We start from the raw sequence: 57,482 nt of genomic DNA, 5'->3' as shown, positions 1-57,482 counted from the left end.
ACGCGAAAGCGGCCGGCATCATCGTGGTGACGACGGACAAGGGCCTGTGCGGCGGCTTGAACACCAACGTGCTGCGTGCCGTGGTGGCCAAGATGAAGCAAATCGAAGCACAGGGCCTGAAGATCGAGGCCACCGCTATCGGCGGTAAGGGCTTCGGCTTCATGAACCGTATCGGCGCGAAGGTGGTATCGCACGTTGTGCAACTGGGCGACACGCCGCATCTGGACAAGCTGATCGGTGCTGTGAAGCTGCAGCTCGACGCGTATGCCGAAGGCAAGCTCGACGCCGTCTATCTGGCTTACAACCGCTTCGTCAACACGATGAAGCAGGAAGCCGTGGTGGAGCAACTGCTGCCGCTGCCCGAGAAGCTTGAAGGCGAATCGGAAGACGCGAGCGCCGTGCCGGCACAGCATTCGTGGGACTACATCTACGAACCGGATGCGAAGACGGTCGTCGATGCCCTGCTGGTGCGCTACGTCGAAGCTGTCGTGTATCAGGCAGTCGCAGAGAACATGGCGTCGGAACAGTCCGCCCGCATGGTGGCCATGAAGGCCGCTTCGGACAATGCAAAGACCGTGATCGGTGAATTGCAGACGGTCTACAACAAGGGCCGTCAAGCTTCGATTACGAAGGAACTGTCCGAAATCGTGGGTGGCGCCGCCGCTGTTTAAGCGGTGGCACGGGCCGATGCGCCGCAAGGCGAAATGAATTTGAGTATCTAAAGGAAAAGCGATGAGTACTGCTTTGATTGAAGGCAAAATCGTACAGTGCATCGGCGCCGTTATCGACGTGGAATTCCCGCGCGAAAGCATGCCGAAGATCTACGACGCGCTCACCATGGAAGGTTCGGAACTGACGCTCGAAGTCCAGCAACAGCTGGGCGACGGTGTGGTTCGCACCATCTGTCTGGGTTCCTCCGAAGGCCTGCGCCGCGGTATGACGGTGCAAAACTCGGGTCTGCCGATCACGGTGCCGGTCGGTAAGCCGACGCTGGGCCGCATTATGGACGTGCTGGGCCGTCCGATCGACGAAGCCGGTCCGATCGCCAAGGAACACACCCGTTCGATTCACCAGAAGGCTCCGGCATTCGACGAGCTGTCGCCGTCGACGGAACTGCTCGAAACCGGTATCAAGGTTATCGATTTGATCTGCCCGTTCGCCAAGGGCGGTAAGGTGGGTCTGTTCGGTGGCGCCGGTGTGGGCAAGACCGTGAACATGATGGAACTCATCAATAACATCGCCAAGGAACACGGCGGTTATTCGGTGTTTGCCGGTGTGGGCGAGCGTACCCGTGAAGGGAACGACTTCTACCACGAAATGAAGGACTCGAACGTTCTGGACAAGGTCGCACTGGTCTACGGCCAGATGAACGAGCCGCCGGGCAACCGTCTGCGCGTCGCACTGACCGGCCTGACGATGGCCGAGCACTTCCGTGACGAAGGTCGCGACGTGCTGTTCTTCGTGGATAACATCTACCGTTTCACGCTGGCCGGTACCGAAGTGTCGGCACTGCTCGGCCGTATGCCGTCGGCCGTGGGCTATCAGCCGACGCTGGCTGAAGAAATGGGTAAGCTGCAAGAGCGTATTACGTCGACCAAGACCGGCTCGATCACGTCGGTGCAAGCCGTGTACGTGCCTGCCGATGACTTGACCGACCCGTCGCCGGCAACCACCTTCGGTCACTTGGACGCCACCGTCGTTCTGTCGCGTGACATCGCCTCGCTGGGTATCTACCCGGCCGTCGATCCGCTCGACTCGACCTCGCGTCAGATCGACCCGAACGTGATTGGCGAAGAGCACTACACGGTGACCCGTCGCGTGCAATCGACGCTGCAGCGTTACAAGGAATTGCGCGACATTATCGCGATTCTGGGTATGGACGAACTGTCGCCGGACGACAAGCTGGCCGTGGCCCGCGCTCGTAAGATCCAGCGTTACCTGTCGCAGCCGTTCCACGTGGCAGAAGTGTTCACGGGCTCGCCGGGCAAGTACGTTCCGCTCAAGGAAACGATCCGCGGCTTCAAGATGATCGTCGACGGCGAATGTGACCACCTGCCGGAACAAGCGTTCTACATGGTTGGCACGATCGACGAAGCGTTCGAAAAAGCCAAGAAGATGCAGTAAACGGTTGAGTGCCGGGCGACGGCGGTGTCTCGCAAGAGGCGCCACCGCAGCTCGGCAGGTGACTGTTGCGGGGCGGGGTAGCGAAGCAAGGACGGCAACGTCCGGACTGGCGCGCCTGCCGCTTCATCACACTCAACGGGAGCGATTATGGCAACCATTCACGTAGACGTCGTCAGCGCGGAAGAGCAGATCTTCTCGGGTAAGGCGAAGTTTGTCGCGCTGCCCGGCGAAGCCGGCGAGCTCGGCATTCTGCCGGGCCACACGCCGCTGATCACGCGTATCAAGCCGGGTGCGGTTCGCATCGAGGACGAAGCAGGTAACGAGGACTTTGTCTTCGTCGCAGGCGGTATTCTCGAAGTGCAGCCGGGCACGGTGACTGTGCTCGCCGACACCGCGATTCGCGGCAAGGATCTGGACGAAGCGAAGGCTAACGAAGCCAAGCGTCGTGCAGAAGAAGCCATGTCGAACAAGGATTCGAACATCGAGTACGCAACCGCTCAAGCCGAACTGGCCGAAGCCATTGCCCAACTCGCTGCGATCCAGAAGCTGCGTCGCACGAAGTAACATCGGCGTTGCGCTGGCCTCGCGCCGCGTAATGTCTGCGAAAGCCCCATACATGCGAATGTGTGGGGCTTTTGTTTTGCCGTCTCCCCGTCCCCTTCTCAGGGCCATCCCCACTCGATCCGTCACTCGAATTACGTTAACGTAAACGTCAATCCAGCGTGACGCGCTATTGTTATATGAAGCCGTTCATCGTCGCGCGACAGCATTCACCACTTCAGCATTGCTTCAGGAGACAAAAGCATGGAAAGCCGGGAAGGTGCGGGCGTTGTACCTCGTAATGGACTGTCGTATGTGAAGGGTGAGACCACCGTACCGCTTTCGACGTTGACGGTATTCGGACTGCTTGCCGAGACGGCGGCGAAGTTTCCCGAGCGGCAGGCAGTCGTGTTCCGCGAGCAGGGTGTGGACTGGACCTGGCGTGAGTTCATCGCGCACGTCGACACCTTTGCCGCAGGACTCATCGCGCTCGGGTTGAAGAAGGGCGACCGGGTAGGCATCTGGTCGCCGAATCGCGTCGAATGGCTGGTCACGCAGTTCGCCACCGCGCGTGCGGGCCTGATTCTCGTGAACATCAACCCCGCCTATCGGCTGGCCGAGTTGGAATACGCGCTCAACAAGGTCGGTTGCAAGGTGCTGGTCGCGGCCGAGTCGTTCAAGTCGTCGCGCTATCTCGACATGCTCAACGTGCTGGCCCCCGAGCTGGCCACGTGCACTCCCGGCCAGTTGCAGTCGGAAAAACTGCCGACGCTGCGCACCATCATCCGCATGGGCATGGAGCACACGCCCGGCATGATGAACTTCAGCGACGTGGTGACGCTCGGCGCAGACGCCGACCTTGCCACACTGCGCAAGATCTCCGACGCGCTCGACTGCTTCGACCCCATCAACATCCAGTTCACGAGCGGCACGACCGGCAACCCGAAGGGTGCCACGCTCACGCACCACAACATCGTCAACAACGGCCGCTACATCGCCATGGCGATGCGCTTCTCCGAGCACGACAGCCTGTGCATTCCAGTGCCGTTCTACCACTGCTTCGGCATGGTGCTGGCGGTGCTCGCGTGCGTGTCGACGGGCGCGACCATGGTCTTCCCCGGCGAAGCGTTCGATCCGAAGGCGACGATGGCGGCCGTCTCGGAAGAGAGCTGCACCGCGTTGCATGGCGTGCCGACGATGTTCATCGCGCAGCTCGATCATCCGGACTTCGGCAACTATCACTTCGACTCGCTGCGCACCGGCATCATGGCTGGCTCGCCATGTCCTATCGAGACGATGAAACGCGTGATCGACCAGATGCACATGAGCGAAGTGACGATCGCCTACGGCATGACCGAGACGAGCCCGGTGTCGTTCCAGACCACCACGACCGACCCGCTGGATAAGCGCGTGACGACGGTCGGCCGCGTGCAGCCGCACCTCGAAGTGAAGCTGGTCGACGCTGCCGGTGAGATCGTACCGGTCGGCGAGAAGGGCGAGCTGTGCACGAAGGGCTACTCGGTGATGCAGGGCTACTGGGACGATGAGCCACGCACGCGTGAAGCGATTCGCGACGGCTGGATGCACACGGGCGACCTCGCGATGCTCGACGAGGACGGCTACTGCAACATCGTCGGCCGCGTGAAGGACATGCTCATTCGTGGTGGTGAAAACATCTACCCGCGCGAAATCGAGGAGTTCCTGTTCCGTCACCCGAAGGTGCAAGCCGTGCAGGTGTTCGGTGTGCCCGACGCGAAGTACGGCGAGGAGGTCTGCGCCTGGATCGTCCTTAAACCGGGGCAGAGCGCGACGGAGGACGACATCCGCGCCTTTTGCAAAGATCAGATCGCGCACTACAAAATCCCGCGTTACATCCGTTTTGTCGACGAAATGCCGATGACGGTGACGGGCAAGGTGCAGAAGTTCATCATGCGCGAGAAGATGGTCGAATCGCTGGGGCTGCACGAAGCGAAGACGGCCTGACGGCATCGTCGCCGAATAACGACGCCAGGGCAGGGGATCGATTGATCGATACCTCTGCCCAATTTTTAAGCGAAGTCGGGGCGAATGCCGTATCATTCGGGATTACCCTAGGTCTCGCTCAATGTCCGCTGCCACGGCGTCCGCGCCCTCCCAAACATTCCGTACCGTTTTCGTCCTCGGCATTCTGTCGGCCATCGGCTCGCTGTCGATCGACATGTATCTGCCTGCGCTGCCGAGCATCGCGCGCGAGCTGAACACGACGGACGCAGCGGCGCAATTCTCCCTGGCATCGTTCTTCATCGGGCTTGGCCTCGGCCAGTTGCTGCACGGCCCGCTCGCCGACCGGTACGGACGCAAGCGTCCGCTCTATGCCGGACTGGCGCTCTACACGCTCGCGTCTGCCGGATGCGCGCTCGCCCCCAACATCGAAACGCTGATCGTCAGCCGCTTCATTCAGGCGGTCGGTGGATGTGCCTGCTTCGTGATCGCCCGCGCGATGGCGCGCGACCTGTTCGATACGGCGACCGTGGCGCGTGTGCTGTCGCGCATGACGCTCATCATGGGTGCCGCACCCATCCTCGCCCCGCTGATCGGCGGTCAGGTGCTGATGTTCGTGGGCTGGCGCTGGATCTTCTGGGGACTGACGGTCTTCGGCGCGATGTGCTTCGGCATGGCCGCTTACTGGCTGCCGGAGACGCGTCAGGCCGCAAAGCAGGCGCGCAACTGGCTCACGACGGCGTGGCACAACTACGGCGCATTGCTGCGCGATCGCGAGTTCATGGGCAATGCGCTGGCGGGTGGCGTGTCGCAGGCGGGTATGTTCGCGTACATCACCGGCTCGCCGTTCGTCTTCATCAATCTGTACGGTGTCGATCCGGCCCATTACGGCTGGCTGTTCGGGCTGAACGCTTGCGGGATCATCGGTGGCTCGCAGATCAACGCGTATTTGTTGCGCACGCGGCGTCCAGCCGACGTGTTGCGCCGTACCAACAACCTGGTCGCGATTCTCGGCTTGCTGATGCTCGCCGTGGCGGCGCTCAAGCTTGGCGGGCTGATCGGGTTGATGGTGCCGTTGTTCGCCTTCGTCACGAGCCTCGGTTTCTCGCAACCGAACGCCATTGCCGAGGCGCTCAACCGGCAGCATCAGCGTGCCGGGGCGGCGTCGGCCTTGCTGGGCGCGCTGCAATTCCTCGCAGCCGCCAGCGCCGGTGCTGCGGTTGGCCTGCTGCATGCCCGCTCGGCCGTGCCGATGGCGGCCGTCATGGCGATTTGCGGCGTGCTGTCGTGGGGCTTCCACACGGTGCTGATCCGTCGCGCGAGGCCCGCGCTGCCGCCCGCAGCAGGTGGGGCATAAGCTCCCCCGAGCCCGCCAAACGCAACCCGCAGTTTTGCTCAACGTAACGTCAAGCCGGGGCGTCGGGAACGCTGCCCGGATTCTGGCGTCTGTTTGAGATTGCCTGTCGAAACGACAATATCGGGACGGCACCGACAGGAAGGATTTGTAAGATGTCGCTTCGCGATTCCGGCCGAACGGCGGGAACCGGCATCAGAACAATGCTTCCAAACCTGGGATTCGGCGAGCGGCACTACATCTGTAACACTGTGTAATTGCTCTGTTCCAGCGCCCGCTCGATAGGCAAAGTACGATCCAGACATCCCTTGCTTAAGCCCCCTGAAATTTTTTGCAAGGATGCCTAAAGTTCGGCAAAAGTCCGCCGAAATACAGTCAAGTAGTAGAGCGCAGCTTCGTGACACTTTCATGAAGCCGTTGCGCTCTGTCATCGAACGTTCCCCCCGAGCGCGTCGTAGGATCCCTGAGCGCCGCTCATGTAGGAAAAATTCCTACAATAAACTTCCGCTTTTCTCGCCCCTTTCTGTAGTTTTTCTCCGATTTCTTTATCTTTCGCCCTTGTCCACAATGCGAGGGAATAGACAGTAGTACCGCCAGATTCATCCATTGCGCCGGGGGGCCGCATGCGAAACAGCGAAACACTGAACGAGATTCGTGAGTTGAATCTCTCCTACCTAGTCCTGGCTCAGCGCCTGATCCGTGAGGATCGCGCGGCGGCAATGTTCCGCCTGGGCATCAGCGACCAGCTCGCCGACGTGCTCGGCAGTCTCACACTGGCTCAACTCGTTAAGTTCGCGGGGTCGAACCAGCTTCTGTGCCGATTTCGATTCGACGACCACGTGATTCTTTCGAGCCTCACGCACGGTGCGAAAGACGTGGGTATGCAGCAGTCGCACGCTTCGATTCTGCTCGCGGGTCAGCCCGTCGAGCAGATCGGCTGAGCGTACGACATACGCGACGCACGCCACGCGCAGCCTGATGTCATTGGGGCGGCGCTTGGCGTGATTTGCCAGGAAGCCTGTATATGCGTACCAAAAGCGTCGTCCTCGAGGCCCGTGAAATCCAGCTGGCCATCGAACTGATCGAACTCGGTGCCCGCCTCCAGTTGCTGGAAGCGGAGACGAGCCTGAGCCGCGATCGACTCATCAAACTCTACAAAGAGCTCAAAGGCGCTTCGCCGCCCAAGGGCATGCTGCCGTTCTCGACCGACTGGTTCGTGACGTGGCTGCCCAACATCCACTCGTCGCTTTTCCACAACATCTACCGCCACCTCGTGCAGTACGGCGGATGCCAGGGCATCGAAGCCATCGTCAAGGCTTACCGCCTGTACCTGGAGCATGTGGAGTTGCACGGTTGGGAAGCGGTACTCAGATTTACGCGCGCGTGGACGCTCGTTCGCTTCTTCGACAGCAAGATGCTGCAGATGACGCCGTGCACCCGCTGCGGCGGCCACTTCGTCACGCACGCACACGAGCCGCATGGCCAGTACGTTTGCGGGCTGTGCGCACCGCCGTCGCGTGCCGGAAAGACTCGGAAAGCGAAGCACGCGCATGCTGCCGATCTCGCGCCCGCCGTGGCGTCGGGTGAGCCGGATGCTGCGATTTCGCCATTAGCCGCCTGATCGGAGCTCTCCTCACCGAGCGTATCGAGGTAATCCCGCCCCTACAGTTTCCCTGCGTGTCTGCCGTTAAGCCCTCTGAACAGGAAGGACAATTTTCCGTAGACGTATTTTTGCGAGAGGTATCCGGCAGTGCTTGTCGTCATTGGTTACATCATCGTTCTGGCATCGGTCTTTGGCGGCTTCGTCATCGGCGGGGGCCACTTGGGCGCGCTGTTTCAGCCGACCGAGCTGCTGATCATCGGTGGCGCGGGCGTCGGCTCGTTCGTGGTGGGCAACAACAGCAAGGCGATCAAGGCGACGATGAAAGCGCTGCCGATGCTGTTCAAGGGCTCGAAATACACCAAAGAGCTGTACATGGAGCTGATGGCTCTCCTGTACGTGCTGCTCGCCAAAGCGCGTAAGGACGGCATGCTTGCCATCGAGGGAGACGTCGAAGATCCGGCATCGAGTCCGGTGTTCTCGCAGTACCCGCGCATTCTCGGCGAGCCGCGCATCATGGAATTCCTCACCGACTATCTGCGACTGATGGTCAGCGGCAACATGAACGCGTTCGAGATCGAGAACCTGATGGATCACGAAATCGAAACGTACCGTCACGAGGGCGAAGTGCCCGCGCACTGTCTGCAAAAGACGGGTGACGCTATGCCCGCCTTCGGTATCGTGGCAGCGGTGATGGGCGTGGTGCACACCATGGCCTCGGCCGACCAGCCGCCCGCCGTGCTGGGTGCCCTCATCGCACAGGCCCTCGTGGGGACCTTCCTCGGCATTTTGCTCGCCTACGGCTTTATCTCGCCGCTGGCGCAGCTCATCGAACACCGCATCAACGAGTCGGTGAAGCTCTACGAGTGCATCAAGGTCACGCTGCTCGCCAGCCTGAACGGTTACGCACCGGCCCTGTCGGTCGAGTTCGGCCGCAAGGTGCTTTATTCCACCGTACGTCCGTCGTTCGCCGAGCTCGAAGAGCACGTGCGACAGGTCAAGGCACGTTGACGGACGCGAGAAATGAGCGAGAAAGACGAGCGGCCCATTATCGTCAAGCGCCGCAAAGCCGGCGGGCACGGCCACCACGGCGGTGCTTGGAAGATTGCTTACGCCGACTTCATGACGGCCATGATGGCGTTCTTCCTGCTGATGTGGTTGCTGAGTTCGGTAAGCAGCAAGGAACTGACGGGGATCGCGGAATACTTCCGCACGCCGCTCAAGGTGGCGCTGACAGGCGGACGTAACGCCGCCGACAACAGCGGCGTGATTCCTGGCGGCGGCACCGACACCACGCGCACCGACGGTCAGAAGTCGCGCGGCGACCAGACGCGCTCGCGTCAGGCGACTACCGCCGAGATGGCCGAGCGTGCAGATGCACAACGTTTGCGCGATCTCAAAGCGCGCATCGAGAAAGCGATCGAAAGTAACCCCACACTCAAGCAGTTCCGCAAGCAATTGCTGATCGACGTGACGACCGAGGGGTTGCGCATCCAGATCGTGGACGATCAGAACCGGCCGATGTTCGCCAATGCGAGCGCGCAGCTGCAGCCGTACATGCGCGACATCCTGCGTGAAATCGGCAAATCGCTCAACGGCGTACCGAACGCCATCAGCCTGTCCGGTCACACCGACGCCACGGCGTACGCGCAAGGTGACAAGAGCTACAGCAACTGGGAACTGTCGGCGGACCGCGCGAACGCTTCGCGCCGCGAACTGATCGCGGGCGGTCTCGACAGTGAGAAGGTGCTGCGCGTGGTGGGTCTGGCGTCGACGGTGCCGCTCGATCGCGACGACGCCTACAACCCGATCAACCGTCGCATCAGCATCATCGTGCTCAACCGTCGCGCTGAGCAGTCGGTCAAGCACGAGGTGGATCAGCCGACGATCGACGCCGCGAACGCACGCGGCGCTGGCAGCAACGCGGTGAGTGCCGCCATGAGCGGTGAGCTGTCGGTTGGGCCGGCCGTGCCGGGATTGCCCGCGCCGCCAGCACCTCCGGTGGCCCCGACGGCGCCCGGCGCGTCGCGATAACCGACAAGAGGAGACGCATGCAGGCCCTTCGCAACACGATTCTCGCCGTCGACGATTCCGCGTCGATGCGTCAGATCCTGGCCGCCACGCTCGATGAAGCGGGCTACGCCGTGACGACCGCCCGCGACGGGCAGGAAGCGCTGACGCTGGCCACGAACGCGGTCTTCGATCTGGTGCTGACCGATCAGCACATGCCCGGCATGGACGGTCTGTCGCTCATTCGCGCGCTGCGCGAGCTCGACGCGTTTGCCGAGACCCCGATTCTGGTGCTGACGACGGAAGTCGACGGCGCATACAAGACGGCTGCCCGCGAAGCGGGCGCCAGCGGCTGGCTGATCAAGCCGGTCGACACCGAAGCACTGGTCGACGTGGTCGCATCGCTCGTCGGCGAAGGCGCATGACGATGAAGTCGATGGCGTCGATGGCACAACCAAGTTAGGACGAGGAAACCGGTGGATATCACCCAGTTCTACCAGACCTTTTTCGATGAAGCGGAAGAGTTGCTCGCAGAGATGGAGCACCTCCTGCTTGCGCTCGACGTAAGCGCGCCCGATAACGAGCAACTCAACGCGATCTTCCGGGCCGCCCATTCGATCAAGGGCGGCGCCGCGACGTTCGGCTTCACCGCGCTCACCGAGACCACGCACCTGCTGGAAAACCTGCTCGACCGCGCCCGTCGCGGCGAATTGCAGTTGCGCACCGAGATGGTCGACACCTTCCTGGAAACCAAAGACGTGTTGCATCAACAGTTGAATGCCTACCGCGCCTCCAGTGAACCCGATGCCGAGGCCATGAAGCGCATCTGCGCCGTGCTCCAGCAACTCGCCGCCGAAGGCGACGGTGCGCCGGTTTCCGCCGCGCCGACGTCGCCCTTCGCACCGCCCCCGGCGGCGGCTGCACCGGCACCCGCACCTGCGGCGCCGGCAGCCCAAGCCGCCCCGGCCGCCGACGCCAGCGGCGCACCGACCAGCGACATCCCGCCGGGTCAGAAGCGTCTGAAAGTCACGCTCTCCGGTGTGGGCGAAAAAGATCAGGCGTTGCTCGCCGAAGAACTGGGTAACCTCGGCGCAGTCGCCGGACGCAACACCGTGGGGGACGCGCTGCACTTGTGGCTCGACACGACGTGCGACGCCGACGACATTCTCGCCGTGTGCTGCTTCGTGATCGAACCGTCGCAGATCGACGTGCAGGATGCGTCCGCTGTCGCGGCTGCACCCGCCGCGCCTGCTGCCCCCGCTGCCCCTGCCGCAGCACCGGCAGCATCGGTGGCTCCGGCGCAAACCGTCGAAATCTTCGAGCCGACGCCCGCGCCGGCACCGGCCGCTTCGGCACCGATCGAAGTCCCGGCTGCCGCCGCACCGGCAGCGCCGCAAGCCGTCGTGCCGCCGGCCGCTGCCGAGCCGATCGTCGTGCCGTCCGCAGCACCCCAGGCCGCCTCGGGCGGCGGCGGTGCTCAGCATCCGCCGGAGAAGCGCGCAGCAGCACCGGCCGCTGGCGGCGCTGCTGGCCACGAAAACAGCTCGATTCGCGTGGGCGTGGAGAAGGTCGACCAGCTCATCAACCTCGTGGGCGAACTGGTGATTACGCAGGCCATGCTCGCGCAGACCGCCAGCAGCCTCGACCCGATGCTCCACGACCGCCTGTTCAACGGCATGGGGCAACTGGAGCGCAACGCGCGCGATCTGCAAGAAGCGGTGATGTCCATCCGCATGATGCCGATGGACTATGTGTTCTCGCGCTTCCCGCGTCTGGTGCGCGACCTCGCGACCAAGCTCGGCAAGCAGATCGAACTCGTGACGTTCGGTCAGGCCACCGAACTCGACAAGAGCCTGATCGAGCGCATCATCGATCCGCTCACCCACCTGGTGCGTAACAGTCTCGATCACGGCATCGAAACGACGGAACAGCGTCTGGCCTCGGGCAAGGACCCGGTCGGTCAACTGGTGCTGTCGGCCGCGCATCAGGGCGGCAACATCGTCATCGAAGTGAGCGACGACGGCGCAGGTCTGCGTCGCGAGAAGATTCTCGCCAAGGCGTTGCAGCAAGGCATGAACGTGTCCGATTCGATGGCGGACGAGGAAGTCTGGCAGCTGATCTTCGCGCCGGGCTTCTCCACCGCCGAAGCCGTGACCGACGTGTCGGGCCGTGGCGTGGGTATGGACGTCGTGAAGCGAAACATCCAGCAGATGGGGGGCCACGTAGAGATTCTGTCCACGCGCGGCAAGGGCACCACGATCCGCATCGTGCTGCCGCTCACACTGGCGATTCTCGACGGCATGTCCGTCAAGGTCGGCCCGGAGATCTTCATCCTGCCGCTGAACTTCGTGATGGAGTCGCTGCAACCGCGTCGCGACGATATCCGCGCGGTGACGGGCGAAGGTCAGGTCGTGCTGGTGCGCGGCGAGTATCTGCCGCTCGTCGAGCTGTACCGCACGTTCGAAGTGCCCGAAGCGCGCCTCGATCCGACGCAGGGCATCATCGTGATCCTTCAGGCCGAAGGCCGCCGCTTCGCGCTCCTCGTCGACGAGCTGGTCGGTCAGCAGCAAGTCGTGGTGAAGAACCTCGAAACCAATTACCGCCGTATTCACGGTATTTCCGCCGCCACCATCATGGGTGACGGCAGTGTGGCGTTGATCGTCGATGTGGCGGCGCTCCAGCGCGGCCAGCGCTCGGCCGCTGCCACCATCTTCAACTGAAGTCGGAGACGCGTTAGATGGACAACCTTTCGCAAGAGCAGGCCGTATCGCGCCACGCAGGCGCCATGCAGACCGATGGCGACGGCCAGGAATTTCTCGTCTTCACGCTGGGTGAAGAGGAATACGGCATCGACATTCTGAAGGTGCAGGAAATTCGCGGCTACGACGCCGTGACCCGTATCGCGAACGCGCCCGAGTTCATCAAGGGCGTGATCAATCTGCGCGGCATCATCGTGCCGATCGTGGACATGCGCATCAAGTTCCGTCTGGGCCGCGTCGAGTACGACACGCAGACGGTCGTGATCATTCTGAACGTGGCGGGCCGCGTGGTCGGCATGGTCGTCGACGGTGTGTCGGACGTGCTCACGCTCGCACGCGGCGAGATCAAGCCGGCACCGGAGTTCGGCGCGCAACTGGCGACCGAGTACATCACGGGTCTGGGCACGGTCGAAGGCCGCATGCTGATCCTGATGGACATCGAAAAGCTGATGACCAGCGACGACATGGCGCTCATCGAGCGTTTGGGGAGCTAAGTCCCCTTACCGCAGGCGGGGCGAGGCCCCCGCCGCGTCACCCTTCAGACATCACCCAGTCCACGGAGACCGAGCACGTGCGCGATAACCAGCCCGTTACCCAGAACGAACTCGTCATCGGCGAGCATCAGTATCTGATCTCTCGGACGGATCTCAAGGGGCGGATCACGTATGCCAATCCCGCCTTCGTGGAGGTGAGCGGCTTTTCGCGTGACGAACTGCTGGGGGCGCCGCACAACATCGTGCGCCATCCCGATATGCCCTCCGAGGCATTCGGCGATCTGTGGCAGACGATCAAACGCGGTGACACGTGGAGCGGGCTGGTCAAGAACCGCCGCAAGAACGGCGATTTCTACTGGGTGCTGGCCACCGTCACACCCACGCTCGAAAACAACGCCGTCGTCGGCTATACGTCGGTGCGGGTGCGTCCGGCCGCAGGCGCGACAGCGCAGGCCGAAGCGATCTACGCTCGCTTCCGTAACGGACAGGCGGGCAATCTGCGTATTCGCGGCGGTCAGGTCGAGCGCGGTGGTATTGCGGCGCTCGCGCGCCGTGTGCGTCTCGACACGTTACGCGCACGCCTGACCTGCATCATCGTGCTCGGCGCGAGCCTGCTCGCCATCGTCGGTGGTTTGGGTCTTTGGGGCGTTTCGAGCAGCAACGCCAAGCTGCTGAAGGTGTACCGGAACGGCATGGTGCCGGTGAGCACGCTCGGTGTCATCGGCCAGAAGCTCGACCGCGACGTGCTGCTGGTCGCCGAAGCCGTCGGCAGCCCGAATCTCGACGCGATGAAGCGCGCCGGTGACGAAATCGCGGGCAGCCTCGATGAGATCAACCGCCAGTGGGCGGAGTATATGAAGACGGTTGACGACAGCACGCGTGCGCAAGCCGAGCGCTTCGATGTGATCCGTCAGCGCTTTACGTCCGACGGTTTGTTGCAGACGGTCGAGATGCTGCGTGTCGGTTCGGCCGAAGGTGCACAACAGACGTACCTCGAAAAGGTGAAGCCGGCCTACGAGCCGATGCGCGACGAGCTGAATGTGCTGACGCGCCTCGAACTCATGCAGGCGACCGATCTGTATCAGCAGTCGCAGAAAGAACACACGATTGTGCGTGCGGCGACGGTCGTCGCAGTGCTGGGCGGCATTGTCGTGCTGTTCCTGCTGGGCACCATCCTGCGTCGCGCGATCAACCATCCGCTGCGCGTCGCACTCGGCATGTCGAAGCAGATCGCGGCGGGTGACCTTACCGGCAAAGCCGAAGGCATGGGCCGCGACGAAATCAGCCAGTTGCTGTTCGGCCTGTCGGTGATGAAGAACAGCCTGCTGTCCATCGTCTCCGATGTGCGCGAAGGCATCCAATCGATCAACATCGCCTCGCGTGAAATCGCCGCGGGTAATACGGATCTGTCGGCACGCACCGAACAACAGGCTGCGTCGCTGGAGCGGACGGCGTCGTCGATGGAACAGCTGACGGCCACCGTCAAGCAGAACGCTGACAACGCCCGTCAGGCGAGCGCGATGGCCGTGAACGCTTCGGAGATCGCTGCACGTGGCGGTCAGGTGGTGGGCAACGTCGTCGACACGATGCAGGGCATCTCGACGAGTTCGCACAAGATCGTCGACATCATCAGCGTGATCGAAGGCATTGCGTTCCAGACCAACATCCTTGCGCTGAACGCTGCAGTGGAAGCGGCGCGCGCGGGTGAGCAGGGACGCGGCTTCGCTGTGGTCGCAGGCGAAGTGCGCACGCTGGCGCAGCGCAGCGCGGCCGCCGCGAAGGAAATCAAGGTGCTCATCGAAGATTCGGTGGGACGCGTGGAAAACGGCTCGACCCTCGTGGCGCAAGCCGGTCACACGATGGACGAGATCGTGCAGGCCGTGCAGCGCGTCACCGACATCATGGGCGAGATCTCGGCCGCATCGGCCGAGCAGTCGAGCGGCATCGAACAGGTCAACCGCGCCGTGACGCAGATGGACGAAGTCACACAGCAGAACGCGGCACTCGTGGAAGAAGCGGCGGCAGCGGCGGGCTCGCTGGAAGATCAGGCGCATCGTCTGCACGACGCCGTGTCCGTCTTTCGTGTGGGCGATGCCCTCCAGGCCGCTGACTCACCGACCGTGCGCCAGGCGGCCTCAAAGCCGGTGGCAGCATCGGCAGCCGAAAAGAACACCGCCTCTGCCGGGTCTGCTCGCGCAAGCGCAGGCGGCGCTGCCACGCGAACGGTTACGCGCCGTCCGCAGGCCAGCGCACCGGCAGCCAACGCACAAGAAGATGCGCAGGTGCTGCAACTGGCGGCGCGCCAGGGCAAGACACAGCCCGACGGCGCGACGGGGTCGTCTTCGAATACAAAGGCGAGCGCCCCGGGCGACTGGGAAGAGTTTTGACGGTTTGTTGGTGCAAAGAGACGAGATTGTTGTGATGGATCAACCGGCTACGGGCCGGTCTTCACGGGGTAGAGGTCGTTATGTTTAAGAATGTCACCATCCGGGCGCGGCTCACGCTGGCGCTGGGACTCTTCATGGTGCTGCTGGTCGTGAGCGCTGCGGTGGGTCTCGTCTCGTTGCGACAGAGCAATGCGTCGCTGCAAGAGATCTACAGTAACGACATGGCATCTGCGCGATCGCTGGCACAGACCACGATTTCGACGTTGGGCGCACGCGTGACGCTCTCGCGCATCGAGTTCATCGCCGATCCGACCGAGATCAAATCGGCGATCGACAGCGTGCGCAACAATCTCAAGAAGGCCGACGACTCGTGGGCGAACTACGCCGCCCTGCCGATGAACGACGGTGAGAAGGCGCTCGCCGATGCCGTCATCGCGGCACGCGGCAAGGTCAACAACGACGGTATCCTCCCCGCACTCAAGGCCATCGAGTCGGGCGACATCCCCGACTTCCACGCCAAGACCGTGATGGACGTGCCGCGTCTGTTCGCCGACTACACGAAGGCGATGACCGCGCTGGCCGACATGCAGGTCAAGAACGCCGAAGACCGCTATGTGGCGGCACAGGCCCGTTACACGATGGTGATGTGGATGGTCGGCATCGGTCTGGGCCTTGGCCTGATCGTCGGCATCATCACGCAGATCACGCTCACGCGCGCCATCGTCGGCCCGATCGACGACGCGATCCGCCACTTCGAGAAGATCGCCGGTGGCGACCTCACGCAACGCATCGAAGTGTGGAACGAGACCGAGACGGGACGCCTGTTCAAGGGCGTGAAGCACATGCAGGACAGCCTCGTGCGCACCGTGGCGGAGGTCCGTTCGGGCACCGAGTCGATCACGTCGGCGGCACAGCAGATTGCCGCAGGCAACACCGATCTGTCGGCACGTACCGAGCAGCAGGCCGCATCGCTGGAAGAAACCGCGTCGTCGATGGAACAGCTCACGGCGACCGTGCGACAGAACGCCGATAACGCCCGTCAAGCCAGCCAACTGGCGGTGAACGCCTCGGAAATCGCCACGCGTGGCGGTCAGGTCTCCGGCCAGGTCGGAGAGACGATGGACGGCATTTCGACCAGCTCGAACAAGATCGTCGACATCATCAGCGTGATCGACGGCATCGCGTTCCAGACGAACATCCTCGCGCTGAACGCTGCTGTGGAAGCGGCGCGTGCAGGCGAACAAGGCCGCGGCTTCGCCGTGGTCGCAGGCGAAGTGCGCACGCTGGCGCAGCGCAGCGCGGCGGCCGCGAAGGAAATCAAGTCACTGATCGAAGACTCGTCGCGTCGCGTGCAGGACGGCACGGCGCTCGTTGCGCAGCAAGGCCACACGATGCACGAGATCGTGCAGGCGGTGAAGCGCGTGACGGACATCATGGGCGAGATCTCGGCAGCGTCTGCCGAACAGTCGAGCGGTATCGAGCAGGTCAACCGCGCGATCACGCAGATGGACGAAGTGACGCAGCAGAACGCTGCGCTGGTGGAAGAAGCGGCAGCGGCCGCCGGTTCACTGGAAGAGCAGGCCAATCGTCTGAAGACGACGGTCTCGGTGTTCCGTGTGGACGCGAGCCAGGTCGCGACGGGCTACGCAGCCCCGGCGCTGGCGGCGCTCCCGTCGGCAGCCCCCGCCGCGCGCCCGACGCCGGTGAAGAAGAAGGCAGCAGCCCCCGCCGCATCGGCAGCACCGGCATCGGCCGCTGCACCGAAGGCGGCGCCTGCACCGGCACCGCTGCGTAAGCCTGCACCGGCTGCCGCAGCACCGGCCACGCGCACGGGCACGGACGACGCAAACGGCGATTGGGAAACCTTCTGATCGTATGACGTGATGGTGGCCGTCGTGCAGCGATGCACGCGGCAATAAAGCAGTAACTATAGGAACGGTGCACGCACCTCGCCTGGCGACTCAGTACCGCCGGGCACCCCGAGGGGCGTGTCGGCAAGTGGCAACAATCGGTAAGACAAAAGCCGTCGTGCGTGCTGCATCTCATGCAGTGCCACGGCAGGCGGGTAGTGGAGGTCACATCATGATGCAGTTGAGTCTCAAAGCAAAACTCTGGTCGGCGCTTGCGCTTATGTGGCTGGGGCTTTTGATTCTCGGTGGCTGGGCTGCCTTGCACGAGCGCAGCACGATGATGTCGGAGCGGCGTGCGGCAGTGCAAAACGTCGTCACGAGCGCTGACGGCATTCTGCGCGACTACGCAGCGCAGGCAGCGGCGGGCAAAATCACCGTCGAAGAGGCCAAACAACAGGCCATGGCGCGACTGAAAGTCATGCGCTACGGCGAAGGCGGCAACGGCTATGTGGTGATCTTCGACACCAAGCCGACCGTCCTCATGCATCCGACGCTCGCCGATCTGGTGGGCAAGGACGTCTCCAACTACAAGGATTCGAACGGCAAGCTGCTCTACGTCGAAATGGCCCGCGTGGCCAAGGACAAGGGCGCAGGCTTTGTCGACTATTACGGACGGGTTGCGGGCAGCGACCAGCGCATGGCCAAGCTCTCGTTCGTAAAGTACTTTGCGCCGTGGGACTGGGGCATGATGAGCGGCGTGTATGTGCAGGACGTAGACGAGGCCTTCTACGGCACGCTCATTCGCTTCGGCATCGCACTTGTGCTGATCGGCGGCATCGTGACGGCCGCAATGCTCGTGATCATCCGCAACGTCCAGCGTAGCCTCGGCGGCGAACCGGAGTACGCGGCGGGCATCGCGCACCGCATCGCGAGCGGCGATCTGCACAGCCACGTCGACGTGGCCCCGGGCGACACGCACAGCCTGCTCTACGCCATGCAACGCATGCAGCACACGCTGGCCGAGACCATCTCGCAGATCCGTCAGGGCACCGAGTCGATCACCACGGCCGCGCATGAGATCGCTGCGGGTAACACCGACCTGTCGGCCCGTACCGAACAGCAGGCGGCGTCGCTGGAAGAAACCGCCTCGTCGATGGAGCAGCTCACGGCGACCGTGCGCCAGAACGCCGACAACGCGCGTCAGGCCAGCCAACTGGCAGTGAATGCATCGGAAATCGCCTTGCGTGGCGGCGAAGTCTCGGGGCAGGTCGGGGCGACGATGGACGGCATCTCCACCAGCTCGAACAAGATCGTCGACATCATCGGCGTGATCGATGGCATCGCGTTCCAGACGAACATCCTCGCGCTGAATGCCGCCGTGGAAGCGGCGCGCGCGGGCGAGCAGGGTCGTGGGTTCGCCGTGGTCGCAGGCGAAGTGCGCACGCTGGCGCAGCGAAGTGCGGCCGCCGCGAAGGAAATCAAGGCGCTGATCGAAGACTCGTCGCGCCGCGTGCAGGACGGCACGGCGCTCGTGACGCGTCAGCGTCAGACCATGGAAGAGATCGTGCAAGCCGTGAAGCGCGTGACCGACATCATGGGCGAGATCTCGGCGGCGTCTGCCGAACAGTCGAGCGGCATCGAACAGGTCAATCGCGCAGTGACGCAGATGGATGAGGTGACGCAGCAGAACGCGGCGCTCGTGGAAGAGGCGGCGGCTGCCGCCGGCGCGATGGAGTCGCAAGCGCAGGAGCTGCGCGCGGCCGTGTCCGTCTTCCAGACGGGCGTGGCGGCAAGTGCGGGGAGCGTGCATGCGATTGGCGCGTCCCGACGCGAACCGGCGGCACAGCCGCTGGCCCGTGCGGCATAAGCCTTAAGCGCTGTCCGACGTAATTCGACGCAACCGAGACATCATGACCGATTCGCGCAACACCTCGCATCTGACGCGTCGCGGCGGCTCCGGCCCCGATGGCGACGCGGGTTCGCGCAGCGCGGATTTCGCGCGCGCCAGTGGCGCCGCCCTGTCGGGCGAGCGCGACTTTGCGTTCTCGCTGGCGGACTTCAGCCGTATTCGCAATCTGATCTACCAACGCGCCGGGATCGCGCTGGCCGAGCACAAGCGCGAAATGGTTTACAGCCGCATCGCGCGACGTCTGCGTGCGCTGGGCATGACGAGCTTCACCGAATACCTCGACATGCTCGAAGCCGACACCGGCGACGGCGAGTGGGAGTCGTTCACCAACGCGCTGACGACGAACCTCACGTCGTTCTTCCGCGAGTCGCACCATTTCCCGTTGCTCGCCGACTTCGTGCGCAATCGCCCCAAGCCGATCTCGGTATGGTGCTGCGCGGCGTCGACCGGCGAAGAGCCGTATTCGATTGCGATGACGCTGGTCGACACGCTCGGCTCGCGCCCCAACGCTACGGTACTGGCCACCGACGTCGACACGCAGGTCCTGGCACGCGCTTCGGCCGCCGTTTACAACGGCGAGCAGACCGGCAAGATCTCGCAGGAACAGCTGCGCAAGCACTTCCTGCGCGGCACGGGCGCGAACTCAGGGAAGATCAAGGTGCGTCCCGAATTGCAGCAACTGGTGACGTTCGAGCCGCTTAACCTGCTCGCCCCGTCGTGGCAGATCGGCGGGCCGTTCGACGTGATCTTCTGCCGCAACGTGATGATCTATTTCGACAAGGCCACGCAGGCGCGCATTCTCGAGCGCTTCGTCCCCTTGCTCAAACCGGACGGCCTGCTGTTCGCCGGGCATTCGGAGAACTTCACTTACGTGAGCCGGGCGTTCCGTCTGCGTGGGCAGACGGTGTACGAACTGGCCGGCGCCGGAGCACGGGGAGCCTGACATGGCAGCACAGCCATTGGCCGAAGCACTCGCGACCAACCATTACTTCGACAATGCGTTCAATACGCAGGCGGTGAAGCTGCTGCCGTCGGAGTATTTCGTCACGACCGAAGACATCATGCTCGTGACGGTGCTCGGTTCGTGCGTGGCCGCTTGCGTGCGCGACAGCGTCACCGGTATCGGCGGCATGAACCACTTCATGCTGCCGGACGATGGCGAGAGCGAGCGCGATCGGCTACTCTCTGCGTCCATGCGCTACGGCGCATATGCGATGGAAATGCTCATCAACGAGCTGATCAAGCTCGGCGCACGACGCGAACGTCTGGAGGCGAAGGTCTTCGGCGGCGGCGCGGTGCTCGCGGGCATGACCACCCTGAATATCGGCGATCGCAACGCGAACTTCGTGTTGCGCTATCTCGAGATGGAGCAGATTCGCGTGACTGCGCAGGATCTGCTCGGACCGCATCCGCGCAAGGTGTGCTTTTTGCCGCGCACCGGGCGGGTGATGGTCAAGAAGCTGGGCGACCGGGGCGATCCGGCCATCGTTCAGCGGGAACAGGCGTACGCGCAGCGTCTGCGTGCACGCGAAGTACGGGGCTCCGTAGAACTCTTTGCGCCACCGGCCAGAAATGCCAAGCCTCGGCCGGGGCCTGACAACCGAAAAATGGAGGAGGCTTGAGCGAACCAATCAAAGTCCTGTGCGTGGACGATTCCGCACTCGTGCGCAGCCTGATGACCGAGATCATCAATGCGCATCCGGACATGACCGTAGTGGCGACCGCACCCGACCCGCTCGTGGCGCGCGATCTGATCAAGCAGCACAACCCGGACGTGCTCACGCTCGACGTCGAAATGCCGCGCATGGACGGGCTGGACTTCCTTGAGAAGCTCATGCGCCTGCGTCCGATGCCGGTGCTCATGGTGTCGTCGCTGACCGAGCGTGGCTCGGAAGTCACGATGCGTGCGCTCGAACTCGGCGCGGTCGATTTCGTGACGAAGCCGCGTCTGGGCATTCGTGACGGCATGCTCGAATACGGCGAGATGATCGCCGACAAGATTCGTGCGGCCGCCCGTGCCCGTGTGCGCAGCGCCCCGCCCAAGAGCGCGGCCCCGGTGGCGGTGGAAGCCGCGCCGATGCTGCGCAATCCGCTCGTGTCGACGGAAAAGCTGATTATCATCGGCGCGTCGACGGGCGGCACGGAAGCGATTCGCGAAGTGCTCGTGCCGATGCCGCCGGACGCCCCGGCGATTCTCATCACGCAGCACATGCCGGCGGGCTTCACCAAGTCGTTTGCGCAACGCCTGAACGGGCTGTGCCGCATTACGGTGAAGGAAGCCGAGCACGGCGAGCGTGTGCTGCCGGGCCATGCGTACATCGCACCGGGCGGCGACACCCACCTGCAACTCTCGCGCAGCGGCGCGAACTATGTGGCCGTGCTCGATCCGGCGCCGCCGGTGAATCGACATCGTCCGTCGGTCGATGTATTGTTTCGCTCCGCGGCCGTACATGCCGGACGTAACGCCATCGGCGTGATTCTCACGGGCATGGGCCGCGACGGTGCGGCCGGTCTGGTCGAGATGCGCCGTGCCGGTGCGCACACGTTCGCGCAGGACGAAGCGAGCTGCATCGTGTTCGGCATGCCGCGCGAAGCCATTGCCATGGGCGGCGCGGAGGAAGTGGTGCCGCTGCACGAGATGGCCCGAAAAGTGCTTCATCAGGTCGCGAAATTCGGCGAACGCACGCAACGGGTATAGTTCGGCTTTTGGCGTTGTTTTTGGCTTGTTTTCGCCGTATGGTCCGCAACAATTTGCGTTCACACTCAGGGCACTGAGTGATGGCGGAACTTGCCCCTGAATATTGTCGGCCCCCCAAAGGGGAGCCGGCAGAATTGGAGTGATGATGGTAGACAAGAATATGAAATTCCTGGTCGTCGACGATTTTCCGACGATGCGCCGCATTGTGCGAAACCTGCTCAAGGAGCTGGGTTTCTCCAATGTCGACGAAGCGGAAGACGGTGTGGCGGCGCTGGCCAAGCTGCGCGGCGGTAGTTTCGAATTCGTGGTGTCCGACTGGAACATGCCGAACATGGACGGCCTGACGATGCTCCAGACGATCCGTGCCGACCCGAACCTGGCCAAGCTGCCGGTGCTGATGGTCACGGCCGAAGCCAAGAAGGAAAACATCATCGCCGCCGCCCAGGCTGGTGCGAGCGGGTATGTGGTCAAGCCGTTCACGGCTGCGACCCTCGATGAGAAGCTGGGCAAGATCTTCGAAAAAATGGAAAAAACGGGGGCCTGAACGTGACCCACGAGTCGAGCACTGAATGGCCGGCTGAGCCGGGCGGCGCTTACGTGACCGGCGAGGCCGATCCGGCGGAGCGCATGCTGATGCGCATCGGGCAGTTGACGCGCATGCTGCGCGACAATCTGCGCGAACTCGGTCTGGACAAGCAACTGGAGCAGGCGGCCGAGGCGATTCCCGATGCCCGCGACCGCCTGAACTACGTCGCGACCATGACGGAACAGGCGGCCGTGCGGGCGCTGACGGCCATCGAACTGGCCAAGCCCATTCAGGACCGTCTCGAAGCGGACGCCAATGCGCTCGACGCGCGCTGGGCCAAGTGGTTCGATCAACCGCTGGAACTCGACGACGCGCGTCAGCTCGTCACCGAGACCCGCACCTACCTGCGTCGCGTGCCGGACGACACCCGCGCGACCAACAACCATCTGATGGAAATCATGATGGCGCAGGACTTCCAGGATCTGACCGGGCAGGTCATCAAGAAGATCATGGAAGTGGTGCAGGAGATCGAGAGCCATCTGCTCCAGACGCTGCTCGAGAACATGCCGCCCGAGAAGCGCAAGGAAGCCGAAGACTCGCTGCTCAACGGGCCGCAGGTCAAAAAGGAAGGCCGCACCGACATCGTGGCCGATCAGGGACAGGTCGACGACCTGCTCGCCAGCCTCGGTTTCTGAGCCCGCCGCCAGCCGTGCCCCGGCTGGCGGAATCGCGCTTGCGCGAAATACCGCCCAATCCCGCCTCTATTCCCCCCTTTGTGACTTGACGGTTACGGCCATAATCGGTCGCGATAGGGTGGGTTCGTCCGCCCGCTGTGGATAGGGCATGGCTGAGGAAAGCGATCTCGAAAAGTCGGAATCACCGACTCCCCGGCGCCTGGAGAAGGCGCGCGAGGAGGGTCAGGTCGCGCGTTCGCGCGAGCTTTCGACGTTCGCCCTATTGGCCGCCGGTGTCGCCGGGATGTGGATGACGGCCGACCGTATCTCGCAGGGATTCGCCCAGTTGATGCGCCACGGCATGCAGTTCGAACCGGGCACGGCGATGGACACGCGCCGCATGCTGTCGTACGCCGCGCACTCGGGCGCAGACGCCCTCATGGTCATCGCGCCGCTCTTCGTCGCCCTCGTGATCGCGGCCATCGTCGCACCAATGGCGCTGGGCGGCTGGCTGTTCACCACCAAATCGCTCGCCCCCAACTTCGGCCGCTTGAACCCGCTCAAGGGTCTTGGCCGCATGTTTTCGACGCAGGGACTGGTTGAGCTGATCAAGGCCGTGGCCAAGACCGTGCTCGTGGGCGGCGTGGCGTACTGGGCGATTGCCCGGGACAAAGAAGCCGTGATGGGCCTGATGACACAGTCGCCGCGCGTGGCGCTGCCGTATGTGGGCGAAATGATCGTGGTGTGCTGCGCGTTTATCGTGGCGTCGCTGCTGCTGGTGGCGGCCATCGATATCCCGTTCCAGCTGTGGCAGCACTATAAGAAACTGCGCATGACCAAAGAGGAAGTGCGTCAGGAAAACAAGGAAACCGAGGGCGATCCGCACGTCAAGGCGCAGATCCGTCAGTTGCAGCGTCAGGCCGCGCGCCGACGGATGATGCAGGACGTGCCCAAGGCCGACGTGATCGTGACGAACCCGACGCACTTTGCCGTCGCCCTCGAATACAAGGACAACATGCGCGCGCCGCGTGTGCTCGCCAAGGGCACCGATCTGGTCGCGCAGCGTATCCGTGAGATGGGGGCAGAGCACCGCATCCCGATCCTCGAAGCTCCGCCGCTGGCCCGTGCGCTGCACCGTCACGTGGAAATCGGTCACGAAATCCCGGCTACGCTGTACACGGCCGTGGCCGAAGTGCTGGCGTGGGTCTTCCAGCTTCGCCGCTGGCGTACCGAGGGGGGCATCGAGCCGTTGACCCCGTCGGATCTGCCTGTGCCGACTGAGCTCGACGCGCCCCGGCGCCTCGGGTCGAAACGAGTGTAACGAATGAACCTCAACCCTCGCGCGAACCAGCTATTGCGTGCGTCGCAACTGCTCCTCGGCGGCAACTTGAAGTCGCTCGCCGCGCCGGTGCTGATCATCATGATTCTGGGCATGATGATCCTCCCGCTGCCGCCGTTCATCCTGGATCTGTTGTTCACGTTCAACATCGCCCTCGCGGTGATGGTGCTGCTGGTGTCCATGTACACGCAGAAGCCGCTCGACTTCGCGGCATTCCCGAGCGTGCTGCTGTTCTCCACGCTGCTGCGTCTGTCGCTGAACGTGGCGTCCACCCGCGTGGTGCTGCTCGAAGGCCACACCGGCCCGGACGCTGCCGGTAAGGTGATCGAGGCGTTCGGCCACTTCCTGGTGGGTGGCAACTACGCCGTCGGTATCGTGGTGTTCATCATCCTCGTGGTCATCAACTTCATGGTGATCACGAAGGGCGCGGGGCGTATCGCGGAAGTGGGCGCACGTTTTACCCTCGACGCCATGCCAGGTAAGCAGATGGCCATCGACGCCGACCTGAACGCTGGCCTGATCGGGGAAGAGGAAGCGCGCACCCGTCGTAAGGTGATTGCGCAGGAAGCCGACTTCTACGGCTCGATGGACGGTGCGTCCAAGTTCGTGCGTGGCGACGCGGTCGCCGGTCTGTTGATCATGCTGATCAACATCATCGGCGGGCTGATCGTCGGCGTGGTCCAGCACAATCTGGATCTCGCGACCGCTGCCAAGAACTACACGCTGCTGACCATCGGTGACGGTCTCGTCGCGCAGATCCCGGCACTGGTGATCTCGACGGCCGCCGGTGTGGTGGTGTCGCGTGTGGCGACGGACGAAGACGTCGGCCAGCAGGTCGTCTCGCAACTCTTCAACAACCCGCAGGTGCTGGGCATCACGGCCGCGATTCTGGGCTTGATGGGCCTGATCCCGGGCATGCCGCACTTTGCTTTCCTGCTGCTCGCGATCGGTCTGGGTGCACTGGCCCGCTGGCAGTTCCGCAAGGCGGCTGCCGCCAAGGTGCAGGCAACGCGCCCGACGCCGGTCGCGGCGACCGCAGCGCCCGAAGTGGCCGAAGCATCGTGGGACGACGTGGCGCTGGTCGACCCGCTGGGGCTGGAAGTCGGCTATCGCCTGATCCCGCTCGTCGACCGCAATCAGGACGGCGAACTGCTCAAGCGCATCAAGGGCATCCGCAAGAAGTTCGCGCAGGAAATCGGTTTCCTCGCACCGGTGGTGCACATCCGCGACAATCTGGAGCTGCGCCCGAACCAGTACCGCATCACGCTCAAGGGCGTGATCATCGGTGAAGGCGAGGCGTACCCGGGCCAACTGCTGGCCATCGACCCGGGGCAGGTCAGCGCGCCGCTGCAAGGTACACCGACGCGCGATCCGGCCTTCGGTCTGCCTGCGACGTGGATCGACGTCGGCCAGCGCGATCAGGCGCAGGCGTACGGCTACACTGTGGTCGATGCCGGTACGGTCGTGGCGACCCACCTGAATCACCTGATCAACGCACACGCTCACGAATTGTTGGGACGTCAGGAAGTGCAGCAGCTCATCGAGCGCATCGGCAAGGACGCGCCGAAGCTCATCGAAGATCTGGTGCCGAAGACCATCGCGCTCACCACGCTGCAGAAGGTGCTGCAGAACCTGCTCGAAGAGCAGGTGCCGATTCGCGACATGCGCACCATCATCGATACCATCGCCGAGCATGGCGCACGCGTGCAGGATCCGTACGACCTCACGGCGCTGGTGCGCCTGTCGCTCGGCCGTGCGATCACGCAGAGCGTGTTCCCGGGCAGCGGCGATCTGGAAGTGGTGGGGCTCGACGCCAATCTCGAACGAATTCTCACGCAGGCGTTGTCGGCCGGCGGCGGCACCGGTCTGGAGCCGGGCCTCGCCGATACGCTGCTGCGTGAAACCCAGGCAGCCGTGACGCGTCAGGAGCGTCAGGGTCTGCCGTCGGTATTGCTGGTTCAACATCCGCTGCGTTCGCTGCTCTCGCGCTTCCTGCGCCGCAGCCTGCCGCAGCTCAAGGTTTTGTCGTATGCGGAAGTGCCAGACACCCGTAACGTGAAAATGACGGCACTCATCGGAGGTCAAGCGTGAAGATTCGGAAATTCTTTGCGGGCACGTGCCGCGACGCACTGCGCCAGATTCGCGAGGAAATCGGACCCGACGCGGTCGTATTGTCCAATCGCTCGGTCGCCAACGGCGTCGAGATCGTGGCGTTGGCGGAAGAGGATCTGGACGCGCTCGCCGGTGGCGATATGCCGACGCATCGTCCGCGTCCTCGTTCTGCCGCACCTGTCGCGCCGGTGGCGAGTCCTGCCGCTGCCGCGAACGACATCGCCGCGACCAGCGCTTTCGCGCAGTCGATGATGGGCGAGTTGCAAAGCATGCGCGGGTTGCTCGAAGAGCAGGTCGCGGGTCTTGTGTGGAACGACAAGCAACGTCGTTCGCCCGCACAAGGCGAGATTCTGCGCACGTTGCTCGCGGCGGGTTTCTCGGCCCAGCTCGGCCGGGCGCTGCTGGAGCATCTGCCGGAAGGCAGCGACCGCGAGAACGGTCTGGACTGGGTGAAGAACGCGCTCAAGCGCAATCTGCCCATCATGCCGAACGAAGACGAATTGATGGACCGGGGCGGCGTGTATGCGCTCATGGGGCCGACCGGCGTGGGCAAGACCACGACCACGGCCAAGCTCGCGGCGCGTTGCGTGATGCGTCACGGCGCCGAGAAGCTCGCGCTGCTCACGACCGACAGCTATCGTATCGGCGGCCATGAGCAGTTGCGCATCTACGGCAAGATTCTGGGCGTGACGGTGCATGCGGTAAAGGACGCGACGGATCTGCGTCTGGCCCTGACCGAACTGCGCAACAAGCACATGGTGCTGATCGACACGGTAGGCATGAGCCAGCGCGACCGCACGGTGCCGGAGCAGGTGGCGATGCTGTGTGGGGCGGAGACGCCGGTGCAGCGTCTGCTGTTGCTCAACGCCACGAGCCACGGCGACACGCTCAACGAAGTGGTGCACGCCTATCGCAGCGCGAGCGCTGAGGGCGGTGGTGACCTGGCCGGGTGTATTCTGACGAAACTCGACGAGACGACCAACCTGGGTTCGGTGCTCGACACGGTGATCCGTCACCGTCTGCCGGTGCATTACGTCTCGACGGGGCAGCGCGTACCGGAGAACCTGCACGTGGCGGACCGAGAGTTCCTGATCGACACGGCGTTGTCTGCGCCGGTGACGGGTTCGCCGTTCGTGCCGTCAGAGGAAGACTTGCCAGCAGTGGTGCGCGGGGTCGATCCCAACTACAGCGGGATGTTCGCGCCCGCACAACCTTCAGGCGAGGCCTGCTTTGGTTAAACTCGTACTCGATCAAGCTGAGGGGCTGCGCCGACTGGTGGCGCGCCATACCACGCGCATCGTCGCGGTGGTAGGAAGTGCGCCTGAAGCCGGTCAGACGAGTGTTGCGTTGAATCTGGCCAGTGCCCTGGCTCATCACGGTCAGGATGTCGTGCTGGCCGACGAGAGCGGCCATGCAGCGCCTGCACTCGGTCTGCCGTTGCGTGGCGACATCCACGACGTGCTGGCGGGACGTATTGCGCCCGAAGCCGTACGTGTGCACACGCGCGACAACGTGGTGCTGGTGCCGGTGGCGCACCGTCATCCGGAGCGCATCGATCCGCAGCGGGCGCTGCCGGTGCTGACGCTTGGTGAGCCGGACGTCGTCATCGTCGACTGCACGCACGCCGGTGGTGTGCTGAGTCCGTTGGCGGCGCATGCGCATGACGTGCTGGTGGTGCTCGGGTGTGAACCGGCGTCGATTACGGGCGCGTACTCGTGGATCAAACAGGCGCATTACGAATATGCGCTGGCACAGTTCCGGGTGTTGGTGAACCGGGCGGAGGATATGGAGGCACGCGTCGTGTGCCGCAATCTGGCCACGACGGCGAGTCGTTATCTGGCGGTGTCGCTGGAGTTGGCCGGGCATGTGCCCTCGGACCGTCAGGTCGTGCGGGCGCGGCAATTGACGCGCACCGTGGTCGATGCGTTTCCGATGGCCCCGGCGGCGGTGGCTTACCGTCAGTTGGCGGCGCAGGTGATGCATTGGCCGTTGGCCATTCGGGACACGGGACCGGCGGCGTTGGGTGCCGGGATCGGTCAGGTGGGCGATTGCGGCGGCGATCGCGGTGCCGAGATGACGCATGGCGTGGGCGCGGTGAGCGCGCACACGGCCTGAGCGTCACGGCACGCGTCGAGAGGAAGCGGAGGGAAACATGTATACCGCGCGCGGGAAGGTCGACACGAACGACACGCTGACCCAATACGCGCCGTTGGTGCGCCGCCTGGCGCTGCAATTGATGGCGAAGCTGCCGGCGAGCGTTGAATTGGAAGATCTGATTCAGGCTGGCATGCTGGGGCTGCTCGATGCGGCGAACCGGTATCAGGAGACGCAGGGCGCGCAGTTCGAAACGTACGCGAGCCAGCGCATTCGCGGGGCGATGCTTGACGAGTTGCGCGAGCTGGACTGGGCATCGCGCGGCATTCGCAAGACGGCGCGCGAGATCGAGAAGGCAGTGCAGCGACTGGAGCAGCGGCTGGGGCGGGGGCCGTCCGAGAGCGAGATTGCGGGCGAGATGTCGATCGGGCTGACCGAGTATCAGCAGATGCTGCAGGATGTGCACGGCTGCCAGCTGATCTATTACGAAGATTTCGAATCGGCGGACGAAGAGCCGTTCATCGACCGCATTTGCGCGGACCCGGGTGCGGATCCGTTGACGATGTTGCTCGACGAAGGTTTGCGCGGCGGCGTGGTGGATGCCATCGACCGTCTGCCCGACCGCGAGAAGTTGCTGATGAGTCTGTATTACGAGCAGGGTCTGAACCTGCGCGAAATCGGCGCGGTGCTCGAAGTCAGCGAGTCACGTGTGTGCCAGTTGCACAGCCAGGCGATTTCGCGCTTGCGCGCGACGCTGCGTGAGAAGGCTTGGACTTCGGCGAATTAAGGCGCATTGTGTATCGAAAGTGCGCTCTCGACAGATTCGACGATCTGCTCGGGAGTCGCCATAGCGGCGGGGCCAAAATCCCCGCCTGCTAATCACTTCTCTCTCGGCGGTATCACGCCAACATCCCAAGACTTAAGCAACTCAAGTTGCCTTCCCGTTAGCGGGTGCTCCCACATAAATTTGTTCATCGAGGGGGCCACCAGTAATGGTTTTGATTTCGCTTGCCATGCCCGGTAGGTGGTTGTCAGCAGGTTGTCGCAAATGCCGGACACCAGCTTTCCCAGGGTGTTGGCCGTTAACGGGGCGATAACGAAGAGATCCGCCCAGTTTCTCAGCGTGATGTGCAGGATCTGATCGCCGCGTTGGTGCCATGTATACCAATCGTCGTCATCGGTATGAACGTCAATCATTCGTCTTGCTGTGGCGAGATCGAAAAATGCTAGCGACGGCGTGGAGGCCACGACTTGGACGTCATGCGCCAACGCTAGCAACTCGACGAGTTGGATTGTATCTTTCGCACCGATGCTACCAGTCGTGCCCAGAAGGATTCGCCTTCGCATCACCTCGTCCTCCTGTTCCGATGCGCTTTGTACAAGCCGTACAGGCTGATCGACGCCCAGAAACCTTCAATCAGCATCGAGGCTGGATTCGGGTGGTAGACCAGCGAGTAAACAATCATTAGCGATCCGGCCAGATTGAGTGCCGAATATTTGTACGATGTCGTGCTGAGCGTTCCGTGCAGATTAAGAAAGTAGGCAACGACTACGGTCAGCGCACCCGCAATGCCAATGACGTCGGAGGCATTTATTGATGTCATGTCAGATGGGGGCCGCGATTTTCTTTTCGAGCGGAGAAACTGACCCGGCCGTCAGTTGGATCGCATCGATCCATCCACGCGAAGCGTGAATCGCGACGTTTGCGCTGTCCGATAATTCGTTTTGAATGATCAGGTCACATCGAATGGGTTCTAACGACTCGAAAAAGTCGTCGACAATCGACCAACAGGCCTGTTCGAGTGTCATCGAGAGTCCTGCGTATCTGGAGAGGTATTCCTGAAACGAAAAGAACTCGACGAGTTGCCTGCGCGGGTGATATCTGAATTTCAGCCGAGCGACATTCTGTTCAGATGGATGAAGATGTTCGTTGGTGCGAAATGCGGGTACATCGAAGGTGACTTCGTAGGCGCGCATACGGGCCTGTTGCTTAATGACGTTCGGAATGACGACGAATTCGTGATCAACGTTCATAGTGCCTCCGATCAAGTCCAATAGCGTTGAGGGAGTGGCGAGTTTGCCCTCAAGCGAGAGGTGTTGAATGGACGATACGGTGTGGGTCGGTGCGCGTTTGCCGTGGCACGCTTCACTGGAGCGGGTGCCGGTGATGTCGTCGGGTCCGACCGCAGAAGCACTCTTTCGGAGGGTGCCTAAGCTGGGCAACGAAGTCAGCGAGTCCCGCATGTGCCGGTGCACAGCCAGGCGATCCCGCGCTTACGCGCGACGCTGCGTGAGAAGGCGTGGACTTCGGCGAATTGAACTGAAAGGCCTCGCAATCAAGGACCTCTAGAAGACGAAAAGCAGAGGAACCTCACGCCCGGAAGCCGCGTATGGCGGTGTGGCGCGGTGCTGTGGAGGCAGCCGAAACATTCGGGGGGCCATGCCGTTGGCAGAGTTAGATGAACTGCTAGGAGACGATTAGGCGTCGAGGCATTCAACCTTCAACTTGTGGCATTCACAGACGAGTTCGACGGTCATTTCACCAAGCTCTTCGAAAATCGCGAGCAGGAAGCGGTGGGGTATTTCCTTGCCGCCATCGGTGGTCGTGCAGGTAGTAAGAGCCAGGATGCGCTCTGAGAGTGTGTTGAGTTTGTCGACGGAAGCGTGGACTAAGGAAACTGCGGGAGGATGAAGCGTCATGCGGGGCACCTCTAACTAGCCAATCTGAGATTCCCGCCAACCGCTGCATTGCGCAGGGGTGGGCGGGCACTGGACTAGGTTGACGAACCGCTGATGATTCGGATTAGGCGGCACACCCGAAGGTGTCCCAATCCAGGCCCGCCCGTTGAAGCAAAGGCGTGGCACGGCGCACACGAAAGCCGCAAACATCGCGGCTGTGTGCCCGAAAACATCGTTCGGGTCGTCAAACCCGGTCGCGTTTGGGGCGCGACGGGAACCAGATTACCGATCCGACTTCGAGGGCACCACGCATTCGGAGTCGCATTCTAGGTCACTCGTTGAGATTCAGAACATTCCGATGCGTCAATGGGGATTCTTCTCGTTCATCCCGCTCTGCTTAGATTCGCTCCACGACGAAATCACTCGCGCCCCCTTCAAACCATCCTCACATGCCATTACATATCGCCTCGGTGTACAGGTAGTCCTTCGTGTAATCCGCGATAGGAAAACAAGCATCGCCCGGAGCGATTATGAACGTCGGTGTGCTCGGACGTTGGAACATGGCTTCACGGTCCGCGTACGCGTGCATTTCCCTTTGCGCTATCCACCGCACCTGCGGCGGCCGAGAAAAGGCGTGTAGGCACAACCCGACAATGACCAGAATTGCAGCGGAAAACAGGATTTTCATGGCGTAGGGGAATCGAGCTCTCGCTATTCTCTATTCGCTCCAGCCGAATTTCCGGATTTCAGAGGTACTTCGTTTTCCAACAAATCGTGTATCAATGTCCAGCCCGCTCCCTTATCGACACAAAAAACCGGCACAAAAACCATATATGGATCCTTTGCATCATGGCGCTCCCAATCAGGCCCAGACAGGAAAAGACAGTCGTCGCCTTTTGTCAGCCGGAAAAGAACACGCCCTGGCAAGGACTCCCTGACCATGGCTCCAGAATGGATGTCGGTGGTGATGAGCGCTCGTCGTGTGGGAAACGCTCCGTCCCAGAGAGCCGGCTGATTCAATTTCCAGGCCATGATGATTATTGTTACGCAAGTGGTGACCAGCAGCAGCCGATACAACATGGTCATTGGATGGGAATGAATTTTGGATATTCGGTCCGCTTGTGCACTCGCTTGGAGCGCGATACTGCGAGCAAGACCTCTTTGGGACTTACAGTCGCGGTCGAGTCGAAAGTGAAGAATCGGGGATCATGCGCAAGTATGCCAATCATTTCCAGCACATCGGCCACATTGGTCGAACAACTATCGGTAAACAAGTTGTATGGTCGAGTCGCGTCGACTCGACGGTCCAACTCCGCTTTGACAATCGCCATCTCTCCCGGAGATAACCGTAACGTCAATCCAACGACATCGCGATAGGTGCGATTTGACGCAAGGTACCGCTCTCGCGGCTCAATTGCGTAGGTCTTTTGAGATCGCGAGTATGTATCGCCATTGACATCAATCGCCACATGCCCCCACTGCGACCCATAGCTCTTCAGACGTCCATCAAAAATCAGGACCTCAATATATTGAGTGTCGATGATTATCTCTTTGACACGGGAGTCAGACTTCGGTGTCGTAGTTCGTGTAGCAACCTTCCGATATCGAGTTCCATCCGGACCTACGTGAAATTGTTCGCCCGGCATACTCACCCCGCGAAGTAAAAGGTGACTGACTCCGCGTCGGCAACTGATGAGAGCAGGTGCGTTTGCCCGCGCTCGTCGGTCTCCCCGTACTCCACTTCACCGCTGGATCGCTGAACCGCATATTGAGCCGCTGCCATTGGTGCTCCAACGGCGTTACGAAGGACGAATTTTTCTTCGTAGCATTCCTGCGCGATTGGTGCGGTGAGTGGAGATAAAGGCATCGACTCCTCAGTCATCGGCTTTGTCGATGTTGAGTCACGCACGCGCTCTTCATCAAATATTTTGAATCTACGGCCGTGAACAGCAATAAGCCGTGGCTGCCGCTCGCAGCCGCACTGAACTAAATCACCGCTCACCGCTTGCCGACGCATCCCAGACGTCATGTCCTTCATGCGCCTGCTATCGCTAACGCTGGCGCCGCCGATCACAACGCCCTTACCCTTGCACGCAGCACACCATGCGGCATCGCCAATGAATACAATTCCTCGGCGCGCACCGCTGGCGTCCTCAATCGTGAATCGCCTGGCGCTAGCGAAAACACGACTGTTGGAATGACTTGTTAGTGGATCGCCATCGACTACTGCGTAATAGAGCGTCATGTCACCTCACGTAGAAAACGTACATCGAATTGCGTTGACGGGACTGAACGGTACTGGAGTGGGAGCAAGTCTTTCAATGGGAAACGACGCAAATCAATTCGGCGCTCGAAGAATTCGATCGGCAGCGCTGTCCACCCGCAGATGAGCCCGAAGGTGCAGCGGGAGAACGTGTTTCCAGCCGATCTCAGGCGGCTGCGGTATCGGGCACTCAAGCGAGCGCCGTCCAACGCCTTCGCTCGACGCTACACGGAGGACGACCTCGGCGCGCTCGCCGACGTAGAGCGGGAGTACACGCCATCGACCGTCTACCCGAGCGAGGAAGTTGCTGATGACCTTGCACTACGAGTGGGTTTGAACCTGCGCGAAATCGGCGCCGTGCTTGAAGTCGGCGAGTCACGTGTCTATCAGTTGCGCAGCCAGGAGATTTCGCGCTTGCGCATGACGCAGCGCGAGGAGGCTTGGACTTCGGCGAATTGAATTGAAAGACTCAAAAAAACCCTCGAAAGCGTTTCGCTTCGAGGGTTTTTTATTGCCCGAGGATTCGTCCACAGATTTTTCGGACAATGGCTGCTTGAAGGAATGGTGCTGATCTTGTCACCATTCCAGCATGGACACGAATCACTACACCTATTACCTGAGTTGGTCGTCGGAAGATGGCGAGCATGTCGGTCGATGCGCGGAGTTTCCCGCCTTATCCTGGCTGAGTGCAACGCCGGAAGAAGCGCTGGAGGGTATTCGGAAGACGGTCTGCGAAGTCGTCGACGATATGCGGACGAACGGTGAAGCGGTCCCGGAAGTGCGCCAGCCTTAAGCCGTAACACTCCCTCCGCTCGAACGCGGGGTGGTGCGGCCGTCGGGGCCGTAGAGCGGGGTGTTGTTGCCCGGGCCGTAGAGGACGTTCAGGGCTTGCTGGGTGTACGTCAGGCGGGTGTTGATGAGCAGGCCGTTTGTGTCGTTCGCGCGCTTCGCCTCGGCGGCGGCGGCAAGCAGTGCCTTCCACGCGGTGTCGACCTTAGCATCGGCGGCTGCTGCTGCCGTAGCACCTGCTTCGTCAGGCGAGTAGCCCAACGCGCTCAACTGCGCATCGCGCTCGCGACCCAGGGCGGACAGCTCCGCCACGGCGCGCGTCTTGCGCTCGGTCAGATCCGGCAACGCGTCGAGCGTGCCGTTGACCAATGCCTGCTGTTCTTCCCCGAGCAATGTCGAAAACGTGCCAATAGCGGCAGTCTCAGCAGTCAGGGCGTTCAGCAGGGCATCGGTGGTCATGACTTCGATTGCGCAGAGAGCAAATCGCGTGCGGTCGAGATCAGACCGTCCGCAATCTTGGAGGTATCAATAGACAGTTGGCCGTTAGCGATCGCCGTCTTGATCGCCGCAACCTTCGCTACGTCGATGTCGGCCGTGCCGGTCGCTGCCAGCGCTTCCTGCAAGGCACGCATCTCCGACGACAAGGCGCTCGTGCTCACGTTTGCACCGCCGGTACTCGCAGCAGGTGCCGCAGCAGCGTCGGTATTTACAGCGCCAGCCGTCGTGCGATCGGTCGTCGCCTTGCTACCGCCGACCTCGTTCAACGAATTGGCGGGTAGTTGGATTTTCATGTGCTTTCCCCAGAAACCTGCCTGTGTAACGGCATTATCCGCCATAACTTTAGGCAAGTAACATCCTGTTACCAGTTCAAGTGCCCGGGTGATTTCAGCGAATACTTAACGTAAGTAAGCGGTTACTTTCATCGCTTTCTTCCTGATTCTTACAGCGCAACTTCGACTTCGACGTTGCCATTTTTTCCCGACTTCACGGTGCCGCTGACGACTTGTCCGGCACGCGTGCGCACCTGCACGGGATCGCCCGCACTGGCACGTGTGAGCACCTGACCTTCCGTGCTCACTTCAAAACCCGAACCCCGCGAGACCACGCGCACGGTTTGTCCCTGCTGGACGGCAATCGCACTGCGCAGCAGGTCGGAGCGGATCGGCAGCCCCGAGGTAATCCGGTTCACGGCCACCGTCCCGACGATCTGACCGGCATCGGTCGCGACCGTACGCGGCAACAGCGTGAGATCGCCCTGACGCGGCGACAGATCCGTCGGCCCGATGGCCTCGCCCGGATTAATCTGACGTGCCGCGACGAAATACGTGGCGTTGATGCTCACACGCGCTTGCAGATACAGCGTCCACGGACGCTCCCCTGCACACCGCACGCCAACGCTGGTCGTGCCCCAAAGGCGCGCACCCGGCGGCAGGAACGGCTCAAGCGCCGCGCAAGCAGGCATGCGGTCCGAGACCGATTCGCCCACGGTGATGTTGACCTGACCCGGCAAGCCGGTGGTCTGCTCACGCAGGAATCGCTCGGCAGTCTGCCGGATCACCTGCGTGTTCTGGAATTGGGATGCCTGGGGTTGCACAGGCGCTGCGACAGCGACCGGTGCCTGCTGCGTCTGGACGGGCGCGTTCGCGGTCGCGGGGCGCACCATGTTCGGCACGTTCGACGCGACACCGCCTGCGGCGGCATTGTTGCCGGGGATGACGATGGCGCTGGGTCCGAGCGTATTTCCGAGGTTCTGAGCGGCGGGATCGGTGGCGACGCCGGGGTTCGCACCCGTCGCAGCCTGCGCAGACGTCACGAGTCCAGCCATGCTTACGGTCGCAAACATCGCGGCCATCAAGCCACGGCGCGCACTCGTAAGTATTTGAAAGTTCGGGGACATTTTTGCGGACGAGCGCTGGCCGGACCGCTGCACGTCGTACGTGCGCGGGGCATTGGCGAATGGGTCGCCGAATTTGCCTGCCATGCTCACTCTCCTTGCCTGAACGGCTTGCGCGTTGCGAAGCCGACGACACCGGGCAGTGTCCCTGTGCCTGGGGGGCGAACCCCGCCCGATGCCGTCAGGAAGCCATTCTAGAGATGTCGCGTCACGGGGCATGGCTCGAAATGGCGGTCAATCTCCTTCCTATTCCTCCGATTGAATCCCGGGGGGTACGCATACGATGCGAAGCATGCCAAAAGGTCCCTATTTTTTCCGGACCGGGCAGGGCACCCCGTCTGCGCACCGCGCGATGGCCGCCAGTCGGCGCAGCAAATGACTGAGCAGGCCCAGCAGCCAGAACGTGCAGCACGGACAAGTTTCTTGAGCATTACCCAAGTACCCAGCATCAAGGCAAGCATCGGGCGAGACGAGATCATGGACAAACTGGACGCGGCATTGCGATTCTCCCAGCAGGCGCTGTCTATGCGCGCCTACCGCCAGGAGGTGATCTCGTCGAATATCGCCAATGCGGATACGCCGGGGTACAAGTCGCGCGACGTCGATTTCAATAACGCGTTGAATCAGGCGGTCGAGCGTGGCGCGCAGCAGCAGCTCGCCACTGAGTCGAGCGTGTCGCTCTCGCGCACGTCCTCGCGCCACATCGCCGGGCGCGGTGTGACGACGGCACCGCCGATGGGCGGCCCGGAGCTGCTCTACCGTGTGCCGTATCAGCAAAGCGTTGACGGCAACACCGTCGAACTCGACGCCGAGCGTGTGAACTTCGCCGATAACGCCGTGCATTATCAGACGGGCCTCACGGTCCTGAGCAGCCAGATCAAGACGATGCTGGCCGCCATCACCAGTCAAGGGTAAGCGCCATGCCACTCATGAGCATCTTCGACGTCGCCGGCTCGGCCATGACTGCGCAGTCGCAGCGCATGAACGTGACGGCCAGCAACCTGGCCAACGCCGAATCGGTGACCGGCCCGGACGGCCAGCCGTACCGCGCCAAGCAGGTTGTGTTTCAGGTCAATCCGGTCACGGGCACCGATGTCGGTGGCGTGAAGGTCGCCGGCGTGGTGGAAGACCCGTCGCCGCTCAAGACCGTGTACGACCCGAAGAACCCGGCCGCGAACGCACAGGGCTACGTCACCATGCCCAACGTGAATCCGGTGGAAGAGATGGTCAACATGATCTCCGCTTCCCGCTCGTACCAAGCCAACGTCGAAGCGCTCAACACCGCCAAGACACTCATGCTCAAAACCCTCACGGTCGGCCAGTAAGGGGCCGCGCGGAGACCAGAAGAAATGGCCAGCATCAATACGTCGAACGCCGCGAACTTTTCGCAGAACTTCCTCGACTCGATCAACGGCACTGCGAACAGCAGCAGCTCGAAGTCGTCGGCGGGTAGCGCGGACGATCTGCAAAACAGCTTCCTGAAGTTGCTCGTCGCCCAGATGAACAACCAGGATCCGCTCAACCCGATGGACAACTCGCAGGTCACGTCGCAGCTCGCGCAGATCAGCACGGTCTCGGGCATCACGCAGCTGAACACCACGCTCTCGTCGGTGACGTCGCAGCTCAACTCGACCCAGAGCCTGCAAGCCGCGGCACTGGTCGGCAAGGGCGTGCTGATCCCGGGCACCAACATCGGCGTGGGCAGCACCACGGCCACCGACGGTACCGTCACGAAGACGGCCACGCCGTTCGGCTTCGAACTGCCGAGCGACGCCGACACCGTCAAGATCGAGATCAAGGACAGCACCGGCAAGACGATCCGCACCGTCAACGCGGGCGCGCTCGATGCCGGTGTGCAGGCCCTGACGTGGGACGCCAAGGACGACGCCGGTAACGCGGTGGCCGACGGCAAGTACACGCTGAGCGTGACGGCCACAGCCAACGGCAAGGCCGTGACGCCGACGCTGCTCTCGTATGCGCAGGTGCAAAGCGTGGTCGCCAGCACGACCGGCTCGCCGCTGCTCAACGTGGGCACGGGCTCGAACATCAAGCTCTCCGACGTTCGCGAAATTCTCTGATCCGTAGCTCTGATTCGTAAGCGCTTAACTCTTTTCGAACCGTATTCGTCGCGATACCCGTCGTCGACAACCGAATTTCAGGAGTAACACCATGGCCTTTTCGACCGGATTGAGCGGCCTGAACGCCGCCTCCAAGGACCTGGACGTCATCGGCAACAACGTTGCCAACGCGGCCACCGTCGGCTTCAAGCAGGGTCAGGCACAGTTCGCCGACATCTACGCCAACTCGCTGTTCGGCGCAGGCAACAACACCGTCGGTATCGGTACGCGTGTGGCCGCCATCGCGCAGCAGTTCACGCAGGGCGACATCACCGTCACGAACCGCCAGCTCGACTTGGCGATCTCCGGCAACGGCTTCTTCCGCGTGTCGAACAACGGCACCATCGCCTACACGCGTAACGGCCAGTTCTCGCTCGACAAGAACGGTTACATCGTCGACTCGAACGGCGATCACTTGACCGGTTATCTGGCTGGCCCGAACGGCATCATCAACAGTGTCTCGCCGGTCGATCTGCAGATCCCGACGGGCGATCTGGCCCCGACGGCCACCAAGAAGATCACGGGTCAGTTCAACCTCGACTCGCGCAGCGCCGCGAACACCACGCCGTTCTCGATTACCGACCCGAACTCGTACACCAACGCCACGTCGCTCAAGGTCTACGACTCGCTGGGCAATTCGCACGACGTCAACCTGTACTTCAAGAAGACGAGCGTCAACGCGACGACCAACAACGCCACGTGGACCGTGTACGCCTCGGTCGACGGCACGACGCAAGTCGGCGCGGGCCCGATCGGCACGCTGACGTTCAACTCGTCGGGTAGCCTGGTTTCGCAGACGGACTCGACCGGCGCGGCCGTGACCGGCCCGATCACGCTGCCGACGATCACCTACGGCAACGGCGCGGCGCAGGGCAACCTCACGCTGAATCTGACCGGCACCACGCAGTTCGGTAACAGCTACACGCCGAACACGCTGACGCAGGACGGTTACTCGTCGGGTCGCCTGACCGGCTTCACGTTCAACGCCGACGGCACCATCGTCGGTACGTACTCGAACACGCAATCGATGGTGCTCGGCCAGGTCGCACTCGCGAACTTCAACAACGTGAACGGCCTGATCCCGCTGGGTAACAACCTCTGGTCGGAATCGGCCGCATCGGGCATCCCCATCGTGGGCGTGCCGGGCGGCACCAACCTCGGCAAGCTGCAAGCCGGTGCCGTCGAAGCGTCGAACGTCGACCTGACGGCCGAACTGGTCCACATGATCACCGCGCAACGCAACTATCAGGCGAACGCGCAGACGATCAAGACGGAAGACCAGTTGATGCAGACGATGGTCAACCTGTAAGACACGGAGCGGCGCGTATGCGTAACTTGCAGGAGGGGCGTCGATGGATCGTCTGATCTATATCGCCATGACCGGCGCGAAGCAGGCGATGGAGCAGCAGTCGACCACCGCCAACAATCTGGCGAACGTCTCGACGCCGGGCTTCCGCGCCCAGCTCTCGGCGTTCCGTCAGGCGCCGGTGCGCGGTGCCGACGGCTCGACCGGCACGCGTACGTTTGTGACGACGTCCACGCCGGGCACCGACTTCACGCCCGGCGCGATGCAGCAAACGGGCCGTGCGCTCGACGTGGCCATTCAGGGGCAGGGCTGGCTGGCGGTGCGTGATGCGCAGGGCCGCGAAGCCTACACCCGTGGCGGCAACCTCGAAATGACGGCCGACGGCCAGATCACGTTGCATGGCCTGCCGGTCATGACCGACGCCGGTCCGGCCGCCGTGCCGCCGGGCGCTGCCGTGACCGTGGGCACCGACGGCACGATCTCGGCACTGGGGCAGGGCGATCCGCCCAACTCCATCGCCGTGATGGGCCAGTTGAAGCTGGTCAACCCGCCCGAGGGCAACCTTGTGCGTGGTGACGACGGACTGTTCCGCATGGGCAACAACGCACCGGCGCAGGTCGATCCGAATGTCGTGGTGGTCGCCGGCTGGATCGAGACCAGCAACGTCAATCCGGTCAGCGGTCTGGTGAACATGATTTCGCAGTCGCGGGCCTTCGAGATGCAGATGAAGATGCTGCAGACGGCCGACACCAACGAACAATCCGCCAACCAGTTGCTGAACTTCAGCTAACGGACGGCCAGTCGCCAGACGACGCCAGCCACCGTACACGGGGAGAAACATCAAATGATCCGTTCGCTCTACATCGCTGCCACCGGCATGAACGCCCAGCAGACGAACATGGACGTGATTTCGAACAACCTCGCTAACACCAGCACGAACGGCTTCAAGAAAGGCCGCGCGGTGTTCGAGGATCTGCTGTATCAGACGATCCGCCAGCCGGGTGCTCAGTCGTCGCAGCAAACGCTGCTGCCCTCGGGCCTGCAACTGGGCACGGGTGTGCGTCCGGCCGCGACCGAGCGCATCTTCACGCAGGGCAACCTGACGTCGACGGCGAACGCGAAGGACGTGGCCATCAACGGCGACGGCTTCTTCCAGGTGCTCATGCCGGACGGCACGACCGCCTACACGCGCGACGGCTCGTTCCAGGTCGATAACAACGGCCAGCTCGTGACGGCTTCGGGCTACCCGATCCAACCGGCGATCACGATCCCGGCCAACGCGCTGTCGCTGACTATCGCGCGCGACGGTACGGTCTCGGTCACGCAGCCGGGTAACACGGCCAACGTGCAGATCGGTACGTTCCAGCTCGCCACGTTCATCAACAACGCTGGCCTGCAAAGCATGGGCGAGAACCTGTACGCCGAGACGGCCGCCTCGGGTGCGCCGAACGTCGCACAGCCGGGCACCAACGGCGCAGGCGTGCTCAACCAGAACTACGTCGAAACGTCGAACGTGAACGTGGTGGAAGAGCTCGTGAACATGATTTCGGCGCAGCGCGCCTATGAAATCAACTCGAAGGCCGTGACGGCATCGGATCAGATGCTGCAACGTCTGACGCAGATGTAATCGGGGCTATAGCCGCCGAACCCGCCGCCGAACGTACTCAGCACTTAGGAAATGAACGTCGATATGTCCGCAAGCACGACCGCTTCTCAACGCAAGCCACGCAGCGCGGGCCTCGCTCGGTTCCTCGCGCTCGCGGCTGCCGTGGCGTTGACCGGTCTGGCGGGCTGCGCCTACGTGCCGCAGGAGCCGGTCGTCACCGGACCGACGACCACGCGTCCGCCGCCCCCGCCCGTGTCTGCCGACCCGGAAGGTTCGATCTACCGTCCGCTGTACTCGAACCGTCCGCTGTTCGAAGACCGCCGTCCGCGCAACGTGGGTGACATCCTCACGATCGTCATCAACGAAAACACGGCGGCGAGCAAGAACTCCGCCGCGAACACCACGCGCGCGGGCAGCGGCAATCTGACGCTGAACCAGACGCCCGGTGTGATCGGCGGCGTGCTCAACAATCAGGCACTGGACGCCAGCGGCGCGAACAAGTTCGACGCCAAGGGCGCGGCCAACGCCAACAACGTGTTCTCGGGGCAGATCACCGTCACCGTGATGGACGTGCTCTCCAACGGCAACCTCGCGGTCGCCGGTGAGAAGCAGATCGCGATCAACCAGGGCACGGAGTACATCAAGTTTTCGGGCATCGTCAGCCCGCAGACCATTTCGGGCGCGAACACCGTGCCTTCGACGCAGGTGGCCGATGCGCGCATCGAATACCGTGGCAAGGGCTACATCAACGAAGCCGAAACCATGGGCTGGCTGCAGCGCTTCTTCCTTAACGTTTCGCCCTTCTGATGTCGATCATGTCGTTCCTGTCGCGCCGCGCGCCTAACACCGGCTCCTTCCGCCACTTCCGCCGCACCGCCTCCACGCTGGCCGTGGCAGCGGCGATGAGCGTCGCGGGCGGCGCTGTGCTGCTCGCACCGGGCGTGGCGCACGCCGAGCGTCTCAAGGAACTGGCGTCGATTCAGGGCGTGCGCGACAACCAACTGATCGGCTACGGTCTCGTGGCCGGTCTCGACAACTCGGGCGACCAGACGACTCAGACGCCGTTCACCGTGCAGAGTATGACCAACATGCTCTCGCAGTTGGGTATCACGGTCGCACCGGGCACCAACATGCAGTTGAAGAACGTGGCCGCCGTGATGGTGACGGCCACGCTACCGGCGTTCACGCGTCCCGGTCAGGCCATCGACGTGGTGGTCTCGTCGATGGGTAACGCCAAGAGTCTGCGCGGCGGCACGCTGCTGATGACCCCGCTCAAGGGGCCGGACGGTCAGGTTTATGCGCTGGCGCAGGGCAACCTGCTGATCGGCGGCGCGGGCGCGGCTGCCAACGGTTCGAGCGTGACCATCAACCAGCTCGCCTCGGGCCGGATTCCGAGCGGCGCCATCGTCGAGCGCGCCGTGCCGACCGCCATGGGCGGTCAGCCGGGCACCGTGCAGATGGAACTGAACGCCACCGATTTCTCGACCGCGCAGCGCGTGGTCGACGCCGTGAACCGTCGCTTTGGCTACGGCACCGCACAGGCGCTCGACGGCCGCGTGATTCTGCTGCGCACGCCGACCGACCCGTCCTCGCGCGTGCAATTCCTCGCGCAGCTCGAAAGCCTGGAAGTGCGCCCGGACAACACGGCTGCACGCGTCATCATCAACGCCCGTACGGGGTCGGTGGTGATGAACCAGAACGTGACGATCCAGCAATGCGCGGTCGCGCACGGCAACCTGTCGGTCGTCATCGACACGCAAAACAATGTGAGCCAACCGGCACCGTTCTCGGGCGGTCAGACGGTTGTGGCCCCGAATTCGCAAATCTCCGTTCAACAGGAGAACAACGCGCTCAAGATGGTGAAAGCGGGCGCCAACCTCGCCGACGTCGTCAAGGCGCTGAACTCGCTGGGTGCGAGTCCGGCAGACCTGATGTCGATTCTGCAGGCCATGAAGGCCTCGGGCGCCCTGCGCGCCGACCTGGAGATCATCTGATATGGCCGACAGCAATCGTCTCACGGGGGCTGCGAGCGCTCCTCTGCCCGACCTGACGCAGCGCGCGTCCTACGAAATGCAGGGCCTCACGGCGTTGCGCGCCGCCGCCCATCAGCAAACGCCGCAGGCCACGCAGCAGGCGGCCAAGCAGTTCGAAGCCGTCTTCACGCAGATGATGGTCAAGAGCATGCGCGACGCCACCATGTCCGGCGGCCTGCTCGGCAGCGATCAGGAAAAGATGTTCAACGGCATGCTGGACGACCAGCTCGCCCAGCAACTGGCGTCGAACAAAGGCATCGGGCTGGCCGATCTCATGCTCAAGCAACTGGCCAAGACCGGCACCACGCTGCCACCGGCGGCCATGGGCCGTCAGCAGCCGCTGGCCGGACGCGCCTATAACTCGGCGGATGCTATCGGTGTGGCGGACAACGCACCGGCCGCCGCAGGCGAATTCGTCGACCGGATGGCCACGGCCGCCCAGAACGCCAGCGCAAACAGCGGCATTCCGGCGCGTTTCATGCTGAGTCAGGCGGCGCTGGAGTCGGGCTGGGGCAAGCGTGAGATCCGCCGGGCGGACGGCAGCACCAGCCACAACGTGTTTGGCATCAAGGCAGGCAAGAACTGGAACGGCCCAACGGTGGAAGTGGCGACGACCGAGTACGTGAACGGCCAACCGCGTAAGGTGATGGCCAAGTTCCGCGCCTACGGCTCGTACGACGAGGCTTTCGCCGATTACGCCAAGCTGATTTCGAACAATCCGCGCTATTCGTCGGTGGTGGCGAGCGCCAACGACGCCGCGAGCTTTGCCAACAATCTGCAACGCGCCGGTTACGCGACCGATCCGCAGTACGCCAGCAAGCTGATGAAAGTGATGAAACACTTCACCTGACGTCGCGGGATTCCTGAGATTCCAGCGAGTCCGGGCCTCAATTTTGTCGCCGGACTGCCGTAAACACATCGGTAACGGTGCGCGAGCGGGCTTTTCACCGCGGGGCGTGCCTCTAACTCGAGCCGCGAGATCATGAGCCTAATCAATACTGGCATGAGCGGGCTGAACGCCGCCCAGTTCGCCCTTAGCACCACCGGCAATAACGTCGCCAATGCGGGCACGGCCGGTTACAACCGTCAGATCGTCGATTATTCCCAGGCCGCCAGCCAGTATTCCGGCGCGGGCTACATCGGCACGGGCGTGCTGGTGAACGACGTCTCCCGCGTGTACAGCCAATTCCTGTCGAACCAGACGAACCAGGCGCAGACCCAGTACAGCCAGCTCAACACGTACTACCAGCAGATCTCGCAGATCAACAACGCGATGGGGAGCTCGACGACCGGTCTGTCGGCCACGATGTCGCAGTTCTTCACGAACCTGCAGAACATCGTTTCGGCCCCGGCTAACTCGGCCACGCGCGCGACCGTCGTGTCGTCCGCACAAACGCTGGCCAGCATGTTCCAGTCGCTTTCGGGCACGCTGTCCACGCTGCGCTCCAGCACCAACGCCAGCATTGCCCAGTCGACCGACCAGATCAACGTCTACGCCAAGCAGATCGCGCAACTGAACGACGCCATCGTGCAGGCGCAGGCCAATGGCGGTGGCGCTTCGCCGAACGACCTGCTCGACCAGCGCGATCAAGCAGTGGCCAGCCTGAACGCCATCATCCAGACCAATGTGGTCAAGGCACAAGACGGCACCTACAACGTCTACGTCGGTAACGGCCAGTCGCTGGTGACGGGCAACTCGGCGTACCAACTCACGACCATGGCGTCGACGAACGACCCGTCGGAACTGACGATTGCCTACGTGACGCCCAACGGCACCAAGGTGCCGGTGCCGGAATCGTCGATCACGGGCGGCTCGCTCGCCGGTCTTCTGTCGTTCCGCAGCGGCGCGCTGACGCAAGCCCAGAATTCGCTCGGCCAGATCGCGGTGTCGCTCGCGGGCACGATGAATGCGCAGAACCAGCTCGGGCTGGATCTGTACGGCCAGCTCGGCGGCAACCTGTTCACGGTGCCGCACCCGACCATCGTCGCCAACACGAAGAACTCGAACGGCGCGGTGCTCAATTCGACGATTACCGACGCGTCGAAGATCACGGCCAGCGACTACAACGTCACGTTCGATGGTACGAACTACACGATGACCCGTTCGTCGGACGGCGCGAAGTGGACGGCCCCGGTGCCGGGAACCCCTGGCGCACCGCTGGCGTTCACGGACAGCAGCGGTAACGCGTTCAACGACGGTTTCAACGTCACCGTCGGCAATAACGTCGCAGGCGACAGCTTCACGATTGAGCCGACACGCAATGCCGCAGGCAACATCGGTGTTGCGATTACCGACCCGGGCAAGATCGCCCTGGCCGCGCCGATCCTCGCGTCCACGCCGACGACCAACACCGGTTCGCTCAAGACCGATCAGGGTTCCGTCGACGCCAACTACCTGTTGAACGTCTTGACCGCACCGGTCTCGTTCACGTTCAGCAAGAACGCCACGACCGGTGCGATTACGCTGGTCGCCCCGTCGCCCATGACCGTGACGGTCAATGGCACGACGACCACGTACGCGGCTGGTGACACCGTGCCGTACGACGCCACCAACGGCGCGAAGATCACGATGAACGGTATGACCGTGAACGTGAGCGGCACCCCGGCCGACGGCGACAGGCTGACGATCTCCCCGAACGCTGCGGGCGCGACGACGGACAACCGTAACGGCCTCGCACTCTCCGCATTGCAGAACGACAAGACCAAGGTCGGCGGCAAGGACAGCTATGCGTCCGCCTACGCCAATCTGGTCTCGTACGTCGGCTCGACCACGAACACCTACAAGGCGACGAGCGCTGCGCAGCAAACGCTGCTCACGCAGGCAAAGAGTGCCCAGCAGTCCAATTCCGGCGTCAGCCTCGACGAAGAGGCCGCCAACCTGATCAAGTTCCAGCAGCTCTATCAGGCCAACTCAAAGGTCATCCAGACCGCGTCGCAGCTGTTCGACACGATTCTGCAGATGGTCAATTAAGGCTGAGGAGACGGAAAAATGCGTATCAGCACCAGCATGATTTTCGATCAGGGGTCGTCGGCCATGAGCCGTAACGTCTCCGATCTGCTCAACACGCAGGCACAGCTCTCGTCGGGCAAGCGCGTGACCACGCCGAGCGACGATCCGCTCGCGTCGGCACAGGCCGTGGCCGTGTCGCAAGCGCAGGACATGAACAAGCAGTACGCGCCGAACCGCGGTTCGGCGACCACGGCGCTTCAGCTCGAAGACCAGACGTTCGGCAGCATCGTCAACACGCTGCAACACGTGATGTCGCAAGTGATCGCCGCGGGCAGCCCGTCCCTCAACGACAACGACCGCTCGGCCATCGCGACCGATCTGCAATCGAGCTACCAGCAACTGCTCTCGCTGGCCAACACGACCGACGCGAACGGCCAGTACCTGTTCTCCGGCTTCATGGGCAGCTCGGCCGCCTACGTCGCCACGCCGACGGGTGCAAGCTACGCCGGGGACACCGGTCTTCGTTACGTGCAAGTGAGCAGCGGGCGCCAGATTGCGATCAACGACATCGGCTCGAACATCTTCCAGGCGATTCAGCCCGCCACCGCCAGCACGGTGATCAGCGGCAACCTGTCGAACACGGGCACAGCCACGTTCACGCCGGTCTCGACGACCGATGCGAGCAATGCAGCGGCCAATCACCAGTTCTCGATCAGCTTCGCTATCGACAACACGACTACGCCGCCGACGACGAACTACACGGTCAAGGATCTGACGGACACGACCGCAGCGGATGTGACGGGCGCGTACACGTCGGGCCAACCGATCACGTTCGCGGGCAAGTCGGTGACGTTCACGGGGGCTCCGGCCACGGGCGACACCTACAACGTAAATCCGGCGGGCAAGTCCAGCACGAACGTGTTCGACAACCTGCAGGCGCTGATCAACACGCTCAAGACACCGATCTCGGCGCAAGGTCAGGCCGGTTCGGCCAACCTGAGCAACACGCTGACCACGTTCAACCAGATGTTCAGCAACACCTACGACAACGTGACGACCGTTCGCACGACCGTGGGCTCGCGCATGAACGAGATCTCGACGCTCAACGACATCGGCAGCGCCAACGATCTCGCTTATACGTCGCAAATGCAGGATCTGCTGGACGTGGACATCATCTCGGCGACGAGCCAGTTCGCGCAGCAACAGGCCGCGCTGCAAGCCTCGCAGCAGACCTTCATCCAGACGCAAAAGCTCTCGCTGTTCAGCCTGCTCTGATCGCAGAACTGTTTGTGGGACACCAAAACCAATCAGGCCACCTTCGGGTGGCCTGATTGGTTTTGGGCGGCGGCGATTGCCGCCGGTGGCTAGGCCATTGGGGCTACTCAGGCCTTCGGCACGAACGCGGCCGTGGCGCGCATCATCATGTCGATGCCGATGGACACGAAGTGGTCCATCACCGGCGCGAGGCGCGGCATCATCAGTTCGAGTACCACGAGACCGACGCCGAGCGTGAGCGGAAAGCCCACGGCGAAGATGTTCAGTTGGGGGGCGGCGCGGTTCAGAATGCCGAGCGCAAGGTTACAGATCAGCAGCGCCGCAACGAGCGGCAGCGACAACATCAGTGCCAGCGTGAACAACTGCCCGCCGAGCATGGCGAGGTAATGCCAGCCCATGACCGAGATCGGCGTGCCGGAGATCGGCAGCACCGTGAAGCTTTGCACCAGCGTGGCGTACATCACCAGATGCCCGTTCGTCGCCAGAAAGACCAGCATGATCACGACGTTGAGCAGCATGCCCAGCACGGCGGTACTGCCGTCGGCATTGGGGTTGAGCAGTGTGGCGAAGGACAGACCCATTTGCAGGCCGACGAAGTCGCCCGCCATGCTGACGGCGGAAAACACGAGCTGCATGCACCAGCCAAGCGCCGCGCCGATCATCATCTGCTGCGCCAGAATCCAGAGCCCTTCCCACGAGAACGGCGAGACCGACGGTGCGGGGCCGAAGACCGGGGCGAGCGTGAGCGCGACGATCCCCGCCAGACCGATCTTCACGGTGCCGGGCACGCGCGAGTCACCGAAGATCGGCGCGGTCATGGACAGCGAGAGCAGGCGGACGAACGGGAACAGGAACGTCGCAATGACGCCCGAGAGCTGGTCGTAAGTGAAGCTGATCAAGGCTGGCCGATGCCCGATGCCCCCGGCTTACCCGACGAGGCCGGGAATGCCGGTGAGCAACTGGCGCATGTAGTCGACCATCAGGTTGAGCATCCACGGGCCTGCGACCACGAGCGTGATGAACACGGCGAGCAGCTTGGGGATGAACGACAGCGTCATTTCGTTGATCTGCGTGGCCGCCTGAAACAGGCTCACGAGCAGACCGGAGACGAGGGCGACGATCAGCAGCGGTGCGGCGAGCAGCAGGCAGACCTGCATGGCCTGATGGGCCAGCGCCATCACGGTTTCCGGAGTCATCTCGTTGGGCTCCCCGCTACGTCGTGAAGCTCTGGGCCAGCGAGCCCAGCAGCAGTTGCCAGCCGTCGACCACCACGAACAGCATCAGCTTGAACGGCAGCGACACGGTGGACGGCGAGACCATCATCATCCCCATGGCCATCAGCACGCTGGCCACCACGAGGTCGATGATCAGGAACGGAATGAAGATCGTGAAGCCGATCTGGAACGCCGTCTTCAGTTCGCTGGTGGCGAAGGCGGGCACGAGAATACGCATCGGCACATCTTCGGGGCCGTTCATCGGCGGTGTCTTGGCGAGCTTGGCGAACAGGGCCAGATCCGCTTCACGCGTCTGCTTGAGCATGAACGAGTGGAACGGCTTGGCGCCAGTGTCGATGGCCTGTTCGAAGCTGATCTTGTTCGCCGCGAACGGCTGGTAGGCGTTCGTGTAGACCTGATCGAACACGGGCGACATGACGAAGAAGGTCAGGAACAGTGCGAGGCCGATCAGGATCTGGTTCGGCGGCGAGGTCGTCACGCCGATGGCATGACGCAGCAGCGAGAGCACGATGATGATGCGCGTGAAGGCGGTCATCATCAGCAACAGCGCGGGCAGAAAGCCCAGCGACGTGAGCAGCAGCATCGTCTGCACGGACAGCGAGTAGGTCTGTCCGCCGCCTGGTGCGGGCGTCGTCGTGAAGGCGGGCAGCGTGGCCTGCGCGAAAGCACTGACGGGCACCGTCAGGCCGATCAGGCAAAGCAGACATGCAAGCAGCACGAGTGCGAGACCCGGCTTCAGACCGACCGTCGGACGGACAATACGCGCCGGGCCCGGTGCTTGTCCGGCCAGCAACACGCCGCGTGACATCAGGTGTCCTTTTTCATCGTTTCGCGCAGCTTTTGCGCAAAAGCTTGCGCGGCGCGGTTGGCTTGCGCACCCGGATGGGTGACGGCGGGGGCCGGTGAATCTGCCACGTGATCGGCAACGCGGTCGGCGTCGATCACATGAAGGCTGCGGACCTGACCCGGCGCGACGCCGAGCACGACCCAGTCGCCAGCCACTTCCACGACGACCACACGTTCGCGCTGACCGACTGCCGCGCTGCCCACAATGCGCACGTTACCGCCGCCAAGCGGGCGTTGCAGCCCGAAACGCTTCGCCAGCCACGCCAGCCCGAAGAGCAGCGCCAGCACGAGCACGAGGCCGAAGCCCGTTTGCACGATGCCCGCACCGCCGAGGCTCGGCACGGCGGCCGCTTGCGAAGCGGTGCCTTGAGCGTAGGCCATCGAGACGGGAAGGAAGGCGAGACCTGCGGTGGCGACGGTAGCGGCCAGACCGGTCGGAAGGGAGAACGGACGCGCCAGCTTCTGAAGGGCGCGCATCACACGATTCGTGGACGTCGACCCGGCGGCGCTTGCCGCAGCGCGCCGCACGGGCGTGCCGCGGACTTTCATTGCAATCATCGGTTGAGCTTACGGATGCGTTCGGATGGCGTGATGATATCAGTCAGGCGGATGCCGAACTTGTCGTTCACGACCACCACTTCGCCCTGAGCGATGAGGCAACCGTTGACCAGCACGTCCATCGGCTCGCCGGCCATGCCGTCGAGTTCCACCACGGAACCCTGTGCGAGTTGCAGCAGGTTCTTGATGGCGATTTTGGTGCGGCCCAGCTCCACGGTCATCTGGACCGGGATGTCGAGGATCAGATCGATGTCGTTGTGCGCGGCACCGGCCGGATTACCGGCGGTCGCTGCGAGCGGCTGGAACACGGGGGCTGCTGCAGGTTGGGGTGCGGCGGCAGGTGCCGGTTCCGAAGCGGTCTGCTCGGCCATGGCACTGGCCCACTCGTCCGCCATGGCCTGGGCGTCTTCACCGGGCGTTTGAGGGGTATCGCTCATCACTCGTTGTCCTTGCTGTAATCGCTGTGCGAATGGTTGATCATCTGGTTCACGCGCAGCGCGTATTGACCATTGAAGACGCCGTAATTGCAGTGCATCACGGGCACGCCGTCGACCTTGGCTTCGAGCACCTCAGGTACGTCGAGCGGAATCACGTCGCCCACGCGCATGTTGAGCAGCTGCGAGAGCTTCATATCGAACTGGGCGAGGTTCGTCACGATTTCCACATCGGCGGCCTGCACCTGCTGCGAGAGCAGACGCACCCAGCGCTTGTCGACTTCGAGCGTCTCGCCCTGCAGCGGGCTCGAGAGCTGGTCGCGCATCGGCTCGATCATCGAGTACGGCATGCAGATGTGGAATTCGCCGCCCACCGAGCCGAACTCGATGTCGAACGTGGTCGTGACGACGACTTCGTTAGGCGTGGCGACGTTGGCGAACTGCGTGTGCATTTCGGCGCGCACGTATTCGAACTCGACCGGGTACACCGGCTTCCACGACGCCCCGTAGTTCTCGAAGACGAGGTCGAGCAGGCGCGCGATGATGCGTTGCTCGGTCTGCGTGAAATCGCGACCTTCGACGCGGGTATGGAACCGACCGTCGCCGCCGAACAGGTTGTCCACCACGAGGAACACGAGGTTCGGATCGAACACGAACAGCGCCGTGCCGCGCAGCGGCTTGATGTGGACCAGGTTGAGGTTGGTCGGGACAGGCAGGTTGCGAATGAACTCGCTGTACTTCTGCACGCGCACCGGGCTGACCGAAATTTCGGCGCTGCGGCGCATGAAGTTGAACAGCGCAATGCGGAACAGTCGCGAGAAGCGGTCGTTGATGATTTCGAGCGTGGGCATGCGCCCGCGCACGATGCGCTCTTGCGTCGCGATGTTGTATGGCCGAATACCGGAATGATCTTCCGACTCCGACCGTTCATCCTGTTCGCCGGTGACACCCTTCAGAAGGGCATCGACTTCTTCCTGCGACAGGAACTCCTCATGCGCCATGAATCACTCACTGAATTACAAACGCGGTGAACAGGACGTCGCCCACGGCTTGCTGCGGCATGTTGGCTGCGAACGGCTGTGCGACCAACGCACGGATTTCGCTTGCCAGACGGCGTTTGCCGTCGATCGTTGCGAGATCCTGCGGCTGCTTCGACGACAACAACAACAACACTCGGCTACGTACTTCGGGCATATGTTGCGTGATGCGGGCCTGCGTTTCGGCATCTGCCACCTTGAGCGAGAGGCCGATGTGCAGGTAACGCTCGCCGTCTTCGCCCGAGAGGTTCACCGTGAACGGATCCATGCCGACAAACACGGGCGGCGGCGGGGGCGGCGGTGCTTTGGCCGCTTCGCTACGTCCGGTCAGCAAATACACGGCCGTTGCCGCGCCGGCCGCTGCCATGAGCGCTACCGCCACGATCAACAGAATCCATTTGCGCATGCCCCTTCCGGAGGGAGCCGCGGCTTGCGTCGGTGCGGGATTTGCCATGTATTCGCCTGCTATTGGGTAGTGATTGTCGGCCAACCCGCCTGGGGGTGATCGGCCGAAAAGAAGGGACAATCGCGTCTAACTCGCGTCTAACTCGCGTCTTTGTCTTAACGGCAGAAAAACCCGCTTGCTTTAGGGTACTTTGCCGCCACACTGCGGCGCTGCTTCACTGCGTCGCACTTGTGGCGACGGTTGGCAGCCCGCATGGCATGGCGTTTTGCGCCGACTTCTGCGCCGGTCATGCACCTATCGTGCGACCGGCGCCAGTCTCAGGAAAACTTAAGCGAAGGTGTCCACAAAGCCGTTGCTCGCGCGCACGGGGACGTTCACGGTCGTGGCGATCGGGGCGTCGTCCGCCGTCTGGCCGAAGCCCGGCGTGCCGCGTCCGTTGCCATTGCCGCTACCGTTCCCGCTGCCATTGCCGCTCGCACCTTGCTGCGCGAAGGCTTGCTGCTGCGAGCTGTCGCTGCTCACGGTGGCATTGCCGAGTGCGATGCCATTGTTGGCAAGGCTGTCGCGCAACTGCGGGAGCGCGGCCTGAACGGCGTCGCGCACGGCGGCGTGTTGTGAGACGAACATGGCCTGCGCCGAGTCGTTCGCCACATTCAGGACCACGTGCAGCGGACCGAGGTCGGGCGGGTTCAGGCTCAGTTGGGCCGTTTGGGCATGCGCGCTGGAGAGCCACACGACTTGTTGCGAGAGCTGGTTGTTCCAGTCCTGCGTACCGACGCGTGCGTTCAGCGCAAGGGCGGCAGGCAGGTTGGCCTGCGCCTGCAACTGCGGCTGGGCGTCGACGGCCGGGGTGGCGCTCTGGGCAGCCTGCACGTCGGCTTGCGTCGCGGCAGCGGTGGCCTGCGAGGCAGCGTCGCGGTTGCCCTGGGCCTGCGCCAGTGCGTCGGCCACGCGTTGTTGTGCCTGCGCATCGGTACCGGCGACCGGCGTAGCGGCCTTCGCGTCCGTCGCAGCGGGCTGCGCGGTCGTTGCCGCGTGTGCGGTGGTGGCGTTCTTCGCCAGCGTGTCGAGCGAGATGCCGCCCGTCGGGCTGGTCGTCGATGCGGCCGGTGTAACGGTGCCCTTGACCGGCGCGCCGGTGTTGGCGGCGGTCGTCACAGGTTTGGCGTCGGCATCGGTCCCTGCGGGCGGCTGGCCGGTCAGTTGTGCGGCACCTGCGGCTTGCATCGCACCGGCGACGGCGGCCGTGATGGCAGCACCGGTACCCGGCTTGCCGTCGGTGGCCGTGGCGACGGCGTCACCCGTCGGCGTTGCCGGGACAGGCGCGGCGGTTTGCAGCGGCGCGTTGTTCATCGCGGCGAGCGCAACAGCCAGCGCTGCGGCAGGATCGCCCGGGGCAGCGGCGGCCGTTTGCGTGTCGTCTTCCTCGTCCTTGCCATCATCGGCGTTCGACGATTTCGAAGGCTTGTTCGAAGCGTTCGTTTGCCCGGTCTGGCCGGTTTGTCCCGACTGTGCCGTCTGACCGGCTTGTCCGGTCGACGCGTTGTCGGTCGACTTCGTGCTGTTCGACGAGCCGTTGGACGAATTCGTCTGATTGGCCTGCTGCGCGGCGTTGTTGTTCGCGCTGCTGGCCGACGGCTGGACGGTCTGACGCGTTTGCTGCGAGAGCACTGCGGAGAACGGCAGCACGCCGGTGTCGTCGCTGTTCGACGAACCGGCGCGGTTCACGGCTTGCCGGGCAGCGCCGGCGGCATCGGTCAGGAAGCTCAGAATCGACATAGTGGGCTCCTCAATTCCTTCAAATCGGTGATTCGGCACGACGGCGCAGGCTGCGCGCGGCGTACTCGTCGTTTTCTTTCTGCTCGCGACGCGCCACGCGCACGGCGGTGCGGGCTTCTTCGCGCGAGGCGAGCGTGCCGAAGGAGTTCAGGCGGCGTTGCTGTGCCTGCCATTCCCGGCGCGCGACGGTGAGACGCTCTTCCGCTTGCTGGAGCAGCATGGCCTGCTGTCCGATGGCGGTGTCGAGCGTATCGATGAATTGCTGGAAGTTGCGCCAGTCGCATCCCGCCATGCCCTGAATCGTTGCCGTCTGCATGCGCGTGCGGTACTCGTGACGATACTGACGCAGCGCTTCGAGCTGACGCTCGACTTCGGCGCGTTGCGTCTGACGCTCGCCAAGCAGGCGCGCAGCTTCGTCCACGTCCTTCTGGGCGAGTTCGATGAGCAACTTGAGGGGCAGGGTGGAATTCATGGCCGCCTCCAATTAGTGGAACAGTCCGCGCAACTGCTGCACGGCGTCCGGATAACTGGCCCGCTCGCGCATTCCCTGTTGCAGGAAGCCTTCGAGACGGGGATACAGCTCGATCGCCTGATCGAGCATCGGGTCGCTGCCCGGCGCGTACGCGCCCACGTTGATGAGGTCGCGGTTGCGCTGGTAGCGCGAAAGCATCTGCTTGAAGCGACGCACCGTATCGAACTGAGCGTCGTCGATGAGTGCGGCCATCGCCCGGCTGATCGACTGTTCGATGTCGATGGCGGGGTAGTGACCCGATTCCGCGAGCTGACGCGAGAGCACGATGTGCCCGTCGAGAATGGCGCGGGCCGAGTCGGCGATGGGGTCCTGCTGATCGTCGCCTTCGGTCAGCACGGTGTAGAACGCGGTGATGGAACCGCCGCCGTCCGGGCCGTTACCGGCGCGTTCGACCAGCGCGGGCAGCTTGGCGAACACCGAAGGCGGGTAGCCCTTCGTCGCAGGCGGCTCGCCGATGGCCAGTGCGATCTCGCGCTGGGCCATCGCGTAACGGGTCAGCGAATCCATGATCAGCAGCACGTCTTTGCCCTGATCGCGGAAGTATTCGGCCAGCGTCGTGGCGTAGGCCGCGCCTTGGAGGCGCAGCAGCGGCGAGACGTCGGCGGGTGCGGCCACCACGACCGAGCGCGCCAGACCGTCCGGCCCGAGAATGTTCTCGATGAAGTCCTTCACTTCGCGTCCGCGCTCGCCGATCAGGCCCACGACGATCACTTCGGCCTGCGTGAAGCGGGCCATCATGCCGAGCAGCACGCTCTTGCCGACACCCGAACCTGCGAAGAGACCCATGCGCTGACCGCGTCCCACGGTGAGCAGCGAGTTGATGGCGCGCACGCCGACATCCAGCACCGACTCGATGGGCGCGCGGCCCAGCGGGTTGATCGGCACCGACGCGAGCGAGGCGCTGTCGGTCATGCCGAGTGGGCCGAAGTCGTCCAGCGGGCGGCCGGCGGCGTCGACCACACGGCCGAGCAGGGCTTCGCCCACGGGAAGGCGTTTGCCATTGTGACGTTGCGACGGGAGCGGGCCGTCGGCGGCGGGTTCCATCGGGAACACGCGCGCACCGGGCAGCAGGCCTGCAACTTCCGTTTGCGGCATGAGGAACAGGCGGTCGCCACCGAAACCGACGACTTCGGCTTCGGCCGTGGCGGGTTCGCGCGAGGCGTCGTGCACCGGCAGTTCGATCAGGCAGCCCGCACCGACCGGCAACCGCAGGCCGACGGCTTCGAGCACCAGACCGGCGGCGCGCGTGAGGCGACCGCAGCGGCGTGTCGGCTCCACTGCGTGTACGTGCGCGATGCGCTCGCGCAGGGTGTTCTGCCAGCGGCGCAGGTGCGCATCGCGTGCGAGTTCGCGGGCGTTCAGCGCGTTGTGCGGTTGTTGGGTTGCGGCGGTCGACGTGTCGACATCGGTCGCATGAGCGGCATCGGTGGAAACGTCGTCGCTGGCTCGCGCGGCGGATTCGGCGTCGGCCTCATCGTCGTGATCGTCAGGCTGCAACGCACCGGCTTGCACCGTGTGCGTGTCGATCTCATCCCACAACCGTACGGAAGGCGTGGTGCCGTCGTTCGCCGGGGCGGGCGTGGACGGCGTCGCCTCGTCATGCTGATTCTCGGTGCTGGGCAGCACCGGCGCATGCGCGGAGAGTGGGGTGAGTTCGGCGTTCACCACGGCAGATCCTTGCCCAGTGCGGCCATGACACGCTGCCAGCGAGTCGCGATGGTGGCGTCGACTTCGCCGCTCGCGGCTTCGGCCTTGCAGCCGCCACGTTCGATGGTGGGGTCGGGGCGCACGGTCCACCCGGCGGCACGGAGTTCTGCACCGACGTGCGACTCGACAAGCTCGATGTCTTCCGGATTGAGCAGCAGGCGCGGCGAGCCCGTGAGCGGATCGTTGGCCAGCAGATCGCGCACGATCGGCAGCAGCGTTTCCGGGCGAACGGCCAGCGTCTGGTGCAATGCCTGACGCGCGATGTCGAGCGCCAGTCCCAGCAACGGCTCAGCGACTTCGCGGTCGATGGCGTTCACCGCGTTGCCGAAGCCATGCGCGATATCCGCGAGTTGTGCGGCGCGCGTGTCGACTTCTTGCTTTCCTTCTGCCTGACCTGCGGCATAACCTTCCGCATGACCAGCGGCATAGCCTTCGGCGTGTCCGGCGGCGCGCGCTTCTTCGCGCCACGCGGCGATCTGTTCGACGAGCGCCGGATCGTCCAGCGGGCTGGGCGGTTGCGGCGGCGGCGGGGCCGGGGGCGGCGGCGGGTCGAACGACGCCATCTCCCAGCGTTGCCAGGCGGAGAGGCGTTCCTTCGGGATGATGGTCGACATGCGCGCGGGCCCCGTTTCGTTACACGTACGCGTCGTCGCCGCGGCCGCCGATCATGATGGCGCCCTGATCGGCCAGGCGCCGCACGACTTGCAGCACCTTCTTCTGTTCGGCTTCGACTTCCGAGACACGGACCGGTCCGCGCGATTCGAGGTCTTCGCGCAACAGCTCGGCCGCACGGGCCGACATGTTCTTGAAGAACTTCTCGCGCAGCTCGGACGGTGCGCCCTTGAGTGCGATGATGAGCGACTCGGACTCGATTTCCTTGAGCAGCACCTGAATGCTGCGGTCTTCCACGTCGAGCAGGTTTTCGAACACGAACATCTCTTCGACGATCTTCGCCGCGAGGTCCGAGTCGTAGTTGCGCACGGCTTCGATGACCGATTCTTCGTGCACGCCGCCCAGATAGTTGAGGATTTCCGCCGCGGTACGCACGCCGCCCATCGGGCTGCGCTTGATGTTTTCGCTGCCCGAGAGCAGTTTGGTCAGCACGTCGTTCAGTTCGCGCAGTGCGGCGGGCTGAATGCCGTCGAGCGTGGCGATACGCAGCACCACGTCGTTACGCAGACGTTCCGTGAAGAGCGCGAGGACTTCCGACGCCTGATCGCGGTCGAGGTGCACCAGAATCGTTGCAATGATCTGCGGGTGCTCGTGGCGGATCAGTTCGGCCACGGCGGTCGAATCCATCCACTTCAGGCCTTCGATACCGCTGGTGTCGCCGCCCTGCAGAATGCGTTCGATCAGGCCTGCGGCCTTGTCGTTACCCAGCGCCTTGTTGAGCACCGAGCGAATGTATTCGGACGAATCGAGCGACAGCGCCGAGTGCTGTTCCGCTTCGAGCACGAAGTCCTGCAGCACGTCGGCGATCTGATCGCGCGTGACTTGCCGAAGCTGAGCCATCGCTGCGCCGAGCTTCTGCACTTCACGCGGCGCGAGGTACTTGAAGACCTCCGCCGCTTCATCTTCGCCCAGCG

56 protein-coding genes and 1 pseudogene (2 of these 57 running past the window's edge) are annotated in these 57,482 nt (G+C 63.2%); 38 read left to right on the top strand and 19 right to left on the bottom strand.

Annotation, left to right across the window (positions count from 1 at the left end):
- The 25 genes from atpG to ACIQWO_RS09345 all read left to right on the top strand — a co-directional run.
- Positions 1–671: the 3' portion of a F0F1 ATP synthase subunit gamma gene (gene atpG / locus ACIQWO_RS09465; RefSeq protein ID WP_402822433.1), read on the top strand. Its footprint begins 217 nt before the window's first position; only the last 671 of its 888 coding nucleotides appear in the window; its start codon lies beyond the left edge, outside the window; it ends in the stop codon at positions 669–671.
- A 61-nt stretch (positions 672–732) separates the two neighbouring features.
- Positions 733–2,124 carry a F0F1 ATP synthase subunit beta gene (gene atpD / locus ACIQWO_RS09460; RefSeq protein WP_402822430.1) on the top strand — a complete coding sequence of 464 codons (1,392 nt, stop codon included), beginning with the start codon at positions 733–735 and terminating at the stop codon, positions 2,122–2,124.
- Between the two features lie 147 nt (positions 2,125–2,271).
- Positions 2,272–2,688: a F0F1 ATP synthase subunit epsilon gene (locus tag ACIQWO_RS09455; RefSeq protein ID WP_039394093.1), complete on the top strand. Its 417-nt coding sequence runs from the start codon at positions 2,272–2,274 to the stop codon at positions 2,686–2,688.
- A 240-nt stretch (positions 2,689–2,928) separates the two neighbouring features.
- Positions 2,929–4,647 carry an AMP-binding protein gene (locus ACIQWO_RS09450; protein ID WP_402822427.1) on the top strand — a complete coding sequence of 573 codons (1,719 nt, stop codon included), beginning with the start codon at positions 2,929–2,931 and terminating at the stop codon, positions 4,645–4,647.
- 121 nt (positions 4,648–4,768) lie between these two features.
- Complete coding sequence (locus ACIQWO_RS09445; protein ID WP_402822424.1) at positions 4,769–6,001, top strand: Bcr/CflA family multidrug efflux MFS transporter; 1,233 nt, start codon at positions 4,769–4,771, stop codon at positions 5,999–6,001.
- 620 nt (positions 6,002–6,621) lie between these two features.
- A complete protein-coding gene (gene flhD / locus ACIQWO_RS09440; protein ID WP_023598340.1) occupies positions 6,622–6,939 on the top strand; it encodes a flagellar transcriptional regulator FlhD in 318 nt (105 codons plus the stop codon).
- 83 nt (positions 6,940–7,022) lie between these two features.
- Complete coding sequence (gene flhC / locus ACIQWO_RS09435; protein ID WP_402822421.1) at positions 7,023–7,619, top strand: flagellar transcriptional regulator FlhC; 597 nt, start codon at positions 7,023–7,025, stop codon at positions 7,617–7,619.
- A gap of 129 nt (positions 7,620–7,748) precedes the next feature.
- Positions 7,749–8,609 carry a flagellar motor stator protein MotA gene (gene motA / locus ACIQWO_RS09430; protein WP_023598342.1) on the top strand — a complete coding sequence of 287 codons (861 nt, stop codon included), beginning with the start codon at positions 7,749–7,751 and terminating at the stop codon, positions 8,607–8,609.
- A gap of 12 nt (positions 8,610–8,621) precedes the next feature.
- A complete protein-coding gene (gene motB, locus ACIQWO_RS09425; protein ID WP_402822414.1) occupies positions 8,622–9,632 on the top strand; it encodes a flagellar motor protein MotB in 1,011 nt (336 codons plus the stop codon).
- 17 nt (positions 9,633–9,649) lie between these two features.
- On the top strand, positions 9,650–10,033 hold the full coding sequence (locus ACIQWO_RS09420) for a response regulator (RefSeq protein ID WP_402822411.1): 384 nt from the start codon (positions 9,650–9,652) through the stop codon (positions 10,031–10,033).
- 51 nt (positions 10,034–10,084) lie between these two features.
- Positions 10,085–12,328 carry a chemotaxis protein CheA gene (gene cheA / locus ACIQWO_RS09415; protein WP_402822408.1) on the top strand — a complete coding sequence of 748 codons (2,244 nt, stop codon included), beginning with the start codon at positions 10,085–10,087 and terminating at the stop codon, positions 12,326–12,328.
- 17 nt (positions 12,329–12,345) lie between these two features.
- Positions 12,346–12,861, top strand: a complete 516-nt coding sequence (locus tag ACIQWO_RS09410) for a chemotaxis protein CheW (RefSeq protein ID WP_039394078.1) — start codon at positions 12,346–12,348, stop codon at positions 12,859–12,861.
- Between the two features lie 77 nt (positions 12,862–12,938).
- Positions 12,939–15,248 (top strand): methyl-accepting chemotaxis protein, encoded by a 2,310-nt coding sequence (locus ACIQWO_RS09405; RefSeq protein ID WP_402822404.1) that lies wholly within the window; start codon positions 12,939–12,941, stop codon positions 15,246–15,248.
- Positions 15,249–15,328: 80 nt separating this feature from the next.
- Positions 15,329–17,119, top strand: a complete 1,791-nt coding sequence (locus ACIQWO_RS09400) for a methyl-accepting chemotaxis protein (protein WP_402822401.1) — start codon at positions 15,329–15,331, stop codon at positions 17,117–17,119.
- Between the two features lie 211 nt (positions 17,120–17,330).
- Entirely contained in the window at positions 17,331–18,965 is a 1,635-nt protein-coding gene (locus ACIQWO_RS09395) for a methyl-accepting chemotaxis protein (protein WP_402822398.1), read from the top strand.
- A 43-nt stretch (positions 18,966–19,008) separates the two neighbouring features.
- Positions 19,009–19,950, top strand: a complete 942-nt coding sequence (locus ACIQWO_RS09390) for a CheR family methyltransferase (RefSeq protein ID WP_402822395.1) — start codon at positions 19,009–19,011, stop codon at positions 19,948–19,950.
- Position 19,951: 1 nt separating this feature from the next.
- Positions 19,952–20,629 (top strand): chemoreceptor glutamine deamidase CheD, encoded by a 678-nt coding sequence (cheD, locus tag ACIQWO_RS09385; RefSeq protein ID WP_046290196.1) that lies wholly within the window; start codon positions 19,952–19,954, stop codon positions 20,627–20,629.
- Positions 20,626–21,705 (top strand): chemotaxis response regulator protein-glutamate methylesterase, encoded by a 1,080-nt coding sequence (locus ACIQWO_RS09380; RefSeq protein ID WP_150578070.1) that lies wholly within the window; start codon positions 20,626–20,628, stop codon positions 21,703–21,705. Before cheD ends, ACIQWO_RS09380 begins: the two co-directional genes overlap by 4 nt.
- 145 nt (positions 21,706–21,850) lie before the next feature.
- A complete protein-coding gene (gene cheY, locus ACIQWO_RS09375) occupies positions 21,851–22,249 on the top strand; it encodes a chemotaxis response regulator CheY (RefSeq protein WP_039401766.1) in 399 nt (132 codons plus the stop codon).
- Positions 22,250–22,302: 53 nt separating this feature from the next.
- On the top strand, positions 22,303–22,926 hold the full coding sequence (gene cheZ / locus ACIQWO_RS09370; protein WP_402823879.1) for a protein phosphatase CheZ: 624 nt from the start codon (positions 22,303–22,305) through the stop codon (positions 22,924–22,926).
- 148 nt (positions 22,927–23,074) lie between these two features.
- Positions 23,075–24,226, top strand: a complete 1,152-nt coding sequence (gene flhB / locus ACIQWO_RS09365; protein ID WP_402822390.1) for a flagellar biosynthesis protein FlhB — start codon at positions 23,075–23,077, stop codon at positions 24,224–24,226.
- Between the two features lie 3 nt (positions 24,227–24,229).
- Positions 24,230–26,335, top strand: coding sequence for a flagellar biosynthesis protein FlhA (flhA, locus tag ACIQWO_RS09360; RefSeq protein WP_402822387.1), 2,106 nt, complete (start codon positions 24,230–24,232; stop codon positions 26,333–26,335).
- The gene (gene flhF / locus ACIQWO_RS09355; RefSeq protein ID WP_402822384.1) at positions 26,332–27,594 is read left to right on the top strand and encodes a flagellar biosynthesis protein FlhF; all 1,263 of its coding nucleotides are present in this window, start codon (positions 26,332–26,334) and stop codon (positions 27,592–27,594) included. Before flhA ends, flhF begins: the two co-directional genes overlap by 4 nt.
- On the top strand, positions 27,587–28,471 hold the full coding sequence (locus tag ACIQWO_RS09350; RefSeq protein WP_402822381.1) for a MinD/ParA family protein: 885 nt from the start codon (positions 27,587–27,589) through the stop codon (positions 28,469–28,471). The genes flhF and ACIQWO_RS09350 overlap by 8 nt, the downstream gene beginning before the upstream one ends.
- Positions 28,472–28,508: 37 nt before the next feature.
- Positions 28,509–29,237: an RNA polymerase sigma factor FliA gene (locus tag ACIQWO_RS09345; protein ID WP_046290192.1), complete on the top strand. Its 729-nt coding sequence runs from the start codon at positions 28,509–28,511 to the stop codon at positions 29,235–29,237.
- 92 nt (positions 29,238–29,329) lie between these two features.
- Here the strand turns inward: ACIQWO_RS09345 and ACIQWO_RS09340 are convergent, their stop codons facing one another.
- The 4 genes from ACIQWO_RS09340 to ACIQWO_RS09325 form a co-directional block, all read right to left on the bottom strand.
- Entirely contained in the window at positions 29,330–29,797 is a 468-nt protein-coding gene (locus tag ACIQWO_RS09340; RefSeq protein ID WP_402822377.1) for a flavoprotein, read from the bottom strand.
- 258 nt (positions 29,798–30,055) lie between these two features.
- Positions 30,056–30,484, bottom strand: coding sequence for a hypothetical protein (locus ACIQWO_RS09335; RefSeq protein ID WP_402822374.1), 429 nt, complete (start codon positions 30,482–30,484; stop codon positions 30,056–30,058).
- Between the two features lie 444 nt (positions 30,485–30,928).
- Positions 30,929–31,150 carry a hypothetical protein gene (locus tag ACIQWO_RS09330; RefSeq protein WP_402822371.1) on the bottom strand — a complete coding sequence of 74 codons (222 nt, stop codon included), beginning with the start codon at positions 31,148–31,150 and terminating at the stop codon, positions 30,929–30,931.
- A gap of 1,627 nt (positions 31,151–32,777) precedes the next feature.
- Complete coding sequence (locus ACIQWO_RS09325) at positions 32,778–33,374, bottom strand: hypothetical protein (RefSeq protein WP_402822368.1); 597 nt, start codon at positions 33,372–33,374, stop codon at positions 32,778–32,780.
- 275 nt (positions 33,375–33,649) lie between these two features.
- Between ACIQWO_RS09325 and ACIQWO_RS09320 the strand changes: the two are divergent.
- Positions 33,650–33,851: pseudogene (locus ACIQWO_RS09320) on the top strand (sigma factor-like helix-turn-helix DNA-binding protein); the annotation flags it as partial.
- 130 nt (positions 33,852–33,981) lie between these two features.
- On the top strand, positions 33,982–34,185 hold the full coding sequence (locus tag ACIQWO_RS09315) for a hypothetical protein (protein WP_402822365.1): 204 nt from the start codon (positions 33,982–33,984) through the stop codon (positions 34,183–34,185).
- On the opposite strand, the gene ACIQWO_RS09310 is transcribed toward ACIQWO_RS09315, so the two are convergent.
- The 3 genes from ACIQWO_RS09310 to flgA all read right to left on the bottom strand — a co-directional run bounded on the left by ACIQWO_RS09310 (position 34,182) and on the right by flgA (position 36,006).
- Positions 34,182–34,640: a flagella synthesis protein FlgN gene (locus ACIQWO_RS09310; RefSeq protein WP_402822363.1), complete on the bottom strand. Its 459-nt coding sequence runs from the start codon at positions 34,638–34,640 to the stop codon at positions 34,182–34,184. The genes ACIQWO_RS09315 and ACIQWO_RS09310 overlap by 4 nt on opposite strands.
- Entirely contained in the window at positions 34,637–34,972 is a 336-nt protein-coding gene (flgM, locus tag ACIQWO_RS09305; RefSeq protein ID WP_402822360.1) for a flagellar biosynthesis anti-sigma factor FlgM, read from the bottom strand. The genes ACIQWO_RS09310 and flgM overlap by 4 nt, the downstream gene beginning before the upstream one ends.
- Before the next feature lie 149 nt (positions 34,973–35,121).
- The gene (gene flgA / locus ACIQWO_RS09300; protein WP_402822357.1) at positions 35,122–36,006 is read right to left on the bottom strand and encodes a flagellar basal body P-ring formation chaperone FlgA; all 885 of its coding nucleotides are present in this window, start codon (positions 36,004–36,006) and stop codon (positions 35,122–35,124) included.
- A 543-nt stretch (positions 36,007–36,549) separates the two neighbouring features.
- On the opposite strand from flgA, the gene flgB reads away from it, so the two are divergent.
- The 11 genes from flgB to flgL all read left to right on the top strand — a co-directional run bounded on the left by flgB (position 36,550) and on the right by flgL (position 47,362).
- Positions 36,550–36,990 (top strand): flagellar basal body rod protein FlgB, encoded by a 441-nt coding sequence (flgB, locus tag ACIQWO_RS09295; RefSeq protein WP_046290185.1) that lies wholly within the window; start codon positions 36,550–36,552, stop codon positions 36,988–36,990.
- A 5-nt stretch (positions 36,991–36,995) separates the two neighbouring features.
- Complete coding sequence (gene flgC / locus ACIQWO_RS09290) at positions 36,996–37,400, top strand: flagellar basal body rod protein FlgC (RefSeq protein WP_039394038.1); 405 nt, start codon at positions 36,996–36,998, stop codon at positions 37,398–37,400.
- Between the two features lie 24 nt (positions 37,401–37,424).
- Entirely contained in the window at positions 37,425–38,153 is a 729-nt protein-coding gene (gene flgD / locus ACIQWO_RS09285; RefSeq protein ID WP_402822354.1) for a flagellar hook assembly protein FlgD, read from the top strand.
- Positions 38,154–38,244: 91 nt separating this feature from the next.
- Positions 38,245–39,501 carry a flagellar hook protein FlgE gene (gene flgE, locus ACIQWO_RS09280; RefSeq protein ID WP_402822351.1) on the top strand — a complete coding sequence of 419 codons (1,257 nt, stop codon included), beginning with the start codon at positions 38,245–38,247 and terminating at the stop codon, positions 39,499–39,501.
- A 43-nt stretch (positions 39,502–39,544) separates the two neighbouring features.
- On the top strand, positions 39,545–40,288 hold the full coding sequence (locus tag ACIQWO_RS09275; RefSeq protein ID WP_402822348.1) for a flagellar basal body rod protein FlgF: 744 nt from the start codon (positions 39,545–39,547) through the stop codon (positions 40,286–40,288).
- A 54-nt stretch (positions 40,289–40,342) separates the two neighbouring features.
- A complete protein-coding gene (gene flgG, locus ACIQWO_RS09270; protein ID WP_039394029.1) occupies positions 40,343–41,125 on the top strand; it encodes a flagellar basal-body rod protein FlgG in 783 nt (260 codons plus the stop codon).
- Between the two features lie 63 nt (positions 41,126–41,188).
- Positions 41,189–41,911, top strand: coding sequence for a flagellar basal body L-ring protein FlgH (locus tag ACIQWO_RS09265; RefSeq protein ID WP_217426147.1), 723 nt, complete (start codon positions 41,189–41,191; stop codon positions 41,909–41,911).
- A gap of 8 nt (positions 41,912–41,919) precedes the next feature.
- Positions 41,920–43,098, top strand: coding sequence for a flagellar basal body P-ring protein FlgI (locus ACIQWO_RS09260; RefSeq protein WP_402823875.1), 1,179 nt, complete (start codon positions 41,920–41,922; stop codon positions 43,096–43,098).
- A gap of 1 nt (position 43,099) precedes the next feature.
- Positions 43,100–43,987: a flagellar assembly peptidoglycan hydrolase FlgJ gene (gene flgJ / locus ACIQWO_RS09255; RefSeq protein ID WP_402822343.1), complete on the top strand. Its 888-nt coding sequence runs from the start codon at positions 43,100–43,102 to the stop codon at positions 43,985–43,987.
- 132 nt (positions 43,988–44,119) lie between these two features.
- On the top strand, positions 44,120–46,108 hold the full coding sequence (gene flgK / locus ACIQWO_RS09250; RefSeq protein ID WP_402822340.1) for a flagellar hook-associated protein FlgK: 1,989 nt from the start codon (positions 44,120–44,122) through the stop codon (positions 46,106–46,108).
- Positions 46,109–46,126: 18 nt separating this feature from the next.
- The gene (gene flgL, locus ACIQWO_RS09245; RefSeq protein ID WP_402822337.1) at positions 46,127–47,362 is read left to right on the top strand and encodes a flagellar hook-associated protein FlgL; all 1,236 of its coding nucleotides are present in this window, start codon (positions 46,127–46,129) and stop codon (positions 47,360–47,362) included.
- 107 nt (positions 47,363–47,469) lie between these two features.
- On the opposite strand, the gene fliR is transcribed toward flgL, so the two are convergent.
- From fliR to fliG, 12 genes are all read right to left on the bottom strand, one after another.
- Positions 47,470–48,261, bottom strand: a complete 792-nt coding sequence (fliR, locus tag ACIQWO_RS09240) for a flagellar biosynthetic protein FliR (protein ID WP_402822334.1) — start codon at positions 48,259–48,261, stop codon at positions 47,470–47,472.
- A 27-nt stretch (positions 48,262–48,288) separates the two neighbouring features.
- Entirely contained in the window at positions 48,289–48,558 is a 270-nt protein-coding gene (gene fliQ / locus ACIQWO_RS09235; protein ID WP_039394013.1) for a flagellar biosynthesis protein FliQ, read from the bottom strand.
- 16 nt (positions 48,559–48,574) lie between these two features.
- Positions 48,575–49,405 carry a flagellar type III secretion system pore protein FliP gene (gene fliP, locus ACIQWO_RS09230; RefSeq protein WP_402822329.1) on the bottom strand — a complete coding sequence of 277 codons (831 nt, stop codon included), beginning with the start codon at positions 49,403–49,405 and terminating at the stop codon, positions 48,575–48,577.
- On the bottom strand, positions 49,405–49,992 hold the full coding sequence (gene fliO, locus ACIQWO_RS09225; RefSeq protein WP_402822326.1) for a flagellar biosynthetic protein FliO: 588 nt from the start codon (positions 49,990–49,992) through the stop codon (positions 49,405–49,407). Before fliO ends, fliP begins: the two co-directional genes overlap by 1 nt.
- Positions 49,993–49,997: 5 nt before the next feature.
- Entirely contained in the window at positions 49,998–50,438 is a 441-nt protein-coding gene (fliN, locus tag ACIQWO_RS09220; RefSeq protein ID WP_039394006.1) for a flagellar motor switch protein FliN, read from the bottom strand.
- A complete protein-coding gene (gene fliM, locus ACIQWO_RS09215; protein ID WP_402822323.1) occupies positions 50,438–51,436 on the bottom strand; it encodes a flagellar motor switch protein FliM in 999 nt (332 codons plus the stop codon). The genes fliN and fliM overlap by 1 nt, the downstream gene beginning before the upstream one ends.
- Positions 51,437–51,443: 7 nt before the next feature.
- Entirely contained in the window at positions 51,444–51,878 is a 435-nt protein-coding gene (gene fliL / locus ACIQWO_RS09210; protein ID WP_231965115.1) for a flagellar basal body-associated protein FliL, read from the bottom strand.
- A 327-nt stretch (positions 51,879–52,205) separates the two neighbouring features.
- A complete protein-coding gene (locus ACIQWO_RS09205) occupies positions 52,206–53,657 on the bottom strand; it encodes a flagellar hook-length control protein FliK (RefSeq protein ID WP_402822318.1) in 1,452 nt (483 codons plus the stop codon).
- Positions 53,658–53,676: 19 nt separating this feature from the next.
- Complete coding sequence (fliJ, locus tag ACIQWO_RS09200) at positions 53,677–54,129, bottom strand: flagellar export protein FliJ (protein WP_039401735.1); 453 nt, start codon at positions 54,127–54,129, stop codon at positions 53,677–53,679.
- Positions 54,130–54,141: 12 nt separating this feature from the next.
- Positions 54,142–55,728 (bottom strand): flagellar protein export ATPase FliI, encoded by a 1,587-nt coding sequence (gene fliI, locus ACIQWO_RS09195; RefSeq protein ID WP_402823872.1) that lies wholly within the window; start codon positions 55,726–55,728, stop codon positions 54,142–54,144.
- A gap of 122 nt (positions 55,729–55,850) precedes the next feature.
- Positions 55,851–56,510 (bottom strand): flagellar assembly protein FliH, encoded by a 660-nt coding sequence (gene fliH / locus ACIQWO_RS09190; RefSeq protein ID WP_402822313.1) that lies wholly within the window; start codon positions 56,508–56,510, stop codon positions 55,851–55,853.
- Between the two features lie 19 nt (positions 56,511–56,529).
- Positions 56,530–57,482, bottom strand: the 3' portion of a protein-coding gene (gene fliG, locus ACIQWO_RS09185) for a flagellar motor switch protein FliG (RefSeq protein ID WP_039393995.1). 46 nt of this gene lie beyond the right edge of the window; 953 of the gene's 999 nt are visible here — the last part of the coding sequence; its start codon lies beyond the right edge, outside the window — the gene reads right to left on this strand; its stop codon occupies positions 56,530–56,532.

Origin of the sequence: Pandoraea sp. NPDC090278 (genome assembly GCF_044772185.1) — a bacterium.
Classification (GTDB): domain Bacteria; phylum Pseudomonadota; class Gammaproteobacteria; order Burkholderiales; family Burkholderiaceae; genus Pandoraea.
This window is presented reverse-complemented; position numbering and strand designations above follow the sequence as displayed.

Coding starts and splice junctions, on each gene's coding strand:
- atpD (WP_402822430.1), top strand. CDS start 733: ATGAGTACTGCTTTGATTGAAGGCAAAATCGTACAGTGCATCGGCGCC.
- ACIQWO_RS09455 (WP_039394093.1), top strand. CDS start 2,272: ATGGCAACCATTCACGTAGACGTCGTCAGCGCGGAAGAGCAGATCTTC.
- ACIQWO_RS09450 (WP_402822427.1), top strand. CDS start 2,929: ATGGAAAGCCGGGAAGGTGCGGGCGTTGTACCTCGTAATGGACTGTCG.
- ACIQWO_RS09445 (WP_402822424.1), top strand. CDS start 4,769: ATGTCCGCTGCCACGGCGTCCGCGCCCTCCCAAACATTCCGTACCGTT.
- flhD (WP_023598340.1), top strand. CDS start 6,622: ATGCGAAACAGCGAAACACTGAACGAGATTCGTGAGTTGAATCTCTCC.
- flhC (WP_402822421.1), top strand. CDS start 7,023: ATGCGTACCAAAAGCGTCGTCCTCGAGGCCCGTGAAATCCAGCTGGCC.
- motB (WP_402822414.1), top strand. CDS start 8,622: ATGAGCGAGAAAGACGAGCGGCCCATTATCGTCAAGCGCCGCAAAGCC.
- ACIQWO_RS09420 (WP_402822411.1), top strand. CDS start 9,650: ATGCAGGCCCTTCGCAACACGATTCTCGCCGTCGACGATTCCGCGTCG.
- ACIQWO_RS09410 (WP_039394078.1), top strand. CDS start 12,346: ATGGACAACCTTTCGCAAGAGCAGGCCGTATCGCGCCACGCAGGCGCC.
- ACIQWO_RS09400 (WP_402822401.1), top strand. CDS start 15,329: ATGTTTAAGAATGTCACCATCCGGGCGCGGCTCACGCTGGCGCTGGGA.
- ACIQWO_RS09395 (WP_402822398.1), top strand. CDS start 17,331: ATGATGCAGTTGAGTCTCAAAGCAAAACTCTGGTCGGCGCTTGCGCTT.
- ACIQWO_RS09390 (WP_402822395.1), top strand. CDS start 19,009: ATGACCGATTCGCGCAACACCTCGCATCTGACGCGTCGCGGCGGCTCC.
- cheD (WP_046290196.1), top strand. CDS start 19,952: ATGGCAGCACAGCCATTGGCCGAAGCACTCGCGACCAACCATTACTTC.
- cheY (WP_039401766.1), top strand. CDS start 21,851: ATGGTAGACAAGAATATGAAATTCCTGGTCGTCGACGATTTTCCGACG.
- flhB (WP_402822390.1), top strand. CDS start 23,075: ATGGCTGAGGAAAGCGATCTCGAAAAGTCGGAATCACCGACTCCCCGG.
- flhA (WP_402822387.1), top strand. CDS start 24,230: ATGAACCTCAACCCTCGCGCGAACCAGCTATTGCGTGCGTCGCAACTG.
- ACIQWO_RS09345 (WP_046290192.1), top strand. CDS start 28,509: ATGTATACCGCGCGCGGGAAGGTCGACACGAACGACACGCTGACCCAA.
- ACIQWO_RS09340 (WP_402822377.1), bottom strand. CDS start 29,797: ATGCGAAGGCGAATCCTTCTGGGCACGACTGGTAGCATCGGTGCGAAA.
- ACIQWO_RS09335 (WP_402822374.1), bottom strand. CDS start 30,484: ATGAACGTTGATCACGAATTCGTCGTCATTCCGAACGTCATTAAGCAA.
- ACIQWO_RS09330 (WP_402822371.1), bottom strand. CDS start 31,150: ATGACGCTTCATCCTCCCGCAGTTTCCTTAGTCCACGCTTCCGTCGAC.
- ACIQWO_RS09325 (WP_402822368.1), bottom strand. CDS start 33,374: ATGACGCTCTATTACGCAGTAGTCGATGGCGATCCACTAACAAGTCAT.
- ACIQWO_RS09315 (WP_402822365.1), top strand. CDS start 33,982: ATGGACACGAATCACTACACCTATTACCTGAGTTGGTCGTCGGAAGAT.
- ACIQWO_RS09310 (WP_402822363.1), bottom strand. CDS start 34,640: ATGACCACCGATGCCCTGCTGAACGCCCTGACTGCTGAGACTGCCGCT.
- flgM (WP_402822360.1), bottom strand. CDS start 34,972: ATGAAAATCCAACTACCCGCCAATTCGTTGAACGAGGTCGGCGGTAGC.
- flgA (WP_402822357.1), bottom strand. CDS start 36,006: ATGGCTGGACTCGTGACGTCTGCGCAGGCTGCGACGGGTGCGAACCCC.
- flgC (WP_039394038.1), top strand. CDS start 36,996: ATGCCACTCATGAGCATCTTCGACGTCGCCGGCTCGGCCATGACTGCG.
- flgD (WP_402822354.1), top strand. CDS start 37,425: ATGGCCAGCATCAATACGTCGAACGCCGCGAACTTTTCGCAGAACTTC.
- flgE (WP_402822351.1), top strand. CDS start 38,245: ATGGCCTTTTCGACCGGATTGAGCGGCCTGAACGCCGCCTCCAAGGAC.
- ACIQWO_RS09275 (WP_402822348.1), top strand. CDS start 39,545: ATGGATCGTCTGATCTATATCGCCATGACCGGCGCGAAGCAGGCGATG.
- flgG (WP_039394029.1), top strand. CDS start 40,343: ATGATCCGTTCGCTCTACATCGCTGCCACCGGCATGAACGCCCAGCAG.
- ACIQWO_RS09265 (WP_217426147.1), top strand. CDS start 41,189: ATGTCCGCAAGCACGACCGCTTCTCAACGCAAGCCACGCAGCGCGGGC.
- ACIQWO_RS09260 (WP_402823875.1), top strand. CDS start 41,920: ATGTCGTTCCTGTCGCGCCGCGCGCCTAACACCGGCTCCTTCCGCCAC.
- flgJ (WP_402822343.1), top strand. CDS start 43,100: ATGGCCGACAGCAATCGTCTCACGGGGGCTGCGAGCGCTCCTCTGCCC.
- flgK (WP_402822340.1), top strand. CDS start 44,120: ATGAGCCTAATCAATACTGGCATGAGCGGGCTGAACGCCGCCCAGTTC.
- flgL (WP_402822337.1), top strand. CDS start 46,127: ATGCGTATCAGCACCAGCATGATTTTCGATCAGGGGTCGTCGGCCATG.
- fliQ (WP_039394013.1), bottom strand. CDS start 48,558: ATGACTCCGGAAACCGTGATGGCGCTGGCCCATCAGGCCATGCAGGTC.
- fliP (WP_402822329.1), bottom strand. CDS start 49,405: ATGTCACGCGGCGTGTTGCTGGCCGGACAAGCACCGGGCCCGGCGCGT.
- fliO (WP_402822326.1), bottom strand. CDS start 49,992: ATGAAAGTCCGCGGCACGCCCGTGCGGCGCGCTGCGGCAAGCGCCGCC.
- fliN (WP_039394006.1), bottom strand. CDS start 50,438: ATGAGCGATACCCCTCAAACGCCCGGTGAAGACGCCCAGGCCATGGCG.
- fliM (WP_402822323.1), bottom strand. CDS start 51,436: ATGGCGCATGAGGAGTTCCTGTCGCAGGAAGAAGTCGATGCCCTTCTG.
- fliL (WP_231965115.1), bottom strand. CDS start 51,878: ATGCGCAAATGGATTCTGTTGATCGTGGCGGTAGCGCTCATGGCAGCG.
- ACIQWO_RS09205 (WP_402822318.1), bottom strand. CDS start 53,657: ATGTCGATTCTGAGCTTCCTGACCGATGCCGCCGGCGCTGCCCGGCAA.
- fliJ (WP_039401735.1), bottom strand. CDS start 54,129: ATGAATTCCACCCTGCCCCTCAAGTTGCTCATCGAACTCGCCCAGAAG.
- fliH (WP_402822313.1), bottom strand. CDS start 56,510: ATGTCGACCATCATCCCGAAGGAACGCCTCTCCGCCTGGCAACGCTGG.